Below are 48,452 nucleotides of genomic sequence, written 5' to 3'. Positions count from 1 at the left end.
CCCCCTCGACCGGCCCACCTCGTCCCTCCGGCCGCCGCCCCCCTCGACCGGCCCACCCCGTCCCTCCGGCCGCCGCCCCCGGCCGGGGACCCCCGGCCGCCGTCCTCCTCCCCCGACGCGCCCCGGCCTCCCCGGCCCCCTTCCGACCTCAGCCCGCTCACCCGTCCGCCCGGCCGAAGAGCGGCGCCAGGAGCAGCTGCGCCGCGCCCTCGGCGACCGCGCGGTCCCCGCCGGGGGCGACGCGGACGGGGACGGTGGTGCCGAGGGGCCCCTCGCGCCGGGCGCGTTCGTCGAGGACGGCGGCGACCCCTCGTACGAAGGTCTCCGGCGCGGCGGCGATCGTGCGGCCGCCGAGCAGCACGAGGTCGATGTCGAGCAGCCCGGCGAGGTTCGCGGCCCCGGCGCCCAGGACGCGCGCCGCCTCTTCCGGCTCGGCCCGGCCCACCGCCGCCAGGCACAGCGCCTCGACACAGCCGCGGTTGCCACAGTGGCAGGGCGGCCCGTCCAGCTGGATGACCTGGTGGCCGAGCTCCCCCGCCCCGGTCCGCGGCCCCCGGTGCACACTGCCGCCGATCACCAGCCCGGCACCGAGGCCCGTACCGAGGTGCACGTACGCGAAGGAACCGCCCTCCCCGCCGACCGCGAGCCCGAGGGCGGCCGCGTTGGTGTCCTTGTCGACGACCACCGGCACCCCCAGCCGCGCCGCGAGCGCGTCCCGCAGCGGGAACCCGTCCCACTCGGGGAACCCGGTGACCCGGTGCAGCACCCCGTGGACGTGGTCGAGCGGCCCGGGCGCCGCCACCCCGACCCCGAGCAACGTGTCGCCCCCGTACCCGATCAGCTCCCCGGCCACCGCCGCGAGCGCGCCCAGCACGGCCGCCGCCCCGGCCCCCAGGTCCAGTGCGGCGCGCCGCTCCGCCACCACCTTCCCGTCGAGGTCGACCAGCACCGCCCGCAGCTCGTCGCGGTCGAGATGCACCCCCACCGCGTGCCCCGCCTCCGGCACCAGCCGCAGCACGGTGGCCGGCTTGCCCCCCGTGGACGCCCGCCGCCCCGCCTCCGCCGCGAGGCCCTCCTCCCGCAGCCGAGCGGTGATCTTGCTGACGGCCTGGGGGGTGAGCCCGGTCCGCCCGGCCAGTTCGAGCCGGCTGATGCCCCCGCTCCCGGCGGTCCGCAGCAGGTCCAGCACCAGCGCGGTGTTGTGGCTGCGCACGGCGAGCAGATTCGCCCCGACCGACCCCGGCCCGCCGCCCGGCCCGCCGCCCCTCGTGCCGCCCCGCACGCCGCCTCGCGAACCGCCTCGCACAGCGGTGCTCCCCGTGCTGCTCGTCGTCTCGTCCACGGACCCATTCTCCCCGCCACTTGCACTTAGGCAACAGCGTTGCGAAAGTAGGACGCATGACAGCTGCCCCTCCCCTGCGCGTCGGCCTCATCGGCTACGGTCTCGCCGGATCCGTCTTCCACGCCCCTCTGATCGCCGCCACCGAGGGCCTCGCCCTGGACACGGTGGTCACCTCGAACCCCGAGCGGCAGGCACAGGCGAAGGCCGAGTTCACCGGCGTCCGGACGGTCGCCGCCCCGGACGACCTGTTCGACCGGGCCGACGATCTCGACCTGGTCGTCATCGCCTCCCCGAACAAGACCCACGTCCCGCTGGCGACCACCGCCCTCAAGGCGGGCCTCCCGGTCGTGGTGGACAAGCCGGTCGCCGGTACCGCCGCCGAGGCCCGCGGCCTGGCCGCCCTCGCCGAGGAGCGCGGCCTGCTGCTCTCGGTCTTCCAGAACCGCCGCTGGGACAACGACTTCCTGACCCTGCGCAAGCTCCTGGCGGACGGCGACCTGGGCGAGGTGTGGCGCTTCGAGTCCCGCTTCGAACGCTGGCGTCCGCAGCCCAAGGGCGGCTGGCGCGAGTCCGGCGACCCCGCAGAGATCGGAGGTCTCCTCTACGACCTCGGCAGCCACGTCGTCGACCAGGCCCTGACCCTCTTCGGCCCGGCCACCGAGGTGTACGCCGAGGCGGTCGTCCGCCGGGACGGCGCCGAGACCGACGACGACACCTTCATCGCCCTCACCCACGCGAACGGCGTCCGCTCCCACCTCTACGTCTCGGCGACGACGGCCCAGCTCGGCCCGCGTTTCCGGGTGCTGGGCTCGACGGCGGGGTACGTCAAGTACGGTCTGGACCCGCAGGAGGCGGCCCTGCGCGAGGGCGACCGCCCGGGCGCCTCGGACGGCTGGGGCGTCGAACCGGAGTCGCTGCACGGCCGGATCGGCGCCGGCGAGTCCCCGGTCACCGGCGGCGGCCGCGCCGTCCCCACCCTCCCCGGCGACTACCCCGCGTACTACGCGGCCGTGGCCCGGGCCCTGCGGGGCGAGGGTGCCAACCCGGTGACGGCGCTGGAGGCGGCCGCCGCCCTGGACGTACTGGAAGCAGCCCGCCGTTCGGCGGCCGAGAAAGTGACGGTGACCCTCTGATGCACCACCCGCAGATCACCCCCCGGTCCACCCCCGAGCTCACCCCGTCGGTCGAGGAGCTGGAGGCCCAGCAACGCCGCCTGGTCTTCCCGCAGTTCACGAACGACGACGCGTGGGCCCTGGGCTCCCTGCTGGTGGAGATGGCACGGGAGCGCCAGGCCCCGGTGGCCGTGGACATCCACCGCGCGGGCCAGCAGCTCTTCCACGCCGCCCTGCCCGGCTCCACCCCCGACAACGACGCCTGGATCACCCGCAAGCGCCGGGTGGCGGAGCGTTACGGCGCACCGTCCTACCTGGTGGGAGCCCGCTTCCGGGCCAAGGGCACGACGTTCGAGGAGTCCTCCCGCCTGGACCCCGACGCGTTCGCGGCCCACGGCGGCTCCTTCCCGATCACGGTGGAGAACGTGGGCGTGATCGGCTCCATCACGGTCTCAGGCCTCCCCCAACTCCAGGACCACCGCTTCGTGGTGGAGGCCCTGGAGACGTACCTGAAGCTTTAAAGCACGTTCGGCCGGAGCAGCCCCGTAAGGGGCGCGGGGAACTGCGCGAGCAACCACGGACCACCCGCACCCGCCCGCGCAGATCCCCACCCCACCCCTCAGGCGTCCTTGAACTCCTGCCGCTGCCGCCCAAGCCCCTCGATCTCCAGCTCCACCACATCCCCAGCCCGAAGGAACGGCTTCGGCTCAGGCGCCCCCATGGCAACCCCCGCCGGCGTCCCCGTGTTGATGACGTCCCCGGGGTACAGCACCATGAACTGACTGACGTACCGCACGACTTCGGCGACCGAGAAGATCTGCTCGGCGGTCGTCCCGTCCTGCTTCAGCTCCCCGTTCACCCACAGCTTCAGCGACAGCCCCTGCGGGTCCCCCACCTCGTCCGCCGTCACCAGCCACGGCCCCAGCGGATTGAACGTCTCGCAGTTCTTCCCCTTGTCCCAGGTCCCGCCCCGCTCGATCTGGAACTCCCGCTCGGAGACGTCGTGCGCGACGGCGTACCCGGCGACGTACGCCAGCGGATCCTCGTCGTCGGCCACGTAGCGGGCGGTGCGCCCGATGACGACGGCGAGCTCCACCTCCCAGTCGGTCTTCACCGATCCGCGCGGCACCAGCACGGTGTCGTACGGCCCGACGACCGTGTCCGCGGCCTTGAAGAAGACGACCGGTTCGGCCGGCGGCTCGGCCCCGGTCTCGCGGGCGTGGTCGTGGTAGTTGAGCCCGATGCACACGACCTTGCCGATCCGCCCCAGCGGCGGCCCGATCCGCAGCCCGGTCGCGTCGAGCGCGGGCAGCTCCCGGGCGTCGGCGGCGGCCCGGACCCGGCCGAGGGCGGCGTCGTCGGCGAGCAGCGCGCCGTCGATGTCGTCCACGACACCGGACAGGTCCCGCAGCACCCCCTCGGCGTCGAGCAGAGCGGGCCGCTCCGCCCCCGCCGTACCGACTCGCAGCAGCTTCATGGTCGTCACCGTCTCCCTTGGTAGCGAGCGTCCGGCCGATGGGTGCAGCCATCGGAGGACTGGTCGATCCTCCAAGATGCACGTACAGCGGGCAAGAGCCTGTTCACGTACTGGACCGTAGCCCTCCGCTCCCTCACCCTCTCACCGGTACAGCACCGCGCGCTCGACCGCGCTCCAGGCGGTACTGGTCACCACGTACAACGCGGCGGCGAGCGGCACCACGGCCACGGTGAAGAGCGTGAAGAACGACAGGTAGGGCACGACCTTGGTCACCGCCGCCACCCCCGGCGCCGCCTCCACCCCCGGCGCCGGCTGCTCCCCCGCACCGACGCCGACACCCGGCACCGCCGTCCGCTTCGCCCGCAGGAAGTTGAAGGTGGCGACGACGGCGACGAGGACGAACAGCACCGCGTACACCAGCCCCGCGCCCCCGAACACCCCGCCACCGGCATCCCCCAGCAGATCGACCCACCGTCCGCCGAGCGGAGCCCCCAGCAGGTCGTGCGCGAGCAGGCCGTTGTCCCCGCCGCCGATCGTCCGGTTGGAGAAGAGGTGGTAGAGGAGGAAGAACGCGGGCAGCTGCAACAGCCCCGGCAGACAGCCGGACAACGGGGACACCTTCTCCTCGGCGTGCAGCTCCAGCACGGCCTTCTGCAGGGCTTGCTGGTCCTTCCCGTGCTTCCTGCGCAGTTCGGCGACCCTGGGCTGGAGCGCGGCCCGGGCGCGCTGGCCGCGGGCGGCGGCCCGGGACAGGGGATGCACGAGCAGTCGTACGAGGGCGGTGAACAGGACGATCGCGGCGGCGGCCGCGGAGGCGTGGAACAACGGCTGGAGCAGGTCGGCGAGATGCGCGACCAGGCCGGCGAAAACGGACATGGGTGGGAGCCCTCCAGGGGGTCTCGTCGTGCCGTGGTGATGAGGTGGGACGGCATGACGACCCGCGCGGGGTCACCGGGAACGGATTCCGGGTGCCTTACGCGGCGGTCGCCTGGAGGTGGATTCCGGGTGCTCGCGGCCGGGTGCGGCCCTTCGCGTCCGGATCGCGTTGCGCGAGGAAGGCCGTGCGCCGGGCCCGGTCGCGGATCGCCGTACGGACCCGGGTGGGCGGCACGACGGGCGCGGAGCGCGCGGCGAGCAGGCAGCTGACGGCGAGGGCCGAGCCGACGGCGGCGGTCGCGGCGAGCGCGACGGTGGTGAAGAGGCTGCCGGAGTCGAGCAGCAGCAGATCGAACAGCACGAGCAGGAGCAGGGCGACGGAACGCGAGGCCAGGGCCCGACGGCCGTACACACGCATGTCAACTCCCCTCTCCTCACCGAACTTTATACGAGACCAGTTTCCCCCACACCACCATCCGGTACCGCGAGGTGAACTCGGGCGTGCAGGTGGTGAGCGTGATGTAGTACCCCGGCTCCCGGTACCCGTACGACGGTTTCACGATCGAGCGCGGTACGGGCCGGACGACCCCGGAGTCCAGGGACGACGTCTGCGGCAGGATCTGGTCGACCACGTAGGTGTAGGTCCCCGCCTCCGTCTCGACCTCGATCGTGTCCTCGCGCCGCAGCCGGGGGAGGTAGCGGAACGGTTCGCCGTGCGTGTTCCGGTGCCCGGCGAGCGCGAAGTTGCCGGCCTGGCCGGGCTGTTGGGTGCCGGGGTAGTGGCCGACGTACCCGTGGTTGAGCACCTTCGGCTTGCTGACGCCCTCGGCGATCGGCACGCGCAGGCCGAGCCGCGGGATGACGAGGACGGCGTACGCCTGGGAGGCGACGACCTGGGTGGGGTACGCCGTCCGCTGCCGTCCGGTGCCGGACCCGGCGGCCGGCGCGGAACCCTTCGTACCCTCCGCACCCCCCGAACGCCCCGTGCCCGCGCCACCCCGCACGCTCGTCCCGCCGCCCTCCCGCCACTCCCGCTCCAGCGCCTGCACCTTCCGCTCGGCCCCCTGCTTCGCCTCCCGGTTGGTCCACCACAGCTGGTGCACGACCAGGAGCATCAGCACCACGCCCACGGTGACGAGGAGTTCACCCCCGGTCCACAGCACCCGCCGCCCCACTCGCCGTCGCCCCACCCCCCGTCGCCGCACCCGCCACCACCGGTCACCGTGCCCCACGACCCTCCGCACCGCGCACCTCCCGCCACCCCGCAGCCCGCCGGTCGGGCCCGCACGATAGGACGACAGCGGCCAAGTCACCAGAGACACGGCACGTCCCGCCCCGACCCCACCCCCCAACCCCTTCCTCCACCGCTTTTAGAAAGCACTGCCACAACCCTCGACAACCCCACACGTCACACCTGATGCTTCGTGTTGGCATGCGGGGGGACGAGTCGACGCCGGTTCGGGAACCGGTGTTTGAGCCGCACGGAGAGGTTGAGAAGCAGCCATGATCCGACGCAGAACACTCCTGGCCGCCGCCGGAGGCGGCATCCTGGGCAGCGCCCTGGCCACCGGCACGGCCCGCGCCGACGCGACGATCACCGTCAGCCCGTCGACGTCATGGGGCACCTGGGAGGGCTGGGGCACGTCCCTCGCCTGGTGGGGCAACGTCTTCGGCACCCGCGACGACTTCGCCGACATCTTCTTCACCACCAAGTCGACGTCGTACAACGGCACTTCGCTCCCGGGCCTGGGCCTGAACATCGCCCGCTACAACCTGGGCGCGTGCAGCTGGAACACCGTGAACGGCGAGAGCATGGTCGCCTCCGCCAACATCCCCGCGTTCAAGCAGATCGAGGGCTACTGGCAGGACTGGAACAACGAGGACCCCACCTCCTCGGCCTGGGACTGGACGGCGGACGCGACCCAGCGCGCGATGCTCGTCAAGGCCGTCAACCGGGGTGCCACCGCCGAGCTCTTCGCCAACTCCCCCATGTGGTGGATGTGCCTGAACCACAACCCGTCGGGCGCCTCGGACGGCGGCAACAACCTCCAGTCCTGGAACTACCGCCAGCACGCCTCCCACCTCGCCTCGGTCGCCCTGTACGCCAAGAACCACTGGGGCGTGAACTTCGCGACGGTGGAGGCCTTCAACGAACCGTCCTCCTCCTGGTGGACGGCGACCGGCACCCAGGAGGGCTGCCACATGGACGCGACCGTCCAGGCGGCCGTACTCCCCTACCTGCGGTCCGAGTTGAACAGCAGGGGCCTGACCGGCACCAAGATCTCGGCATCGGACGAGACGAGCTACGACCTGGCCCGCACCACCTGGGGCGCCTTCTCCGCCACCACCAAGGGCTACGTGGACCGCGTGAACGTCCACGGCTACCAGGGCTCCGGCGGCCGCCGCGACCTCCTGTACACGGACGTCGTCACGACGGCCGGCAAGGCCCTGTGGAACTCGGAGACCGGCGACAACGACGGCACCGGCTACACCATGGCCTTCAACCTCCTCTACGACTTCCGCTGGCTGCACCCCACCGCGTGGGTCTACTGGCAGGTCATGGACCCGTCCACGAACTGGGCGATGATCTCGTACGACGCGAGCACCCTGGCCGCGGGCGCGGTCACCACCAAGTACTACGTGATGGCCCAGTTCAGCCGTCACATCCGCCCCGGCATGAGGATCCTCGACACGGGCGTGAGCAACGCCGTGGCGGCCTACGACTCCTCGGCCAAGCGCCTGGTGATAGTCGCCCTCAACACCGCCACGTCCGCCCAGACCCTCACCTTCAACCTCTCCGGCTTCACCACGGTGACCGGCGGGACCGGCGGCCTGGTCCCCCGCTGGAACACGGTGACGACGGGCGGCGACGCCTACAAGGCGTACTCGGACACCTACGTCTCCGGAAAGACGGTGGCGGTGTCGGTGCCGGCGAAGGCGGTACAGACCCTCCAGATAGACGGCGTGACGATCTGACCCGCACCTCCGCCCGCCCCCGGTGCAGGGGGCCCCACCCCACCAGACCCTCCCCTCCCCTCCCCCTGCACCGCACCCGCCCACTCCCCCTCCCTCCCTCTCTCCATCCCTCTCTCTCCTTTGTCACCGCCGGGCAGTACGGTGTCGTCCATGCGCCCCGACACGCCTGCCGAGAACGTCGTCGACCACACCGCCGAAGCGGCACGCCTGGAGCGGACCGCCGACCGCTACCCCGAAGACGCCGAAGCCCTCCTCCTCCGGGCCGCGGCCCACCTGGAACTGGCCGACGCCCGCCCCGCCGCCACCGCGCTCTACGACCGCCTGCTGGCCACGCCGGACGCCCTGGAGAACGCGGCCCTCGTCCGGGCCCTCAAGGCGTCGAACCTGTGGGAGTACGACCACGAGGCGGAGGCCAGGGCGATCATCGACGGCATCCGCGCCACGCCCCCGCGGGACCCGGCCCCCTGGGTCATCGTCGCCGAGTCCCTAGAAGCCCACGACGAGCTGGAGGCGGCGCACGACACGTTCACGGAGGCGGCCACCCTCCTCCTCACGGACGTCGCCGAGCCCCCCTACGCCACGCACCCGCTCCTCTTCGGCCGCCACCGGGTCCGCCGCATGCTGGGCCTCCCCCACGACGACTGGGACGCCCGCGCGGACACCCTCCACTCGTCCCCCGTTTCCCTGGACGAACTCCACGACCCCAAGCGCGTGTGGTCCCTGGGCTCCGACAACCCGGCGGAGCTGGAAGCGGAAATCTCCCGCCTCCAGGCGGAACTGGGCGCCTTCCGAGCGGCCCTCTCCCGCCCCTTCCCGGTGGCGGTCCTGCACTGGCCGGCGGAAGAACTCTCCGAGCTCCTGTCGGCGTACCCCGAGCTGGCCGCCGAGTACCCCTCCCACCCCGAGCACCTCGCGACCATAGAGTCCTCGCTGCGCGAACTCTCCACCTCCGGCACCCCCAACCTGGGCATCGTCACCGGCACGGTCCCCTCCTACGAGGCCTTCGCCGCCTCAGAGGGCTCCTCCCCCTCCGACACGACCCTCCTCCCCCAGTACGCGACGACCCTGGCAGCCCGCGGCCGAGCCGTAGCGTGGCCCCCACAACGCACCTCGGACTGCTGGTGCGGCCAGCCCCAGCCGTACGACGCCTGCCACGGCGCATAAAGGAGACCTCAACGAAGTGGCCCGCCGCGGGCAAATCCCCGGCTGGCCACTTCAGCCGTACGCCTCTCAGGCGCTACACGAGCTGCGCCACCAGACCCGCCGTGAAATCGCTGAACCGGTCATCCGAGCAGCCCCCGCCGATGAAGTAGCCAGCCGCCCGGCTGTTTCGATGGGAACGGTCAGCTGCTGTTACGTTTCTCGGATGAGGAAGGGACCTGCTACGTGGAAAGTCGGGGCGGACGAGCCGCTCGGCTTCTTGATCGCTTCGGTGGGCAACGCGGCGGCTCTCGCATTTGAGTCGGCCCTGGCCGAAGAGGACTTGCATCCGCGTCATTTCGCCGTGCTGCGCGGGTTGCGCGACGGCGGGGAACATTCGCAGCAGCAGCTTGCCTCCTCACTCGGTATCCCGGCCAGCCGCTTGGTCGGGCTGCTGTCGCTGCTCATCGAGAGGGGCCTGGTGGAGCGGCGCGAGTCGCCGAGTGACGCCCGGGTGAAGCTGGTGCGCCTGCGGGAGGAGGGCCGGGTGGAGCTGGAGAAGCTGATCGGGCTCGCGGGCGCCTCGGAGCGGCGGCTGACCGCGGGCCTGGCGGCGGAGGACCAGGCCGAGCTGCGTCGGCTGCTCGGGATCGTCCATGCCAACGTCGCTGCTGAATCCGGGGCGCGGCCCGCTCGGGTGTGGTGATCGGGCCCCTCCGGCCTGGTTGTTCGATCCAGCGACGGGGTGCGCCTTGCCATACCGTTTCGGTTGTAATAATTTCAGTGGAAACGGATTGGGCGCCTGTAGGGCCCGTCGCCAAGGGAGACGATGATGACGGTCAAGAGCGGGGACACGGTCGAGGAGTTCCTTGAGCGGGTCCGGCAGGCCTGGGACGCGGGTGACGCGACGCGCTATGCCGCGCAGTTCGCCGAGGACGCCTCATACGTGATCTTCATGGGAGATGCCATGTTCGGGCGCGCCGCCATCGCGCAGACACACCACGAGGTGTTCACCCGGTGGCAGAAGGGCACGCGCATGACAGTCAAGCCGATCGATGTGCGAATGCCGGACGAGTCCACGGCGGTGGTGACCACGGTCGGCGGCATCGGCAAAGGCAGCCGGGTCGATGTGGACAAGTTCCAGACCTTCACACTGCGTCGCCGCGACGGACGTTGGGAATGCGTGGCGTTCCAGAACACTGAAATGAGTCGCCGGTCCAAGCGCGCCTACCGCTCCCGATGACCGCCCGCACCCGTTCTTGATCTCGACACGGCAACACGGCCGGCCGGCCAAGCGCATCGACCAGGGCGTGTGCCGACGTCACCGTGGCCACCACGGGCGGGCCAAGATCTGTGGCCGGCAGTCTGCCAGGGCCTGACGAGTGCCTCCTCCGGACGGGCCTGCGGTCAAACCGCACGCCCATGCCTCCTTCCCGAGCGACCCGCAGCCGCCACCCCACCCGGCGTCCCCGGACGGTCGACCGCGCCCGCAACCCGGGCCAAGCCCGCAGCCCACCTTCATGGCACACCCCGCCAAGCCGCCCACTTTCCCCGGGCCGCCCGCTCGCTTCTCCCCCGTGCCGGAGCGGCCCGGGTCAAGGGTGGCCCGCAGGGCCATCGGCGAAGCCGACGCGAAGCGCCCTTGAGGCGGGCCGCGGAGGCACGACACTGCCAAAGAAGCGGGCGGCCACTCTGTCGATGACGCCCGCTCCAGAGACGCGAGTCCTTCTCCGGCTACACGCCGAGCCGCCTACGCCGGCAAGATGATCCCGTGCCGAACGTCGTCCCCTCCTCTCTTGCCGTTTCCGCCCGCATGAGCAAGCAGGTGAGCAAGGACACGGAGGCCGAGCTCGCCGTGCGCCGGTTGTTGCACGCGGCCGGACTGCGCTATCGCGTGGAGTACCCCGTGCCGGGCATGCCCCGGCGACGGATCGACGTGGCCTTCACTCGGGCCAAGGTCGCGGTCCTCATCGACGGCTGCTTCTGGCACGGCTGTCCTCAGCACGCCACTCATCCGAAGGCCAACGCCGACTGGTGGCGCCGCAAGCTGGATCGGAACATGGCCCGCGACCGGGAGACGACCGAGCATCTGATCGCGGAAGGCTGGACGGTGCTGCGATTCTGGGAGCACGAGGCTCCTGGGGAAGTGGCCGCGCGGGTGGTAGCGGCTGTGGAGCAGCGCCGGACGGAAGGGACCAGGGGGAGAAGAGAATGAGTGGACTGACTTTCGTCGACGTGTGCTCCGGGGCCGGTGGACTCGCCCTCGGACTGGAGCAGGCAGGTTTCGAGCCGCGCCTGCTGCTGGACGACGACGCACTCGCCGTCAGCACTCTGCGGGCGAACCGACCGCACTGGAAGGTGCTCCACACCGACCTGCTGGACTTCGACCCGGCCGAGCACCCCGTGAGCCACGACGTGGATCTCCTCTCGGCCGGCCTGCCACGGGTGAAGTCGAGTGCGACCGTGGGACGGGCGGATTCACATGCCGAAGAAGAGTTGCTGAGGGCCACGGTCTATCTGGTCCATGCGATCAAGCCTCGTGCGGTACTCATCGAGAACGTTCCCGGGCTCGCGCACTCGGACGCCTACCAGCAGTTTCGTGACTTCGCGCGAGCCGAACTGGCACACCTCGGGTACGAGTTCAGCTGGTTCGTAGTGAACGCCGTCGACTTCGGCGTACCCCAGAACCGCAAGCAAGGCGTCCTAGTCGCCATCGCGCGCCAGTGGGCCGGGGCGTTCCGGCCACCCACACCGACAGTGCAGCAACCGATGACGGTCGGTGCTGTTCTGGAGCCCTCCATGGCCTCGCGCGGTTGGCGGGACGCCGCCCGTTGGGCCGCGCAGGCCGACCGACCGGCTCCGACCCTGGTCGGCGGCTCGAAGAACCGGGGCGGCGCGGACCTGGGGCCGACGGGAGCCAAGCAGACCTGGGCGACCATGGGTGTCAACGGTCACACCGTGGGTGACGAGGTTCCCGACGCGAACTTCGTGTGGGATCCCGAACTCGGCAGAGACCACATGGTGAAAATCACGCCCAGGCAGGCGGCGCTGCTGCAAGGCTTTCCCGAGACGTGGGAGATCACCGGGCGCAAGACCGCTCGGTACCGCCAGATCGGCCACGCGACACCACCGCCCGTGGGCAGAGCGCTGGGGCGGGCTGTCGCCGCCACGCTCATTCCGGATCCACGATTCCCCTCGGCCGGCTAGACTTCCGCCACATGACCAGCACGGCGTCCCACAAGCCCATCCTCGACCAGCCTCGTATCCTGGACCTCTTCGCAGGTCCCGGAGGACTGGACGTCGCAGGTCACTCGCTCGACATCCCGAGTCTCGGTATCGAGTGGGACAAGGGCGCGTGCCTGACCCGGTACGCCGCCGGCCTGGACACCCTCCATGCCGATGTGAGCGCAGTACGCAGGGACGCCTTCGAGTCGTTGCCGCCGGAGATCAACGTGCTCGCCGGCGGCCCTCCGTGCCAGACGTACTCAGTGGCCGGGCACGGTGCCGGGCGCCAGGCCTTGGAAACGGTCAAGGGCTACATCGACAGGCTGATGCCAGGTGATTCCGACAAGGAGATCGACGAGGAACTCAAGGGACTCCCCGATCCACGCACCGCCCTGGTCCTGGAACCTCTCCGGTACGCGATCCAGGCAACACGGAGCCCCAACCGCGACAACCGACCGTACGATGTGATCGTCCTGGAGCAGGTCCCGGCAGTGGCTCCGCTGTGGGAGCACTACGCCAAGGTGCTGGCCGAGACGGGGCTCCCCGACGGGACCAGATACAAGGTCGTCGTCGACGTTCTGGACACCGAGACCTACGGAGTACCGCAGACGCGTTCTCGCGCGGTGTTGATCGCTCGACGCGAGGGCCTCGGCGCACCCTCTCTCCCCTTCCCTACACATCGTTCCTACGATGCGAAGGAATGGAACCGCAACAACGGGACGAGCGCCGCCGACCAGGTCCTTCAGCCGACCCTTGACGAGGGCGGCACGTCGGAGAGCGACGAAACCAGGCTCCCGTGGAGGTCGATGCGTGACGCCCTCTCGGACCCGGTGGGCTCACATCCGGGGCGTGTCACTCCCTTCTTGGTCCGCTCGAATTACGGCAGTTCGGGAATCCCGGGAAGGCGGGGAGTGCGGACCGACCGACAGCCCGCCACCACGGTCACCGGCCGCATCTCGCGCTTCGTGGTCTTCGAGCACCTGAACGAGAAGATCGTCTACGAGGGCCCGCGGTTCAGCATGAACGAGGCCGGGATGCTGCAGAGCTTTCCGCCGGACTATCCGTGGTCCGGTACGGCGCAGGCGCAGCAGGTCGGCAACGCCGTACCGCCCCTTTTCGGTGCGCACCTGCTGAGTTCCGCTCTCGGACTCCCCCAGCCGGACCCGGAGTCGCTGAGGAAGCCGTGGCAGCCGGCCACCGAGGAGCAACGGGCCAAGCTGCGAAGCAACGGCTGCGGGGCCGCCGACAACTGCACCGACAGGTGTCCGCAGCCCAAGGACCAGGTGCCGCCGCCTTCTTCCGTGCGTCCACGCAAGACCAAGAAGGCGGCGACGAAGTAGGCCGAGCGCCGCGCCGGGTCAGTCCTCGATCTTCCTGCCCCTGACCGGCGCGGTCTCGAACAGCTCCGCAAAGTAGTCGGTGAGCGCGACCACGGAATCCTCCGGCACAGGATCCTCGTCGGGCCCCTTCGGGAGTTCGTACCGCTCGACCGGCGGCGCTGATTCCGCTTCCGCGATCCAGTCGCGCAGAGGGACGGGGTCGCGGGGCTGGTCCGGCGCGAGGATGTCGTAGATCAGGGTGGCCCCGGCCGCGTTGATCGCAACGCTGAGGCCGTCCACCTCTCGGCCGGTGGTGACCAATCCATTCTTGAGCAGGCGGACCACGGCCTGCGCAGTGGGACGGTGGTCGATTATCTCCTTCTTCAGGACACTGTGGATGAGGTCCTGGTTTCTGCAGGCTGCCTCGACGGGCTCGTAGTCCGCTCCGTTCCTGAACAGCTCCGCTGCCCACCACAGGCGTGAGAAGCACTGTCGGTCGGCAGGTCCCCGGAATCGCTCCGCGGGGACACGCCTTTCCGGCCTCCTCGTCGTCGGTTCCGAAAGGTGCCGCCAGACCACGTAGTCGGGAGCCACCGCCAGTGCGAGGTGGTTCCACAGACGCTTGTCCGCCGCTTCTCGTCGTCTCAGGCGCAACGTGGCGTGAAGCCGTGGCGCGAGCCATGCGTCAGCTCGGGTGCGATCCTCCCGAAACTCGAACATGGCGTCTTCCACGAGGCTTCGGATCGGCTCGACCCACCACCTGGCGTCGTCCTCCGGAAGCGGCTCCACGACCTTGGCGAGGTCGATGCCCGCGTGCACCTGTTCACCCTTGAGCAGCCCCTCGGTGAGGAACGGGTCGGCGGTCGAGGAGTCGAGCAGCGCCAGACGCTCCGGGACATGGCTGGGTTTGGTGATCACGTCTCGCTCTCCCGGTTCATCTGTTCCAGCCCGCGAATGACATAGGCGAGGGCCTTGGTGGCATCGGCTCGGCGGATCGCCGCGTAATGGATGCGGGTCTGGAGTTCCACCCAGCCCGAGTCGCCGGTGCGACGGCGGTGCACCTGTCGTAGCGCCTCCTCGACGTGTACGCCGGGGACCACGTCCGGGAGCATCTCCCGCAGCACCTCTCCCCGCCAGCCCGTGGGGAAGACCGGACCGGCGCCGGGTTCCACCTCCAGGTCGCCGATGGCACCGTGGAACACCGCCGTCCAGACGTCGGTGGCCATCTGGGCGACCAAGAGGTCACGTACCTTGCTCTCCAGAGCGGAACCGTTGCTGTCCAGTAGTCCGAGGATCCCCTCGACATCGGTGTTCACGAACACCGTCGGGACCCGGGCGGAAGCGTCCACGGCCCAGGGGGCATCGGCGTACGCCTGCAACCATTCCCGCGCACTCTTCTTGAAGGAGGCTCTCCGCACTTCCAGTCGGAACTCCTGGATCGGATCGTCCGAGATCGTGTCGACGACCCAGTTCCGGTCGGTCTCGGCGATGGACCGCCCCCGCACTCCGTCCACCGTTCCGACCGCGTAGGCGGCGAGGGAGGCACGCCCCAGGTGGTCGTCACGGAGCACCTCGACGGATCCCGACCAGTCCCGGCCGTCCTCCGTGTCCCGCGTGAGATCCGTGGACCTACGGACATTGGTCTCGCCATCGGTCACCACCGCAAGGACGCGCAGCTCGGACCAGGAGGCATCCGGCGCGTTCGCACCGGGCGGCAGCGTCGCGGAAATCCTGATCGTGGCGCTCACCCAGTCGGCGTGGCCCGCGATGCCGAGCGCGACAGCCTGCTGCTGAGTGGAGAACGCGCTGGTCTCCAGCTGATCCCGGGTGCCGTCGGGCAGTTTGAGGGAGACCGAGGTAACCCTGAGTGTGACCGGTCGATTGAGCCGAGCGTACGGGTAGGACTTCACGCGTCACTCCCCCTTGCCGGCACGGAGTTCGAGGACGAGGCTGGTGAACATCGCCTTGACCGGATGACTGGTGACGTCGGTGCGGCCACGGAACGTCGCGCGTCGCGTGCCGGGAGCGAAACGCAGGATCCCGTCCTCCACCTCACAGCCCTCGACGGCCACGAGTTCCGCCCAGTCGAGCTTCGGGCGACCACCTGAGCGCACGTCCAACTGGGCGACCGGCACCATCGGGACGATCTCGTCGCCGCGCGGGATCTTCACCTCCGCGGTGATCCGCCACTCACCTTCGTCGCCGATCGTCGCGTCGAGTGCCTCCAGTTCCGGCACCACCGGCCCGGTGGGCACCTTGGCCTTCGGCTTCTTCTTCACGGTCAACGCCTTGCGCAGGGCCTCGCCACCCTCGGCACCACCGACACCGCGCTTAGGTCGTGCGAGAAGTTCCTTGACAGCCTTGTTGGCCTCCGTGGTCAACGAGTTGATCCTCCGATAGGCCGAGGGCGACCAGCGCAGAGCCAGTTCTTCCGTCTGCCCCCACCGGTCGTGCTCGGGCGGCTCCGCCGCCCTCAGGAACTCCTCGGCCTCGCTCGCGAAGGGGGCCGATTCACCGGCGGCCTCTCCCACCAGGAGCACGGCCTGGAACGAATTGGTTCCGATGGGCAGGTTCGGGACCGACGCCTTCTTGACGGTCATACGGTTGCCTCGAAGCGAATGCATCTGGTTCTTCGGCCCGTTCTTCTTCTCCTCACCGTCGCTCATGACATCGGTGACCAGCAGGATCGCCTGGTGCGTCCCGAGGGTTCCGCCCTTCGGGCCTCCGGACAGCGGCAGTTTCAACGGAATGCTCCGCGCCGCCACCTGACCGGCCTCGGTGAGCCGGTCCACGGTGGCACCCTCGTAGTGCGCCCGCAGGGCACGGGTCCGGGAAGGCTGCTCGACGGAGGGGTCGACCTGCTCCTCCTCCAGGACGACTTCACCGTTGCGCATCGTGCGGACGGATGCCTCCAGGAGCGGAAGCCTGCCGCCCGCGCCTGTCATCGCGGCCCAGAAATCGCGACCCAGCGCCTCGACCAGACGGCGGTGCATCCTGCGAATGTCGCGGGTGTCCTCGCCGCCTTCCTCTTCCTCCCCATCCACGCCCTCTTCTTCATCGTCCTGGGACTCGCGTTCGTCGAGGCTTGCCACGTCCTGGGCACCGACGACGAGGAAGGACGTGCCCGGTTCGTCGCTGTCCCGGGTGAGATGGAGACGGGCCACGGTCTCCTCGTCCGCCCACCAAGAGCGTGCCACCTCGGCGCCGGGGGTATCGGGGTCGGGGCGTCCGAGCCAGGCCGGACCCGCGTACGGCACGCCCTCGACCTCCCGCCAGGGAAGTTCCAGGCGGCCGATGACCCGCCGCTCGGTACGCCCCTCGTGGGGCTCCGACAGGGTGGAGTTGACGAGTACGAGGCCAAGCGCACTGGTGGCCCAGAGCGTCGCCTTCCCCAGGCCGTACGAACCCCCCGCACCGGGACCGGACTTGAGGCTCTCCAACTGACGCCTGATCACGGCGGCGAACTTGCCGTCCTCATAGTCGTCGCCAGTGAGACCCGAGGCGTTGTAGTCGTCGATGCGCAGCAGGACGAGGCGCCCCTTCTCGTACATGTCGCGCACCCCGGCGTCCACGACCCGGCCGACCTTCTGGTTCCCGGCGGTCTCCGATACAGCGGAGTAGTGCGGGAAGAGGTCGTTCCAGAGGATCGCGTCGCGGAAGTCGTCCAGGAACTTCCCCGTCAGCTCGTGCAGGGTGTAGCGGACCCTGACGGGGCGGCCTGTCTCCTTCAGGCGCTCGTCGAGGCTGTTCTGGCAGGTCTCGCGGGCCAAGACCTGGACGTCGGCGTCGAAGGCGAAGGCGGCGGCATTGCCCAGGTCACGGCCACCGTCACGGTAGCCGGGGCGGTGGTACCAGAAGACCGGGAGGCCGGCCTGGGTGTCGGTGGTACGGGTGTGCACCGTACCCACATCCGTGCCGAGCGCCCTGGCTATGTCCGTCATGACGGTCGGACGGGGAGTCGACCTGCCGGTTATCCAGGCGGACACGGCGGCCCGGGTCAGCTTGAGCTCGTCGGCCAGTTCGGCCTGCGTCTTGCCTGCGAGCTTGAGCTGTCGGGCCAACCAGGGCCCGAACTCCTCACCTGTCTCCACGCGTTGCCTGCTCTTTCCTCGGTCCCATGCGCCTCGCACGTCGTGGGCCACGAGGTTAATTTGACACGCGCGACAACGTCAACCAACAGTTGATCGAGCTCGTTCACCCAGTCGTCCATATCCGGTGTCCAAGTTGCCCCGAATAATCAACTTCCACCCATAAAATCCCATTTCCTTGAGTGGAACGATCAACTCCCTTTCAGCAAAGGCAAGTTGCGCTTGCGCTTTCGAGTGACGGTCGATACCGTCGTTGACGATGGCGATCCCATCTCGCCCGCAAACCCCGAAACAGGGAGGGCCGGGCGGCAAGGGGAGAAGTGCGCCCAAAATTCAGCCGCACACGCCGCCGAAACCTTACATCGAACTACCTTCCGAAAAAGACTGGCCAAACGGGTCTCCGCCCCCTAGCTTGATTCATCGGAAGAAAGTCCCACTCGAATCCCAACTTTATCCATTTCATTACACACGGGGGACGTGTGCTCGAATACACCCCTGTGCAACTGCAGGATGCGACCTTAGGGGTGGATCACTCGATGAATGAGCAGGACGACGACGAGTCGCTGGACTCGCAACGGGACTCCAGTTCATTTTGGTTGGCCATGAAGATGGCAAGCAGCATGGCCGAAGTCCGGGGTGTTCTTCACCGTTTCGACGTGCCCGAAGAGGAATTCGCCAACCGGTTCCCCTCCTTGGCCAAGCTGGTCCAGGGACTGCCGGACGAGACCGCTCCCTCGGCCTGATTCAGCACGTCACGGGCCCGAAGTATCAGTCTCGCAACAACCGACGCCTTCCCCGTGAACCCACCGCTTCACGAAGGCACTGTGGAAATCACGCCCAGCGCCAGGATGAACACGGGCCGGCCGACGACGCCGGCGGTCGGCCCGCCGTTCGATTTTTCGCCCGGACCTTTGACACCCCAGGAGCGCAGTAGCAGTGCTGTCTTCGTCCTCACCGGTAATCCAAACCGTTCTCGAACAGTCCTCGCGTGTCCTGCAGACTTACGCCGTGGACCCCGGCCTCGTGGCCGAGCACGCCAATGGCGAGCGCCGTATCACCCAGGGCGGGTACGGTGATCGCCAGCTTTTCGAGCTCGTTCAGAACGCGGCGGACGAGATGGCCGACGAGCGGGGTGGGCGAGTCCATGTCGTCCTCACGAGCACCCATTTGTACTGCGCGAACGAGGGCGAGCCGGTGACCCCGGAAGGCGCGGAGACAATTCTTCGGATGAGCATGTCGAAGAAGCGTGGGGGCCAGATCGGGCGATTCGGAGTGGGCGTCAAATCGGTTCTCGTGGTGACCGACGCACCGGAATTCTTCAGCAGCACCGGAAGTTTCGGATTCGACCGCGCCTGGTCGTACGAGCAGATCAAAGCCGTGCCCGGCGTGACGGCACGCTACGGCCCGGAGTTCGACGCCCCGGTGCTGCGGATGGCCCGGCCTCTGGACGTGCAGGCCGAGCGCGCCTCCGATCACGTCCTGAACGAGCTGCTGAGCTGGGCCACCACCGTCGTCCGCCTGCCCCTGCTCCGTAAGGCCGCCGACCGGTTGGGCCGGGACATGCACGGTGGTCGCGCCAAGGACCACGGCGAGCCCCGGGAGGAGTTCCCGGTCGGCTTCCAGCTCTTCTCCCCGCATGTCGCGAAGGTCGTACTGGAGGACCGCCGGCCACGGCCCATGGCTCGTCGGACCCTGACCACCCAGCAGACCGGTGACCTGCACACCGTGGTCGAGGAGCGGACAGGCAAGGCCGTCACCACCGACCGGTGGCGAGTGTTCACCACCACCCACGAGCCCGGGCCGGCAGCCAGCGCAGATGCCGGAGAGCTGCATGGCCGGCTCTCGCTCGACCTCGCCTGGGGCGTCCCCACCCTGGAGAAGGATCCGGAGAGCGGCCTGTACGTCAGCCCGCGAGCGCGCGGGCGGGGCAGGTTCTGGTCCTTCTTCCCGACCAAGTACGAGATGTCGCTGAGCGGCATCCTCAACGGCGCCTGGAAGACGAACGAGGACCGGCAGAACCTCCTCGACTCCTCCCCCTTCAACCAGGAGATGATCCGCGCTGCCGCGCAACTGGTCGTCGAGTCGCTCCCGGCCTTGGCTCCCGCCGAGGACCCGGCCGCCTACCTCCCGCTGCTGCCCGGTCGCGTGAAGGAGGCGATCAGTTGGGCGGACGAGTTCCTGACCGAGGAGATCTGGACACGTGCCGCGGTGAACGCGTCCCTTCCTGACCAGAACGGCGTGCTGCGCAAACCGACCGAGTTGCGGATGCACCCGCGTCCCAAGGACCCGAGGAAGGAATCAAAGTCTCTCCTGCGTTGGCTGCGGTGGTGGCACGAGTGCCCGGACCGTCCGTCGAACTGGCTGCATCCGAACGTCGAAGCGGATGCTCTGCGTTCCGGCAAGGTCGAACACATCCTTGATGCGGCCAAGCACCAACGAGCCGACGTTCGCGACTGGTTGGAGGCCCTCGTGGAGAGCGGCACCGTGCAGGCCTCCGCGACGGCGATCCGCATTCTCGCCGACATGATCGAGGTCGGCTCCCCGTTCGCCGAGGAAGCCCGTAAGGCCCACATCGTCCTCACCGAAGAGGACGGTCTCGTCCCCCCTGTGCAGGGCAAGGTCTTCCGCCGCACCGACCAGGACGGACTGCGCGAGTCCACGGTGTACGTGGTCGACGAACTCGCCCAGGATCCCTCGCTGACCCACGCCCTCGACGTCCTTGGCATTCGGGAGGCCGACGTCGAGGGCCGGTTCGACAGCGTTCTCGACCAGGGCTTCGACCACTACAGCCAATCGGACTGGGAGCGGTTCTGGGAGCTGTTCCGGCAGGCCGGGGTTCGTCGCCTCACCCACAAGGTCCTGGAGCGGGTGCCCGCGGCACGCTCTACGCTCCGGGTGCGGACCGCCGACGGTCGGTTCCGGCCGGTCGAGGACTGCATGCTGCCGGGTGTCGTGGTCGACGCGAAACGGGACCCGAGTATCGCGGTGGACATGGCTTTCCACTCCGATGACACCCCCTTCTTCTCCCAGGTCGGTCTGCGGGAACGACCGTCCGGTGGTATCCGGCCCCAGGAGGGCGAGGCGTGGTACGACGAGTACCGCGAAGCCCTCCACACCTCCTACCTGCGCCGCCTGGACAGCAGCGCCCCGCGCCCTGCGCTGAACCGGATGAAGACAGACGGCGCCCCGATCGGCGGCCCGCTCCATGTCTTCCGCGCTCTCTCCGAGGAATCCCGCGCCGCCTTTCTGAAGGTGCTGCCCGACGACGCCGTGGTGGACAACTGGACACGCCAGATCGGTACACAGACCAACACCCGGCAGCCGGTCGCCTCACCGATCCGGTGGATGCTGTGGAAGTACGGGACGGCCGTCACCTCCCAAGGGATCAAGCCGCTGAAGGAAGCCGTCGGCCCTCAGCTCGCCGCCTACCGCGACGTACTGCCGGTTGCCGAGATCTCTCCGGAGAAGGCCCGTAAGCTGCGGCTCCCGACCACCATTGACGAGGTCCCCGCCGACCGTTGGGACGCGCTCCTCGATGAGGTGACCCGCAGCGAGGACGACTCCTTCGTGGGCGCCACCTACGTGATGCTGACCCGGTTCGGCGCGGACTTCCCCGAGGACTCGCTGACCCGGTGCCGGACCGGTGACATCTGGGAGACGCGGCCAGACAGCGAGATCACCGTCGCCGTCGGGACCGCTCAGTACCAGGCGCTGCGCGCCGAGCAGCTCCCGGCGCTGCTCGTACCGACCGCCGCCGACGCCGAGCTGATGATCGAGAAGTGGGGCATGCTCCGCTACTCCGACGTGATCAGCCTGGAGACCCGTGAAGTCCCCGAGGGCGACCCCGTGCCGCTGGTCGAGCTGTTCCCCGCCCTGCGGCAGCGTCTGAACAGCGGGAACCGCAACAGCATGGTGCAGCGGTGCAGCGAACTGGAGGAAGTCACCCGCACGCCCAACGGCACTCACGCCTCCCCCTTGGACGCCGTACGCCAGGACAGCACTGTCAAGGTCCGCGTTCCTCTGGACCCCGAACCGATGCTGCGCCTGGTCGACCGCGAACTCGGCCTGGGCCTCGGTGCTACCGGTTGCCGTCAGGTTCTGGAGCACCAGGACCGTATGGCACGCGACAGCGAGTTGAAGGCAGCGCAGAAGGCAGTGCGCGAGGCCGAGGACGTGGTGACCAAGATCGAGCTGCTGATCGGTGCGGACGCGCTCCGGGCCGGACTCCCCGAGGGATTGATGGAGGCCGAGCTGCAGGCGGCCGACGGTGTGGAGCCGTCCGGGCGCAGGATCGCGCAGATGGCGTTCAACGCGCACGGTGACGGAGTGCTCCAACAGCACGCCCGGGACATCCAGGCGCGCTTCCCCAACGCGCCTGTTGCATACGGCGGTTCGTCGGCAGCTATCGCGTTCGTCTCGGAGCTGAAGCTGCCTGTCGCGTTCGCCGGTTCGAGGACCCCGTCCCCGCCTCCGTTCGAGACCGTCGAGGGCCCTCGGGACTTCCCGAGCCTCCACGAGTACCAGGAGGACCTGGTCCGGAACATCTCCACCATGCTCGACCGACTGGCCCCCCAGCGCGGAATGCTGTCCCTGCCGACCGGCGCCGGCAAGACCCGGGTCACTGCAGAGGCAGTGATCCGTTGGGTGAAGCGGGTCGGTGACCTTAAGGGTCCGCTGCTCTGGATCGCTCAGACCGAGGAGCTGTGCGAACAGGCGGTTCAGAGCTGGAAGTTCGTTTGGAACAAAGTGGGAGCCGAACGCCCGCTCACCATCAGCCGGCTGTGGAGCACCAACGAGGTCGGGAACGTCGTCGATCACCCACACCTGGTGGTCGCCACTGATGCCAAACTTGAACGATGCCTGAGTACCGACCAGTACTCCTGGCTGCGCCAGGCCGCACTGGTGATCGTGGACGAGGCGCACACCGCCATCTCGAAGCGGTACACCGAGATCCTCGGCCAGTTGGGGCTCACCCAGTACGAGACCGGTCGGCATCTGCTCGGCCTGACAGCCACCCCGTTCCGGAACACCAATGAGGAGGAGACTCGCCGTCTGGTCAGCCGGTTCGGCAACCGGCGACTGGACCAGGGAGTCTTCCCGTCGGGTGACCCGTATCGCGACCTCCAGGACTGGGGCATGCTCGCCCAGGTCGAGCACCGCACCCTTGAGGGCGGCCACATCGAACTCACCCGGGACGAGAAGACGCACGCCGATCGCATGGCCGTGCTCTCCCGCTCCGCCGAACAGCGGCTCGCCGACGACCACGCGCGTAGTCTGCGCATCGTCGACTCGGTGACCGAACTGCCGCACGACTGGCCTACGTTGCTGTTCGCAACCTCCGTCGACCATGCCAAGTACCTGGCGGCCATGCTCAACGACCGGGGTGTCCCGTCCGCCGCCGTGGACTCGACGACCAGCACGCAGGACCGTCGCAATCGCATCGAGAACTTCCGAAACGGACGTATCCGGGTGCTCACCAACTACGGTGTGCTCACCCAGGGATTCGACGCTCCGGCCACTCGTGCCGTGGTCGTGGCCCGGCCGGTCTTCAGCCACAACGTGTACCAGCAGATGATCGGTCGCGGACTGCGCGGACCCCTGAACGGTGGCAAGCCCAGCTGTCTGATCCTCAACATCAGCGACAACATCACAAATTTCGACACCGACCTCGCCTTCACCGAGTTCGAGCACCTCTGGAGCCGGAAGTGACCGACGTCTACCAGGACAGCCCTCCGCTCACCGACGAGCAACTGGCCGTCGTCGAACAGCCCTGGGATGCGCGTGTCCTGGTCACCGCGGGCGCCGGAGCGGGGAAGACGCACACCCTGGTGCGCCGGCTCGACGCACTGTGCGGCCACGAGGACCAGGACCAAGCGCTGGAGACCGCCGAGATCCTGGTACTCACCTTCTCCCGGGCCGCCGCTCGGGAACTGCGCGAACGGATCTCCCGGCACGGGGAACGAGCCCAGCGGGTACGCGCCCGCACGTTCGACGCGTGGGCCTACGAGGTCCTCCTCCAGGCTCATCCGGAGGGCGAGTGGGGAGCGATCGGCTTCGATGAGCGGATCGCCGCCGCGACCCGCGCGATCGAGAAGGGCGCGTTGGAGATCGGCGACGCGCTCCCGCCCGCCCATGTCGTGATCGACGAGGTCCAAGACCTGCTGGGCGGGCGTCGCGAGCTGGTGGAGACGCTGCTCGACCGGTACCAGGACAGCTGCGGCTTCACCGTCGTCGGAGACGCCGCCCAGTCCGTGTACGGCTTCCAGATCGAGGACCTGAGCGAACGCGTCGACGAGACGGGCCGGTTCTTCGACTGGCTGCGCGGTTCCTACCCCGACGACCTGGTGGAGCTGCGTCTCACGAGGAACTTCCGGGCGACCACGGCCGAGGCCCGGGTGGCTCTGGCGCACGGCCCCCTTCTCCAGCAGGTCACGGACCCGGACGAAGCCGGAAGGCTCTACGAGGAACTGCGCGATCTCCTCCTGGATCCGGCGAACGGCATGGGCACCCTCGACGACGAGTTCACCCTGGACGGCCTGCGGGATCTCTCAGACACGTGCGCCATCCTCACCCGTGACAACCAGCAGGCCCTCGTAGTCTCCGGCCTGCTGCACGCCAGCGGCATCGACCACCGGCTGCGGCGTCCGCTGGAGGAGCGTCCGGTGCCCTACTGGGTGGCGGAGTTGTTGCGTCGCACCGAGGCCACCGGCCTCACCGAGGACCGGTTCCGCACTCTCCTCTCCGAGATCTCTCTTCCCTACGAGCCTGACGTCACCGCCCTGTGGCCGGTGCTGCGCAGGGTCGCACGCGGCGCGGGGCGCGGGGTGCTCGATCTGGACCGGCTGCGCCGCGCGGTCGCCGACGGCAGGTTCCCGGACGAAGTGGCTGACCCGGAGGACGCCCGCGTCGTCGTCTCGACGGTGCACCGGGTCAAGGGCCTGGAATTCGACCGCGTGATCGTCCTGACGCCACCGACCGCCGCGGAGCTGCACAAGCGGCACCAGGACGAGGTGGACCTTCCCGCGGAAGCCCGCGCCCTGTACGTGGCCATGACGCGTGCCCGCCAGGATCTCTACCACGTGGCCCCACCCGAGCTTCCGCACTTCAAGCGTGTGGGGGGTCGGCGCCACGGCCGACGCTACCTCGGGTCGTGGCGGTCGTACGACAGGTACGGAATCGTCGCCGAGTCGGGCGATGTATGCCGGAATGACCCGCCGGGCCACCAGCGCGACGCCGTCGCCACCCAGGCGTATCTCCTGGAGCACGTGCAGTCCGGCCAGGAGGTGCTGCTGCGCAAGCGCCACGACCTGCCGATGAGCGAGATCGAGAGCCCGCCGTATGCCCTTGTGCACGACGGCAAGGAGATCGGGGAGGCCTCGCAGCGGTTCCGCGAGGATCTTTTCCAGGTACAGAAGGTGAACCGCACCTGGGACCCTTGGTGGCCCGACGAGATCCACGGCCTGCGGATCGACACCCTGGAGACCGTGACGGGCAGTACCGCCGCCGGCACGAATGCCGGGCTTGGTGAGCGAGGCGTGTGGATCGCCCCGCGGATCACCGGCATCGGCCGGTACCGGAGAGCTGACGACTACGAGGAGCAGCGCGCATGACGCAGGTGGCAGGCCCACTCTCAGAGCACTACCGGGTCCGGGACGAGGAACTCCTGGTGGGGCTCCGCCGTGAACTCCTCGGTCCCGCCACTGATGCCGAGCCGGACGATCGGGACGAGGTACTCACCCAGGACGCGCCGATCGACCGCTACCTGACCGGTGTGCTGTATCCGCGTGCTGCGGACGGGGCCGCGAAGGAGCGGCAGGACGAGGACGTGGCCGAGCAGGAAGGCCTGGACGCCGCCCCTCTGCTCACCCGGGAAGACGTCGAAGAGTCCGGCACCGCGCAGGAGGTCCCCGCTTCAGGGGACAGGCGTCCTTCCTCGATGGGCCTGACCTTCGCAGTCCGCCCGACCATAAGCAGTGTCATCGTGGTCACCGCCCGCGCGGCTGTCTATGAACCCACCGACGCCGACGGCAAGCCCGTCCCTGCCCGCCGCGCCGAGGCCCGTACCACCGCCGACCAGCGAGAGCATTGGCGGCGCAGGGAACTCGCCCTCCCCGAACAGCACATCGACGTGACCCGACCGGATCCGAAGAACACGATCGAGCTCACTCCGGAGGCCGCGTTGCATGTCAACGTCCGGCCCCTCGATCCGGTCAACGACACGGTCACGATCACCGTCACACTGATCAACACGCAGAAGGTCGGCGAGCGGGATCTTCAGGACGCCTTCTCCCTGTTCCAGTGCGGTCTGACTGTCCGAGCCGCCGACGGGTCCTCCGTGTTCGTCGAGCGTCCCGCTCCAACCGCTGCCCATGATCCGGAGATCGCCACGAGTCGGTTGCTGCACCGCCACGCCCCGACTTTCGCGGTCGGCCACGGCTGCGCGGCCGAGTGGGACTGGGCTCCGCAGCCGATCGGTATGACCGAAACCGTCACGCCCGCGGTCCCGGAGGTGCGGAGCCAGTTCGTGCCCACAGTGGAAGTGCTGCTCACCGACTCCAACCCGGAGATCGACAGCTCGGCACTGTCGATGTCGGGGCTGGCCGAAAAGCCCGATGCCGAGGTTCTGGCAGCTCTGGAAGGACTGGCCACCGGATACGAACACTGGATCGACCGTAAGTCGGCCGAGGCGGACGCGCTCACGGGAACCAACCATGAAAAGCCCGCCCGGGACCAGGTGAGCGCCTGCCGCGAAGCACTCGGCCGTATCCGTGAAGGCATCGAGCTGTTGCGGACCAAGCCGGACCTCATGCGTGCGTTCCGCCTCGCCAACCGCGCCATGGCGGATCAGCGCGCCCGCAGCAAGTGGGTGAAGGACGGCCGAGTAGGCGCCCCCGTCCTGTCCGCCGGCCGCTGGCGCCCGTTCCAGATCGCTTTCATGCTGCTCTGCCTGGCAGGCATCGACGATTCTGCGCACGACGATCGGCAGGTGTCCGACCTCCTGTGGTTCCCCACCGGTGGTGGCAAGACAGAGGCCTACCTCGGATTGATCGCCCTCACGTCGTTCCTGCGCCGCATCCGCAGGGCCGCGCACGGCGGTGGGGTCACCGTCCTCATGCGCTACACCCTGCGACTGCTCACCCTCCAGCAGTTCGAGCGAGCGGCGATTCTGCTCTGTGCCATGGAGCAGATGCGACGCCGGACGCCCGAGCTGGGCCATGAGGAGTTCTCCGTCGGTATGTGGGTGGGGCGTTCTGCCACCCCCAACACACTGGCCGCGGCCGGCATGAAGCTCGATGAACTGCGGAGGAACCTGGACAAGCGCCTCGCCACGGAGAATCCCGTCCAGTTGCACGCCTGCCCCTGGTGCGGTACTCGCCTCGACGCACGGAACTACGAAGTCGACGAGGACGCGAGACGGATGTACGTCCGATGCCCCGGCGTGGGCTGCGACTTCACCGACGGGCTCCCCGTCCATCTGATCGACGAGGCAGTGTACGACGCGCGGCCGACCTTGGTGATCGCGACCGTGGACAAGTTCGCTTCGATGCCGTGGCGTCCGGCCACCTCCGCGCTCTTCAACCGCGACGATCCGGCCGACGGCACCCCTCCCCCGGAGCTGATCGTCCAGGACGAGCTGCACCTGATCTCCGGGCCGCTGGGCACTCTCACCGGCCTGTACGAAACTGCCGTGGACGCCCTCGCCGACCGGCCCAAGGTGATCGCCTCCACAGCGACCATCCGTCGCGCCGCCGATCAGGGACGCCACCTCTTCGCCCGCAAGGTACGGCAGTTCCCGCCGGCCGGCCTGGACGCCCGCGACTCGTGGTTCGCCGTGGAGACACCGCGCGAGGAGAAGGCGAGCCGACGTTACGTCGGCCTCCTGGCCCCCGGCACCAGTCAGTCCACCCTGTTGATCCGTACGTACGCCACCTTGCTGCACCGGGCCAAGCAAGCGAAGACCGAGGACGAGGTGCGCGACGCGTACTGGAGCCTCGTCGGATACTTCAACAGCCTCCGGCTGCTGTCCGCGGCCGAACTCCAGGTCCATGACGACGTGGTGGCCTATCTGGAGCTGCTCGCCGCACGCGAGGGGGTGGATGTCCGCTCGATCGCCAACTACTCGGAGCTGACGAGTCGTATCGACGCGAGCGAGATCCCCACCCGCCTCAAGGGCATCGAGAAGCGGTGGCCCGACGACGACGCCGTGGACGTCCTCCTGGCCACCAACATGATCGCGGTCGGCGTGGACGTGGACCGTCTCGGTCTCATGGCCGTGATGGGCCAGCCACAGACGACCGCCGAGTACATCCAGGCCACCAGCCGGGTCGGCCGCGCGCACCCCGGCCTGGTCGCGGTCATGCTCAACTCCACACGATCCAGAGACCGTTCTCACTACGAGAGCTTCCAGCATTACCACTCGGCGCTGTACCGCGAAGTCGAGTCCACCTCCGTCACCCCGTTCTCCGCCCGCGCCCGTGACCGAGGTCTGCACGCCGTGATTGTCGCCCTCGCCCGCATCATGATTCCCGCCGCTCGTCCCAACGAGGGTGCCGGTCAGGTCGAGTCCTATGAAGACGTGCTCCGAGGCCGCATCAAGTCCATCCTCCTGGAGCGCGTCGAGGCAGTCACGCCGGAGGAGAGCGACGCCGTGTCCCAGGCCTTCGACGAGTTCGTCGAATGGTGGTGCGAGGAAGCCGACATCCACAGCGGCCTGCTGTTCGAGCCCCAGAGGGGCCGTCGTACTCCTTCGCTGCTGAAGGCGTACGACGACGAGTCCGAGGACGTGGACGCGTGGTCCACGTTGTGGAGCCTGCGGGACGTCGATGCCGAGACCGCCCTGTTCATGGAAGGAACCCGATGACCCCGCCTCCCGCACGCCGTCGCCGGACCGGTACGAACGGCGCCGCTCCCGCACACAACCTTCCGCGGCGAGGTGCGGTCCGTCGCGCCCAGGCAATCACCACGTACGGCGTCGGCTCGCTCATCGCCGTCGATCACGAGTCCTTCATCGTCTCGGGGCTCGACGAGGCCGAGCAGAGCTGGAGTCGTGAGGAGTCCCCCCGAATCCACGAACGGCGACTGGCTCGGCTGCTCGACGTCGACTACTTCCGGCTGCCGCCGGCTTCCGATGACACCAGCAAGGACGGCCTCCGGGTCCGTCGCTTCCCCTTGATGCACGCCTGCCCCGAATGCAACGACCTGCAGCGGCACCGCGACTTCAACCCGCCCACCGGAAGAAGCGTCTGCGGCACGTGTGACGTCGACCTGGTCCCCTCCCGTTTCGTCGTCGCCTGCGAGGCCGGACATCTCGGCGAGTTTCCGTACTGGCAATGGGTGCACCGTTCCAAGGACCGCGGGGCCTCGCCGACGGCACAGTGCGGAGGAAAGCTCAAACTGCGTACGTCCGGGCACACTGCCTCGCTCCGCTCCATCCTGGTCTCCTGCACCTGTGGACAGGCTCCCGAGGTCTCGATGGAGGGTTCCTTCCGCAGGAACGCTCTCAAGGACCTGGGCCTCAAGTGCCGAGGTCCCCGTCCGTGGCTAGGCGCATCCGCCCCTGCTCAGGACTGCGGACTTCCGCTGCGCACGTTGCAGCGCGGTTCGTCTGCGGTATGGCAGCCGGTGTTGAAGTCTGCGCTCTCCATCCCGCCGTGGAGCGATGGCCGCGCGGATCCACTCGCCGAACACTGGGATGCACTTCGTGAATACGATGAGCGCGATCACGTCGAGATCTACCTCAGAGGTGTCTTCAAGGGGAAGTGTCCCGTACCGCTGGACGACGTGATGGCGCTGCTCGACGCGGAGCGCGAGGAGGACCCGGGCGGCGACTCGACCCCCACCTTCGACCACCGCTACCGAGCCCTTCGCAACAAGGAGTACGAGCGTCTCCGCGCAGGCAACGACGAAAGCGAGCACACCCGTGACGAGCAGTTCGTCTGCGAGACGCCGTTGGGCGACCAGAGCGTGCTCGGCCCTCTCGGCATCACCGGCCCGATGTTGGTCAAGAAGCTCCGCGAGGTGCGCACTCTGAAAGCGTTCACCCGGCTCGTCGACGCCGAGTCGACGGCCGATGCCAAGGAGATGCCACTGTCCGAACGCCCCCTCCGCTGGCTCCCGGCCATGGAGGTGCGGGGCGAGGGAGTATTCCTCCGTCTGGACGAGGACCGGCTGGACGCCTGGGAGAAGACCCTCGCGGTGGCGGCCCGGATCGAACGGATGCGTACCGCCCACCAGCGGGTGCTTGAACGGCGGGCCGAAGACCCGAGCCAGGTCGTCGCCTCCCCCGCCACCCCGCGCATGGTGCTGCTGCACACCCTGGCCCACGTCCTCATCAACGAGTGGAGTCTGGAGGCGGGCTACCCGGCCGCATCCTTGCGCGAGCGCCTGTACGCCGCCGACGACATGGCCGGGGTACTCGTCTACACGGCGACGAGCGACTCCGCAGGCAGTCTGGGTGGCCTGGTCGCTCAAGGTGAACCGGAGGTTCTCGATCGCATGGTCCGTTCGGCGGTACACCGCGCCGAGTGGTGCTCCTCGGACCCACTCTGCATGGAGACCGAGGCGTCCGGCGCCGGCGGGATAAATCTGGCGGCTTGCCACGCCTGTGTGATGCTCCCGGAGACGAGTTGCGAGCACAACAACATCCTTTTGGACCGCGCTCTGCTCGTCGGAACCCCTGACGATCCCGAAGTGGGCTTCTTCGCCGGCATCCTGCATCCCTGAAGGTCGAGCCGCCTTGGCGAAGACGCCGACATGGATCGGCCTCTTCGCCTGTCGCGCAAGTCAGACGGCTTTTGCGTCACCGTGCGGGTTGTCGCGTGTCCGCATCGAACTGCATCTGGGCACGGTCGAGCGCCTCATCGGCGTCATGGCCGTGGGAGCGAAGCCAGTGGAGGAGATCAGCGATGACATCGATCGCCACCTCCTCCGAGGCGACGCCACTCAGCCTGCTCGATCCCGCCAGATGGGTTGGCGATCCCGCGCTGTAGAGGTGCAGACAACTCACGGCTCTGGAGACCCGAATGTCCTCGCTGTGGCCGTTCACCTCTGTCAGTCCCGACGCGAGTTCGACCCATGTGATCTTGCGATCAGGCAGGAGCTGGACGCCCCAGCGTTCGGACATCGCAGCCACGAGAGCCATGCCGCGCCCCGCCTCGGCGTCGCTGGCCGAGTCGACCTGACGCGGTAAAGCCCGCGTGTCGGGATCATGGACTTCGATACGCAGGCGCGTACCGCTGACGGAGACGGCGAGAGTCGTCGGGGTACCAGGGCCCACGTGAGTGATCACGTTGGAAACGAGCTCGCTCAGGCAGAGCTGGGCCGACTCCGTCAGCTCCGCCAGCCCCCAGGAGTCCAGACGAGTCCGGAGCAGGCCCCGCAGCACGGCCACTCCCGCCGGCTCGGCAGCGAAAGAAAGATCCCAAGGTTCTCTCGGCGTACACGCATCGCAATCCATGTCCTACTCCTTTGTCCGCCGGTTTCGTTGCGCTGCTCGTGAAGCAGTGGCCTGTCACCCTGGCGCAGGCCACCCCTCCCAGGGCAGGAGAGAACAGGGGGCGTACGCGATGCGCTTCTGCTCGCTGTGCGTGAGCGGCGCGGTGTCCAAGCTAGAAGACTGCTTGGTAAATTTGCCACCCTCACCGGCAAATTAGCTCTTTCGTGGCTCGCAAGTCGCACAGCACGGCAGACTGCCCCCGAGCCCGAAACGGAAGGATCGACATGACCCCGAGGGCAGTACCGACGCAGCGCCAGAGGCGCCTCGGTCATGAGTTGCGCAGGATGCGGACGGCTGCGGGAGTGTCCGCGGAGCAGGCCGCGAACCTCCTCGGCGTAGACCGCGGAAAGATCTCCAACATGGAGTCCGGGGTCCGGACCATCAGCGAAGAACGTCTGCGCACCCTGGCTCACCACTGCCGTTGCGACGACGAGAAGTACGTGGCCGCCCTGGTCGAAATGGCCTCACCCAGCACCCCGGGCTGGTGGGAGCGGTATCGCGGAACTCTTCCTCAAGGCTTCCTGGACATCGCCGAGTTGGAGTGGCAGGCGGTTCGCATGCGCACTGCGTGCACCGTGCACATTCCTGGGCTGCTCCAAACGACCGAATACGCCCTCGCGGTCTTCCGCGCCGTCCTTCCGCAGCTGCCCGAACACGAGGTCGCCTTGAGAGCGGCTCACCGCAACAACCGCCAGGAGGTACTCGCCTCCGAGGCGGCTCCCACCTTCACAGGCATCGTGCACGAGGCGGCGCTGCGGATGCAGTTCGGGGGCCCCAGGGTCAGCCGCGCCCAGCTCGAACACCTGCTTGACCAGTCCGAGAGGCAGGATCGAACGGTTCTGGTCGTCCCCTTCACCAGCGGAGCCTTTCCCGGAGCAGGCCAGACCGTCCTGTACGCGGAAGGGCCGACGGAGCAGCTGGACACCGTGCAGATCGACAACTCCCACGGGCCGGACTTCCTCTACGGCGAGGCAGAATTGACCAAGTACCGGGCTCACTTGGATCGGCTGGAGGAGTTGGCCCTGTCCCCCGAGGACTCAAGAGCCTTCATCCAGGCCGTCGCACGCGAACTCTAGGAGAGGTCATGCCGGAGATTCAGTGGGAAGACCCGTTCTGCGGGGAAGGCAACTCGTGCTTCCGGATGGGCGTGGACGACTCCGGCAACGCGTACATAGCGGTGCAGGGCCAGGAGGACCGTTTCATCATGGACAGCCGGGACGCCCTGCGGACCATGATCCTCGATATCAAGGCCGGCAAGGCGGACCACCTGCTGAGGTGAGGCACCCCCAGGCAAACCTGCCCGGTTCCTCCACCTACCCGGCTACTCTCCTCCCATGATCCGCGCAGTCGTCTTCGACGTAGGTGAGTGCCTGGTAGACGAGACCCGGGAGTACGGAACCTGGGCCGACTGGCTCGGCGTGCCCCGGCACACGTTCCACGCGATGTTCGGGGCCGTGATCGCCCAAGGCCGTGACTACCGGGCCGTCTTCCAGGAGTTCCGCCCCGGCTTCGACCTCTACGAGGAGCGGGAGAAGCGGGCGAGCGCAGGGATGCCGGAGTCCTTCGGGGAGGAGGACCTCTACGCGGACGTCAGGCCTGCGCTCGCCGACTTGCGGGAGAACGGGCTCTGGCTCGGGATCGCCGGGAACCAGACCGTCCGGGCGGGCGGGATCCTGCGGGAGCTGTTCTCCAGTGATGTCGATCTGATCGGTACGTCGGACGACTGGGGCGCCAGTAAGCCCGACCTCGAGTTCTTCAAGCGGGTCGCCGACGCCGTGCCGTTCGACGTCGGCGAGATTCTTTACGTCGGGGACCGCTGCGACAACGACATCCGACCTGCGCGGCAGGCCGGCATGCAGACCGCCCTTGTGCACCGCGGGCCTTGGGCCACCATCCAGTGGAACGGGCACGAGGCCAGGGACCTCCCCACCTTCCGGGTCGAGGGTCTGCTTGAACTGGCGGACCTGGTCCGTCACTTCAACGCCCCAGCGCGCTGAGGGTCGTCGACCAGTCGTACAGGCGGTCGTCGAGGTCGCGAACGCAGCGCTCGGCCTGGTGGGGCGCGAGCGCTCGGCGTACCTCACGCACGCGGTCCATGCCCGTCGCGTACCAGGTGACCGCCAGCTGGTCGAGGGCCTTGGCCGCGTACTCGCACGCCTGCTCCGGGTTTCCCGACGCCGCTTCCACGGCTGCCAGGTCGCCGTACACCACCGAGCGCTGCTTGGCCTCGGACGGTGTCATCTCGTCCAGGGCCCGCAGCAGGCTCTCGCGAGCTTGCGGGAGATGGCCCGCGATCATTTGCGTGTTGCCCTTGAAGGCCGCCAGTCGGGCCGGGGAGAACCAGTCCAGCCATTCGGGCGAGGGGTGCTCGTTCCCCGCTGCCAACATGTCCTCGGCGTGGCCCAGGAGATGCAGCGCCGTGCGGCTGTTGCCCGAACGTGTCTCGCATTCGGCCTCCACCGCGTCGAGCCACGCCAGGAACTCCGCGGAGGCCGGTGCACGCCGGGCGTAGGTGCGGGCGGCCGTCATGCGTTCGAGCGCGCCGTCGCGATCCGCCACCCATCCCGGGACGAACGCCATGTGTGCGATGACCGCCGAACCCAGCAGCGCGTCGTCCGCCTCTCCCGCCGCCTGCAGTGCCAGCAGGAGGGTGTCGTTGGCCGTGGCCGGCTCGCGCAGGTCGAAGAACTCGATACGGCCTGCCAGAAGGTAGGTCTCCGCCATCGCGGCCGCGACCTCCCGACGTGTGGAGTCGGTCGTCTCCGGCAGCAGGGCACAGCCCAGGGTCGCCTGCGCGACGACGGCGGGGTGCAGTTCGGCCGGTGCGACCGACCAGTAGAGCCGACGGTGTGCGCGGGTCACCGCCATGAAGTCCGCGCCGGCCGTCGATGGCTGCGGCGTCACGACGGCTCTCCGGGGCACGGTCGTCCGGCGTCCCGGCGCTGTCGGACCGCCGGTGGCCAAGGTGCGCCGAACGTGCTCTGCGCTCTGCGGCCCGTCGGAACCCCACGGAGGCGTGAAGCCCAACGCCTCCATGCTCTGTCCGAGCAGGTGGACGAGAACGCGCTGGCAGTCCGGTTGCGGCCAGGGCGGGTTGTCCGACTCCCAGCGGCGGACCTGTCGTACACCGATCGACAACCCTCTGACACCCGTGTCCTTGGCGTGCTTGGTGAGCGCGTCCGCCAAATCCTGTTGGGAGTTGAACCCGGCGGCTACGCGCGCGGCCTTGAGTCTGATGTTGCCGGTGGGCCTGGGCACTGAGCACCTCCTGCTACGGCTCCTCCAACTCTCCCACACAGGGTCCTGTTTCAGACATGCCGTCCCTCTGAAGACGTCATGGAAGCCCTTGGCGAGTCCCCTTGATGGCCTTTTCAAGTCCTCGAAACGGGCGCTTGGTTACTGGACGCTTTAGGTCGTTCCCGGAACAGGAGGCAGTTGTGGACACACAAGAGGCCGTGGACAGAGCGATCGCAGAATGGCTGGCGCGGGCTCATCCGAACCCTGCGCAGGCCTGGCACGAGTGGGCGGTCCAAGGAGTCGCGCTGTTGCCGCTCGGAGATCGGTTCGCGGCGGTGCGCATGGCGTCCGAGGAGGTGCACGCCGCAGTGGATTCGAGCAACCCGGACCACGTCGCCGTCTGCCTCGGTCTCTTACTGGGCGGCTCGATCATCTACGACCGTCGTGCCACGGGAGGCACGTACTACGCCCTGATCCAAGGGCATGCCGGCCTGGTCTGGGCGTACGACGACATCGCCACATGCCTGGGACACGGCACCTATCTCGGCGTACCGCGACTCGACCGGCAACAGGCCCCCGGCACGTACTGGCTTGTCCCGCCGCGCTACGAGGGCGACCTGTGCACCCCGCGTTCCATCACCGGCCTGCTCAAGAGGGGGCGGTCACGGCCGGCCGCTCGCTCGGAAGTCTGACACTCCACCGCGTGGAACCTCGAAGGAAACGGTGAGAAAAGCTATGACGAAAACGGCAGTTCAGGCGCCCTGGGCCCTGAGGTTGGTGACCGATCGGCTGCCCGTCGGACCTCCCGCGTACGCGTCCGTCGTGCTCGACGGCGTCTCTCAGACCGCCGTGTACACGGACGCCTCCGGCCGGGTGGTCGAGATGGGGAAGCACGGGACGTCGAGGACGACGGGTACGGCGTCGGTCTCCGGTGGTGGGGACGGGCAGAAACCCCAGGCGCAGACGCAGGACGACAACACGACCGACTACGAGTCGGACTGAGCGGTGGGGGCCACTGTTCTCGTGCTCACCGCGCTGGAGGACGTCACCGCGGATCGGGTCGTCGAGGCTCTGAACGAGCGTGGTGCGATCGTCGTGCGCGTGGATCCGGGGGATGTCGGGCCGGACCTCGGCTTCGGGTTCCGGCTCGGTCGGGGCGAGGCGGGGTCGGGCGAGGAGGGGTGCGGCGGGTCGGTGTGGGGCGGGCGGTTGCGCACCGCCAGCCGGGAGGTGGAGGTGGCGGCCGTGACCGCGGTCTACTGGCGTCGGCCTACCCCGTACGCCGCCCGGTTCAGCCGGTTGCCCAGGCAGGCGCGGGAGTTCGCCGTAGCGGAGGCACGCCATGGGCTCGGGGGCGTGCTCCATGGCTTGCGCCGTGCGCTGTACGTGAATCACCCGGCCGCCGTGGCCCGCGCCGACTTCAAGCCCGTCCAGTTGCAGCGGTTCGTCGCGCTGGGTCTGCGTGTTCCGGCGACCCTGATCACCAACGACGTGACGGAGGCACGGAGGTTCGCCGCCGAGCACGGGCGCGTCGTCTACAAGTCCTTCCGGGGGTTGCCGGAGGGGACCGACGGGCGGGCCGGGGCGATCTGGGCCCAGCGGATCGACGCCGACGCCCTGGACGACTCCGTCTCGGTGACCGCGCACCTCTTTCAGGCCGAGGTGCCCAAGAGCGGGGATGTACGGGTCACCGTGGTCGGGCGTCGGGTGTTCGCTCAGCGGATCACCACACCGGATGGTGCGTTGGACTGGCGGCGGGGTGACTGGGGGCAGTTGGTGCACACTCCCGTCGTCGTCCCGGAGGCCGTGCGGGCCGCTCTGCACGGCTACCTGGACTCGTGCGGGCTGGTCTTCGGCTGTTTCGACTTCGCGCTCACCGGTGAGGGGACGGCTCCCGAGGACTGGTGGGCGATCGAGTGCAATCCGAACGGGCAGTGGGGGTGGCTTCCGGACGCGCCGGCCATCGCCGCCGCGTTCGCCGACATCCTGAGCGGGGAGGAAGGTGAGGGCCGTGACGACGCGAAGTGACGTTGAGATCGATGCCGTTCGGCTGCGGCGGGAGATGGCGGAGGGGCTCGCGCGGGACGGCTCGGTGGGTGATCTGCGGTGGCTGGCGACCGTTGCGGAGGTGCCTCGGCATCGGTTCGTGCCCGGGTTCTACCTCTCCGCCGGGAAACCCGACGAGCACGGGCTCACGGTGTGGGAGCCCGTCACCGCCGCACTCGACCCCGGGAAGTGGCTGGCCGCCGCGTATTCCGACGCCACGCTGATCACCCAGTTCGACGACCAGGAGCCGGACTGGGCCGCGCCCCGGATCCGGCACGGCGGGGCGCCGACCTCGTCCTCGACCTTGCCGTCCCTGGTCCTGCGGATGTGGGCCGACGCCGACGTGGCGGAAGGGCACACGGTGCTGGAGATCGGCACCGGCAGCGGTTACTCGACCGCGCTGGCGTGCGAGTGCCTCGGGTCCGCCGACGTGACGAGCATCGAGGTCGATCCGCACCGGCTGGCGGTGGCGGCGGACGCGCTGTACGGCTGCGGCTACACGCCGACCCTGGCCGTGGCGGACGGGCGGTACGGCTACTGGCCCGAGGCGCGCTTCGACCGGATCGTGGCCGCCTGTTCCTTCCGTTCCGTGCCGGACGCGCTCGTCGCGCAGACCCGGCCGGGCGGGAAGATCCTGCTCACGCTGTCGGGGTGGTTGTACGGGTACGCGCGCGTGCTCCTCACCGTCGCCGAGGACGGCACGGCCGAGGGGCCACTGCTGCCGGGCACCGTCTCCTTCATGTCGGTCCGGGCGCAGGCGGCCCCGGCCTTCGGGAACCCGGCCCACTGGGCCGCTGGACTGCCGGAGCGGGGCAGGCCGGCGCGATACGGGCCCGAGCGGATCTCGGCCGCCGATCCGGAGGCGTTTCACCTGCGCTTCCTCGCCCAGTGCGCGGTGCCGGACGCCCAGATGACCACCGTGGGAGGGGTCGTGCACCTGGTCGACGTCGTCCATGGCGCTGCCGCTTCGCTGACTCCGTGCGACGACGGTGGGTGGGAGGTGCGGGAGGCGGGGCCGGTGCGGTTGTGGGAGCGTGTGGAGGAGGTCGTGGCCGCCTTCGACTCCGCCGGTCGGCCGGGGCCTGGGCAGTTCTGTGTCCGGGTGTGCGGAGGTGAGCGGCGGCTGGCGCATCCGCAGATGTTCGGTCTTCAGTTGCCCAGGTTGTGAGTCGTGCCGAAGGCCGCCCCGACGAGCACGCTCCGGACTCTTCCCGCGCCTCGCAGTCGTACGGTTGCCCGGGCCGGTCGCCCGACGGCAATGACCAAGGGGCGACGATCCGGGCGGCAGTTGATCGAACACGCGCCCGCAACTCTGTTAGCTCGCGCTGGTGTTACCTTCCCTTCCCATGACGGAGCCGGAGCACCAGGATGAGACCAGGGCGGCCTACGACGGCGTTGTTGAGCTGTACGCGTCGATGTTCGCCGATCGGCTGGAGGGGCGTCCGCTCACGCGCGGCATGATCGGCTCCTTCGCCGAGCTGGTGCGCGCGACGGGGAACACGCGGGTGGCCGACGTCGGGTGCGGACCGGGGCATCTGACGGCCATGCTGCACGACCTGGGACTGAACGCCTTCGGGTTCGATCTGTCCCCGGGCATGGTCGAGCACGCCCGGCGGGCCCGTCCTGCGCTGCGGTTCGACGAGGCCCGGATGGAGGCCCTGCCCGTCGAGGACGGCACCCTCGGCGGCGTACTGGCCCACTACTCGATGATCCACACCCCCCCGGGGGAACTGCCCGCGTTGCTCGGCGAGCAGGCACGTGTCCTGGCACCGGGGGGTCTGCTGCTGGTCTCGTTCTTCGCGACCGACGGACCGGAACCGGTCCGCTTCGACCACAAGGTGACACCTGCCTACAGCTGGCCGGTGGACCGCTTCGCCGAGTTGCTGGCCGGGGCCGGGCTCATCACGTTCGCCCGTCTGATCCACGACCCCGCCTCAGAACGCGGCTTCCTCGACGCCCATTTGCTGACCCGCCTCAACTGATGCCGCCACGCGGATGCGGGCCACCGGAGCCTGGGAACACAGTCCGGCGGACGCTTGGCCACGCCACCACACCGCAAGTTCGAGTACCGAAAGCAACACGAGAAGCCGCGGGTCAGCAGCGAACGCCGCTGTTCATGAAGGGGTATCGGAAAGACTCGTCGTCCCAGATGTTCGGGTGCCCGAGTTCATGCATGATGTGGATCTGTAGGTCGTCGATATACGCCTTGATGAAGTCTCCCTCTTCGCAGCCGGGGTAACTTGCCTTCCAGTACCCAGCACTGTTGTAACCGCTCTCAAGCGGGGACAGTTGGTCGTACGTCGGAGACCCGTTCCTCAGCGTCTCGACCACACCAGCGCGCACCGTACAAATGGTCCGGTACGCGCCAAAAAAGTTCCCGTAGCACTTGAAGTTCTCAACCGACACCGTGACCTCATTCTGGTCCGCGTGGATGCAGAAATCGAATTTGACGGTGTCCGACGTGTCGTCAGCCCGGGCCTCTTGGTGCTCACACCGTTGAACGGCAGAGGCGGGAGAGGCCGCGAGGGGGACGACTCCGAGCGCCATCACCGCTACCGAGAGGAGGGTGGATGCCTTCTTCACGAAAACTCCTCATTTCTACTCGTGACGGTCGACGGGAAGGTATCCAGGCAGGAGGGGCGGCCCGCAATTGCAAAGGCCTTCGGTCGCTGTATTTTCACCCATTCAGTTCAGTAGCCCGACTGCCGCTTGGAGCAGCGATAGCCCTCCGCGCGTCTCACCCAGGACCGTCATCGCCAAAGCGGTCCTCACCTGGAGAGGCAACACTGAAAAGACTCAGTGGCTCGAACAGGCCGGCAGAATCGCGGACGCTTACGACCTGACCTTCAATTCATTGGGTGCGGCGGCCATGGCCAGGCCACAACTCTGGCAGTCGTTGCGGCCCCATACGGGATCTTGAGACCACAAGCAGCCCATGGCAGGCTCATGCCGCATGATCGATGAATTCGCGAAAGACAACCTGCACGGGAGACTGCGGAGGGACCGCGACGCGCTGCTCTGGAAACTCGACGGCGTGTCCGAATACGACGCCCGCCGACCGTTGACAGTGACGGGGACCAACCTCCTCGGCCTGGTCAAACACGTGGCCAGCGTCGAGGCCAGGTACTTCGGAGAGGTCTTCGGCCGCCCTTCCCCGGAACCGCTGCCCCGGTGGCAGGACTCCAACGGCAGCGACCTGTGGGCGACCGAGGACGAAACCCGCGATCAGATCATCGGGTTCTACCGGCGCACGTGGGAACACTCGGACGCGACGATCAGCGAACTTCCCCTCGACGCCCCCGGCCACGTGCCGTGGTGGCCGGAGCCATATGCCGACACGAACCTGTTCGCCATCATGGTCCATGTCCTCGGCGAGTCCATCCGGCATGCCGGGCACGCCGATATCCTGCGCGAGGGCCTCGACGGCCGGACTGGGCTGCGCCCCGAACACGAGAAGCAGATCGACGAGGAAGCCCGCGCAGCCTACTGCGCGAAGATCGAGCGGGCCGCCAGGTCGGCCGCACCAATCCAGGCGTAGAGGGTGTCTCACGTGGCTTGATGCTCGTGCGGCATGCTGCCGGTCTTGGGTGCTGATCTGTCGAAGCGTCTGGTTCCTGATGAACCGGTGGAGTCAAGTGCCGTCTGTTGGGGCGCGGTTGACGTGAGTTCATCGCCGGGAGGACCATCTCCTGGCGGACGTCGGCGGAGGAGCGCCGCGTGGGACGCGGGGCCGTGCGCATGCCGTTCGGGCCAGCTTCCGGTCCAGTCCGGTCCGGTCCGGTCCGGTCCGGTCCGGCCGATGAACCGGCGCCCCGTCAGATACGTCTTCCGCTCGACCACATCTGTTTTCTCTGAGGTCCGGGGACCCTTTATGAGCTCAAGCAATTCCAGACGCGAGGCCGTGTCGCGGCGTCACCGTCCGGCCGTGCTGACCGCCGTCGCCGCGCTCGCCGTCGCGGGTGCGGCGGCCGTGCCGGTGCCGGCGTCGGCGGCCGGTGGGGCCGCGGGCGCGGCCACCACCTTGCAGCAGGACTTCGCGGCGGCCGCCGACGCCTACCACGTGCCCCGGCAGGTGCTGCTCGCCGTGGCGTACCAGGAGTCGGCCTGGGACACGCACGCCGGGGCGTACAGCGCGGACGGCGGGTACGGGCCGATGCACCTCACGGACGTCACCCCCGCGATGATGGCCGGGGGCGGCGCGGGAGCAGCCGGGCGTGGGGAGTTGGCGAAGCTGGCCGCCGATCCGGCCCTGCACACCCTCCAGGCCGCCGCCGAGCTGACCGGTCTGTCGGCGGCGGAGTTGCGCAGCGACCCGTCGGCCAACATCCGCGGCGGTGCCGCGCTGCTCGCCTCGTACCAGAAGGCCGCCACCGGCGCCGTCTCCGCGGATCCCGGCAACTGGTACGCGGCCGTGGCCCGTTACAGCCAGTCCGGGCGGCGGCAGGGCGCCGCCGCCTTCGCCGGGCGGGTGTTCGCCACCGTCAAGGCCGGGGCCGCGCGCACCACGGCCGACGGGGAGCGCGTGCGGCTGGCCGCCGACAGCGGTGTCCGGCCGGACACGGGGCAGTTGGCCGGCCTGCACCTGAAGGCCGCGGTGACCGCGGACACCGAGTGCCCCGCCACCGTCGCGTGCACCTTCGTCCCGGCGGCGGCGTCCAACGGCCAGGTGTCCAACCGCCCCGCCAACGGCATCCGCATCGACAGCATCGTCATCCACGACACCGAGACGTCGTACGACGCCGCCGTCAACTACTTCCAGCAGCCGAAGGGGACCGCCGCGCACTACGTCATGCGGTCCTCCGACGGCGCGGTGACGCAGATGGTGCCGACCAAGGACCTCGCCTTCCAGGCGGGCAACTACTCGACCAACATGCACTCGATCGGCATCGAGCACGAGGGGTACGCCGCGCACGGCGGCACCTGGTACACCGAGGCGCAGTACGAGGCCACGGCCGAGTTGGTGCGGTACCTCGCCGACCGGTTCGGCATACCGCTGGACCGGCAGCACATCCTCGGGCACGACAACGTCGCCGGTCCGAACTCCTCGCTCGTCTCCGGCATGCACTGGGATCCGGGCCCGTCGTGGGACTGGAACCACTTCATGAGCCTGCTCGGGGTGCACACCGGGTGGCACGGCGTCGGCCCGGTCGGCTCGGTGGTCACCATCGCGCCCCGGTTCCACGAGAACCTTCAGACCGTGCAGATCTGCCCCTCCGACGACCCGACCGGCGCCACCACCGCGTGCACCGAGACCCAGCAGCCGTCGAACTTCGTCTACCTGCGCACCGAGCCCAGCGACACCGCCCCGCTCTTCGGGGACCAGGCGCTGCACCCGGGCGCGGCCGGTACCGACCGGATCAACGACTGGGGCGCCACGGCGGCGGCCGGACAGCAGTTCGTGGTCGCCGACCAGGACGGTGACTGGACGGCCGTCTGGTACGGCGGCTCGAAGGTGTGGTTCTACAACCCGCACGGCTGCAACACCGCGCCCGCGCACGGGGTGAAGGTGATCTCGGCGGCCGGTACGGCCCCGGTGGCGGTGTACGGCTCCAGCTACCCGGACGCCGCCGAGTACCCGGCGGGGCTCTCGCCGTCGACGCAGGCGCCGCTCAGCATGTACACCGTCCCGGCCGGTCAGGCCTACGTGGCCACCGTGGCGCCGTCCCTCACGCAGGACTTCTTCGCCTCCAGCGGCGCGGTCGTCACCGGGGCGAAGGCGATGTACACCATCCAGTACAACCACCGGGTGGCGCTCGTGTACGCCTCGGACGTCACCGCCTCGGACGTCACCGCCACGGACGGCTGACGCCCACCGGCAGCACGCACAACCGGCAGAACACAGGCAACCGGCAGCGCACAGGCACGCAATCGGTGCCCAGGGGGTTCCGGCCTCCTGGGCACCGCTCGTGTCCGGCGGTCAGAGGGCCGTCGCGGCCCTGACGAGTCCGGCGACCGCTCTCGACCTGCTGTGGGGCGGCCAGGCGATCACGGTGGTGACGGGCGGGGCGTCCAGGACCGGTACGACCGCGAGGTCCTCGCGGAGTTGGGTACGGCAGGACTCCGGCGCCACCCAGCAGGCGCGGCCGAGTGCGATCAGCTGGTACAGCTGGGCGTGGTCGCGGGCCTGGGGGCCGGGGCCGTCCGGGTAGGTGCCGTCCGGGCGGGGCCAGCGGGGCAGGGGCAGGCCGGGCAGGTCGGTGACGTCGGCCAGCCGGACGTGGGGGCGGGTGGTGAGGGGGTGCCCGGCGGGCAGGACCAGGACCTGGTTCTCCGTCAGCAGTTCCTCGGTGTCCAGGCCCGCCGTGGAGTCGAACGGCAGGTGCAGCAGGGCCACGTCGGCGCGGCCGTCGCGCAGCATGTGCTCCTGTTCGCCGATGCCGCACAGGAGGAGGTCGACGGTGACCGCGTCGGGTTCGGCGGCGTAGGCGTCGAGGAGTTTCGCCAGGAGTTCGCCGGAGGCGCCCGCCTTCGTGGCGAGGACCACGCCGGGCCGGCCGGTCGCGGCGAGAGCGGCTCGGCGGGTGCGGCGCTCGGCCGCCGCCACGGCGTCCAGGGCGGCGCGGGCCTCGCGCAGGAGCACCGAACCGGCGTCGGTCAGGGTGACCGCGCGGCTGGTGCGTTCCAGCAGGGTCGCGCCGAGGCGCCGTTCCAGCAGGGCGATCGCCCGGGACAGCGGGGGCTGGGCGATGCCGAGCCGGTCGGCGGCCCTGCCGAAGTGCAGTTCCTCGGCGACGGCCACGAAATAGCGCAGCTCACGCGTCTCCACCTCGCCATGCTACTGCGGCCGGCCGGGATCGATACCCGGTGGGTATCGCCGGCCACCCGATCGGTGTTGGCCGGGCCGGGGCTGCCGGGACCAGGATCGACGGTATGAGCGAACAGGACAACGAACCGGACAACGAGCAGGTGAGCGGGCAGATGAACGGACAGACGGGCGGCCAGGCGGACGGACCGGCGGGCGGCCAGGCGGGCGGCCAGGCGGGCGGACCTGTGGGCGGGCAGGCGGGCGGACCGGTGGGCGGGCAGACGGTCGCGCTGGTGACCGGTGCGAACAAGGGCATCGGATACGAGATCGCGGCGGGACTCGGCGCCCTCGGCTGGCGGGTCGGGGTCGGTGCCCGGAGCGAGGAGGCGCGCGAGGGTGCCGTGGCCAAGCTGCGGGCGGCCGGCGCGGACGCGTTCGGCGTGCCGCTGGACGTGACCGACGACGCGAGCGTGGCCGCTGCCGCCGCGCTGATCGAGGAGCGCGCCGGACGGCTCGACGTGCTGGTGAACAACGCCGGGATCACCGGCGGCCCGGAGCAGCTGCCCACCACGGTGGACGTCGCGGCGGTACGGGCGGCGGTGGAGACCAACGTCATCGGCGTCATCCGGGTCACCAACGCGATGCTGCCGCTGCTGCGCCGCTCGGCGTCGCCGCGGATCGTGAACATGTCCAGCAGCGTCGGCTCCCTCACCCGGCAGACCACCCCGGGCGCCGAGACGGGCCCGATCTCGGTGGCCTACGCGCCGTCCAAGACGTTCCTCAACGCCGTCACCGTGCAGTACGCCAAGGAGCTGGCCGGCACGAACATCCTGATCAACGCGGCCTGCCCGGGCTACTGCGCGACCGATCTCAACGGCTTCCGCGGTGTCCGCACCCCGGAACAGGGCGCGGCGATCGCGCTCCGGCTCGCCACCCTGCCGGACGACGGCCCGACCGGCGGTTACTTCGACGACGAGGGGGAGCTGCCCTGGTGACGACGAGGGAGACCACCCCGGTGCCATGATGTGGGCATGACGCTGATCCACGGGGAAGTCGCGGCCGGGTTCGAGGGTGTACGGGAGGCGTTCGCCGCCAACTTCGAGCGGCTCGGGGATGTCGGGGCGGCCGTGTGCGTGTACCGGGACGGGCGGCCGGTGGTGGACCTGTGGGGCGGGGTCGCCGATCCCGGTACCGGGCGGCCCTGGGAGCGGGACACCTTGCAGCTGGTGTACTCGGCGACCAAGGGAGCCACCGCCACCGCCGCCCATCTGCTGGCCCAGCGCGGGGAGTTGGACCTCGACGCGCCGGTGGCCGCGTACTGGCCCGAGTTCGCGGCGAACGGCAAGGCGGACCTTCCGGTGCGGTGGTTGCTGTCGCACCGCGCCGGGCTGGTCACGCTGGACCGGCCGGTGCCGCTCGACGACGCGCTCGGATGGGACGCGATGGTGGCCGCGTTGGCCGCGCAACGGCCGCAGTGGGAACCGGGGACCGCGCACGGCTACCACGGGCGGACCTACGGGTGGCTGGTCGGGGAGGTGATCCGGCGGGTGTCCGGCCGTACGCCCGGCCGGTTCTTCGCCGAGGAGGTCGCCGGGCCGCTCGGGCTGGACTTCTTCATCGGGCTGCCGGCGGCCGAGCGGGGGCGGGTCAGCCGGATGGTGTACCCGAAGCCGGAGGTCGACCTGAGCACCGTACCGCTGGACGCCGTGCCGCCCGAGGCGCGCGAGTTCGTCGCGGCGTTGCAGGATCCGCGGTCGCTGAGCAACCGGGCGTTCGCCCTCACGGATCCCGCCGAGATCGACTTCAACTCGGCCGAGGTGCAGGCCGCCGAGATCCCCGCGTCCAACGGGATCTGCACCGCGCGCGGCCTCGCCCGGATGTACGCCGCGCTGGTCGGTGAGGTGGACGGGGTGCGGCTGTTCAGCCCCGAGACCCTGGCGGCGGCGACCGCGGAGCAGGCCGCCGGGACGGACAAGGTCATCATGTTCCCGGTCCGCTTCGCCTCCGGTTACATGCTGCCCGTCGAGACGAACCCCCTGACCGGTCCGCGCGCCTTCGGCCATCCCGGCCGGGGTGGCTCGCTGGGTTTCGCCGACCCCGAACACGGCGTCGCCTTCGGTTACGTCATGAACAGCATCGTCGAGGGCGCCGAGGACCCCCGCGCGACCGCACTCGTCGACGCGGTACGGGCGGCGCTGGCCTAGGGAGGCGGGCCGCGCCGGAACAGGGGGCGGGGTACCGGCTGGTCGTCGCCGATCTTCCGCCCGGGTGGGCGCATGGTTAGAGTCGGCGGCATGGACGGGGTCGTGGTCGCAGTCAGTCGTAACGGGGTCTACTCCTTCACCAAGCCGAACCGGGAGAGCATCACGCTGCTCGCCGGGCTCGGGGTGGAGGGGGACGTCCATGCCGGGGTCACGGTGAAGCACCGCTCGCGGGTGGCGCGGGACCCGGACCATCCGAACCTGCGTCAGGTGCACCTGATCCACGAGGAGTTGTTCGCGGAGGTGGCGGGCGCCGGGTTCCGGGTGGGGGCCGGGGAGCTCGGGGAGAACATCACCACCCGCGGCCTGGATCTGCTGGGGCTGCCGACCGGGACACTGCTGCGGATCGGGGAGCAGGCCGTGGTGGAGGTGACCGGGCTGCGCAATCCGTGCGCGCAGATCGACGGCTTCCAGCAGGGGCTGCTGAAGCAGGTGGTCGGGCGGGACGAGAGCGGGCGGACCGTCCGTAAGGCCGGGGTGATGAGCGTGGTGACGGTGGGGGGTGTGGTGCGGCCCGGGGACGTGATCCGGGTGGAGCTGCCGCAGGGGGTCCACCGGCCGCTGGACCGGGTCTGAGACCGCTCTGAGTTTTCTTCGCGTCTCCTGAAACATTCTCCCCTGCCCACCGCATCAATGGGGTGGAGCGGCCGGCACGGTGCCGGGGACGGGGGAGCTTGCGGATGAGTCAGGGCAGCGGCGTGGAGGACTACGCCGAGTTCGCCGCGGCGCGGGCCGGGCACCTGTACCGGTCCGCCTGCCTGCTCACCGCCGGGGACACGCACCTCGCCGAGGACCTGGTCCAGGAGGCCCTCGGCCGGATCTACGTCCGCTGGGGGCGCGTCTCGCGCGTCGGCAACCCCGCCGGGTACGCGCAGACGGTCCTCACCCGGACGTTCCTCGCCCACCGGCGGCGGTTCAGCAGCCGGGAGCGGGCGCGGGACTCCCTCCCGGAGCAGGTGGCCGCCGGTTCCGACCCGTCCCTGCGGCTGACCCTCCTCGACGCGCTCGCCCGGCTGCCCGCCAAGGACCGGGCCGTGGTCGTCCTGCGGTACTGGGAGGACCGGTCGATACACGAGACCGCGGACGCGCTCAACGTGAGCTCGGCCGCCGTCCGTACGCGGTGCGTGCGGGCCCTGGCCCGGCTGCGCGAGCTGCTCGGCGAGGACCTCGCCGAATACGCCCGCCCCTGACCTCAGACCTTCCCGACCCCAGACCTTCCCGACCCCAGATCTTGTGGAAACGGTGGTTCGTCATGCCCGTCGAACAGCGGCACAGCGACAGCGACAGCGACAGCGATCCCTTCGAGCGTGAGCTCTCCGCCGCCCTGCACCACGCCGGGGCCGACTTCGACACCGACCGGGCCGCGCTGGCCGCCGCCGGGACGGTCCGGGGGCGGCGGCTGCGGCAGCGGCGGCGGGCCGCCGTCCTGGGCGGCGCGGCGGGGGTCGCGCTCGTCGGCGTGGGCGGCGCGCTGGCGGTGGACTGGGGCGGCGGCCCGTCGGCGCCCGCGCGGCCGCCCGCCGCCGCGAGCACCACCCCCGAGGTCGCCTCCTCCGCCGCCGGGCGGGACGTCACCTCGGACGACATGATCCGCACGCTGGAGAGACTGCTGCCGAAGGGGACGTTCGCCAACGCGCAGGGGCGCGGCGTCGACCCGAACGAGCCGCTCGTGGATCCGTACGCGCAGGTCGTGTACGACGACGGGCACGGGGCCGCCGCCGTCAGCGTCGCCGTGAACCGGGTGCGGCCCGGCGGGTACGACGCCCGGCAGGCCACCCGGTGCCCCGACAAGGTCTACATCCCCTACGACAGCTGCGTCACCAGCCATCTGCCCGACGCCTCCGTCGTGACCGTGATGAAGGGGTACGAGTATCCCGACCGGCGGGTGGACACCAGGCTCTGGACCGCGAACCTGGTCACCCCGGACGGCCACCACGTCACCGTCAGCGAGTGGAACGCCGCCGCCGAGAAGGACGCGCCGATCAGTCGGGCGCAACCTCCGCTTTCCGCGGCCCAGTTGAAGAAGCTCGCGGCCGCCAAGGAGTGGCGGGGGGTGGTCGACGCCATCCCGCAGGACCCCCGAGGGACCCAGGAGCCGCCCGCCTCCGTGGAGGAGGACGGCAAGGCGATCGCGGGGACCCTCGTGTCGCTGATCCCCACGTCGGTGAAGGTGGTGGGGCGCGCCGAGGGGGACGACGACAGTCAGTTCACCTACGTCGTCGTCGACGACGGGCACGGCCGGAGCCTCGTCCAGATCAACGTGCAGCCGAACATGTCCGACGTCGCGAACCAGCTGTTCGGCGCCGGGTCCGAGACCCTTCCCGACGGGACCCGGGTCGCCGAGCACAAGGCGCCCGGGGAGAAGGGGATCGCCGGGGTCGTGATGTGGACCGTCGACACCCTGCGCGAGGACGGCTTCCGGGTGGTGATCAGCGCCTTCAACGCCGGCACCCAGCACAGCTCCCCGACCCGCACGACGCCGGCGCTCACCATGAAGCAGCTCCGCGCCATAGCCCTCAGCCCGCGCTGGCGGTCCTGAGGCCGCCGGGGTGCCCCGGGTCGGCCCAGGTCCGCTCGGTGGGGTCGGTCCGGTCGGTGCGGTAGTCGCCGGGTTAGCCTCGGGGGATCCAGACAGAGGGAGAGAGCAATGGCCAGGGTTCCCAGTTCGGTGATCGCCGCGAGCGGGCTCGTCGGAGGGTACGGCGTCGCGCGCTGGACGAAGCAGCGGCCGCTGGGCGGGGCCGTGCTGGCCGTCGCCGGGGCCGCGGCCGCGCAGCAGTGGCGGCAGCGGGCGGGCGGGAAGGCGGCCGGGGCGCTGTCCGCCGCGTACGTCGCCGCGTTCGCCGGGTCGCACCCGCTGGCCAAGAAGGTCGGCGCCTGGCCGTCCGTCCTCGGCGTGGCGGGAGCGGTGGCCCTGGCGTCCTGGGCCGTCGCCGACCGCAGGGGCTGAGCTCCGCACCGGCGGCCTGACGGGCGAGCCCGGCGCCGAGTCGCGTGGCCGAAGGGGGCGGATGGATCCGTCGTGCGCGGGTGCGGGTACGTCGTGGCCGGTCGCGCAGTTCCTCCCCCAGCCTTCGGCCGGGGGTGCCCCCAGCGCCCCTTTCAGGGGCGTC

At 69.6% G+C, this 48,452-nt stretch carries 43 protein-coding genes; 30 read left to right on the top strand and 13 right to left on the bottom strand.

Going from position 1 to position 48,452, the window contains the following annotated elements:
* Positions 1-157: 157 nt before the first annotated feature.
* The gene (locus tag AB0958_RS23410; protein ID WP_366892432.1) at positions 158-1,282 is read right to left on the bottom strand and encodes an ROK family transcriptional regulator; all 1,125 of its coding nucleotides are present in this window, start codon (positions 1,280-1,282) and stop codon (positions 158-160) included.
* Positions 1,283-1,398: 116 nt separating this feature from the next.
* Between AB0958_RS23410 and AB0958_RS23405 the strand changes: the two genes are divergently transcribed.
* Entirely contained in the window at positions 1,399-2,475 is a 1,077-nt protein-coding gene (locus AB0958_RS23405) for a Gfo/Idh/MocA family oxidoreductase (protein WP_366892403.1), read from the top strand.
* Positions 2,475-2,975: a heme-degrading domain-containing protein gene (locus AB0958_RS23400; RefSeq protein WP_366892402.1), complete on the top strand. Its 501-nt coding sequence runs from the start codon at positions 2,475-2,477 to the stop codon at positions 2,973-2,975. Before AB0958_RS23405 ends, AB0958_RS23400 begins: the two co-directional genes overlap by 1 nt.
* Before the next feature lie 98 nt (positions 2,976-3,073).
* On the opposite strand, the gene AB0958_RS23395 is transcribed toward AB0958_RS23400, so the two are convergent.
* From AB0958_RS23395 to AB0958_RS23380, 4 genes are all read right to left on the bottom strand, one after another.
* A complete protein-coding gene (locus AB0958_RS23395) occupies positions 3,074-3,931 on the bottom strand; it encodes a fumarylacetoacetate hydrolase family protein (protein WP_366892401.1) in 858 nt (285 codons plus the stop codon).
* 141 nt (positions 3,932-4,072) lie between these two features.
* Positions 4,073-4,807 (bottom strand): membrane protein insertase YidC, encoded by a 735-nt coding sequence (gene yidC, locus AB0958_RS23390; RefSeq protein ID WP_366892400.1) that lies wholly within the window; start codon positions 4,805-4,807, stop codon positions 4,073-4,075.
* A 97-nt stretch (positions 4,808-4,904) separates the two neighbouring features.
* A complete protein-coding gene (locus AB0958_RS23385) occupies positions 4,905-5,225 on the bottom strand; it encodes a DUF6412 domain-containing protein (protein ID WP_366892399.1) in 321 nt (106 codons plus the stop codon).
* Positions 5,226-5,241: 16 nt separating this feature from the next.
* Complete coding sequence (locus AB0958_RS23380) at positions 5,242-5,970, bottom strand: class E sortase (RefSeq protein ID WP_366892398.1); 729 nt, start codon at positions 5,968-5,970, stop codon at positions 5,242-5,244.
* A gap of 340 nt (positions 5,971-6,310) precedes the next feature.
* Here AB0958_RS23380 and AB0958_RS23375 point away from each other — a divergent pair, with 340 nt between their 5' ends.
* The 7 genes from AB0958_RS23375 to AB0958_RS23345 all read left to right on the top strand — a co-directional run bounded on the left by AB0958_RS23375 (position 6,311) and on the right by AB0958_RS23345 (position 13,488).
* On the top strand, positions 6,311-7,783 hold the full coding sequence (locus AB0958_RS23375) for a beta-1,6-galactanase (RefSeq protein WP_366892397.1): 1,473 nt from the start codon (positions 6,311-6,313) through the stop codon (positions 7,781-7,783).
* A 150-nt stretch (positions 7,784-7,933) separates the two neighbouring features.
* Positions 7,934-8,947 carry a hypothetical protein gene (locus AB0958_RS23370; protein ID WP_366892396.1) on the top strand — a complete coding sequence of 338 codons (1,014 nt, stop codon included), beginning with the start codon at positions 7,934-7,936 and terminating at the stop codon, positions 8,945-8,947.
* Between the two features lie 202 nt (positions 8,948-9,149).
* Positions 9,150-9,629: a MarR family transcriptional regulator gene (locus AB0958_RS23365; protein WP_366892395.1), complete on the top strand. Its 480-nt coding sequence runs from the start codon at positions 9,150-9,152 to the stop codon at positions 9,627-9,629.
* Positions 9,630-9,752: 123 nt separating this feature from the next.
* Entirely contained in the window at positions 9,753-10,166 is a 414-nt protein-coding gene (locus tag AB0958_RS23360; protein ID WP_366892394.1) for an SgcJ/EcaC family oxidoreductase, read from the top strand.
* A gap of 570 nt (positions 10,167-10,736) precedes the next feature.
* Positions 10,737-11,138: a very short patch repair endonuclease gene (locus AB0958_RS23355; protein ID WP_366892393.1), complete on the top strand. Its 402-nt coding sequence runs from the start codon at positions 10,737-10,739 to the stop codon at positions 11,136-11,138.
* Positions 11,135-12,130: a DNA cytosine methyltransferase gene (locus AB0958_RS23350; protein WP_366892392.1), complete on the top strand. Its 996-nt coding sequence runs from the start codon at positions 11,135-11,137 to the stop codon at positions 12,128-12,130. The genes AB0958_RS23355 and AB0958_RS23350 overlap by 4 nt, the downstream gene beginning before the upstream one ends.
* Positions 12,131-12,141: 11 nt before the next feature.
* Positions 12,142-13,488 carry a DNA cytosine methyltransferase gene (locus AB0958_RS23345; RefSeq protein WP_366892391.1) on the top strand — a complete coding sequence of 449 codons (1,347 nt, stop codon included), beginning with the start codon at positions 12,142-12,144 and terminating at the stop codon, positions 13,486-13,488.
* Between the two features lie 18 nt (positions 13,489-13,506).
* Here AB0958_RS23345 and AB0958_RS23340 read toward each other — a convergent pair whose 3' ends face one another.
* From AB0958_RS23340 to AB0958_RS23330, 3 genes are read right to left on the bottom strand one after another with little or no spacing between them, the layout of a single operon-like run.
* Positions 13,507-14,385 (bottom strand): DUF6339 family protein, encoded by an 879-nt coding sequence (locus tag AB0958_RS23340; protein ID WP_366892390.1) that lies wholly within the window; start codon positions 14,383-14,385, stop codon positions 13,507-13,509.
* Entirely contained in the window at positions 14,382-15,377 is a 996-nt protein-coding gene (locus AB0958_RS23335) for a hypothetical protein (RefSeq protein ID WP_366892389.1), read from the bottom strand. Before AB0958_RS23335 ends, AB0958_RS23340 begins: the two co-directional genes overlap by 4 nt.
* A 3-nt stretch (positions 15,378-15,380) precedes the next feature.
* Complete coding sequence (locus AB0958_RS23330) at positions 15,381-17,558, bottom strand: helix-turn-helix transcriptional regulator (protein WP_366892388.1); 2,178 nt, start codon at positions 17,556-17,558, stop codon at positions 15,381-15,383.
* A gap of 476 nt (positions 17,559-18,034) precedes the next feature.
* Here AB0958_RS23330 and AB0958_RS23325 point away from each other — a divergent pair, with 476 nt between their 5' ends.
* On the top strand, positions 18,035-18,298 hold the full coding sequence (locus AB0958_RS23325) for a hypothetical protein (RefSeq protein WP_366892387.1): 264 nt from the start codon (positions 18,035-18,037) through the stop codon (positions 18,296-18,298).
* A gap of 208 nt (positions 18,299-18,506) precedes the next feature.
* On the opposite strand, the gene AB0958_RS23320 is transcribed toward AB0958_RS23325, so the two are convergent.
* A complete protein-coding gene (locus tag AB0958_RS23320; protein ID WP_366892386.1) occupies positions 18,507-18,701 on the bottom strand; it encodes a hypothetical protein in 195 nt (64 codons plus the stop codon).
* Positions 18,702-18,788: 87 nt separating this feature from the next.
* On the opposite strand from AB0958_RS23320, the gene AB0958_RS23315 reads away from it, so the two are divergent.
* Genes AB0958_RS23315 through AB0958_RS23300 form a run of 4 tightly spaced genes read left to right on the top strand, consistent with a single transcriptional unit; the run spans position 18,789 to position 30,278 of the window.
* Positions 18,789-23,264 (top strand): DEAD/DEAH box helicase, encoded by a 4,476-nt coding sequence (locus AB0958_RS23315; protein WP_366892431.1) that lies wholly within the window; start codon positions 18,789-18,791, stop codon positions 23,262-23,264.
* The gene (locus AB0958_RS23310; RefSeq protein ID WP_366892385.1) at positions 23,261-25,165 is read left to right on the top strand and encodes a UvrD-helicase domain-containing protein; all 1,905 of its coding nucleotides are present in this window, start codon (positions 23,261-23,263) and stop codon (positions 25,163-25,165) included. Before AB0958_RS23315 ends, AB0958_RS23310 begins: the two co-directional genes overlap by 4 nt.
* On the top strand, positions 25,162-28,416 hold the full coding sequence (locus AB0958_RS23305) for a helicase-related protein (RefSeq protein WP_366892384.1): 3,255 nt from the start codon (positions 25,162-25,164) through the stop codon (positions 28,414-28,416). The genes AB0958_RS23310 and AB0958_RS23305 overlap by 4 nt, the downstream gene beginning before the upstream one ends.
* On the top strand, positions 28,413-30,278 hold the full coding sequence (locus tag AB0958_RS23300; RefSeq protein ID WP_366892383.1) for a DUF1998 domain-containing protein: 1,866 nt from the start codon (positions 28,413-28,415) through the stop codon (positions 30,276-30,278). Before AB0958_RS23305 ends, AB0958_RS23300 begins: the two co-directional genes overlap by 4 nt.
* Before the next feature lie 76 nt (positions 30,279-30,354).
* Here AB0958_RS23300 and AB0958_RS23295 read toward each other — a convergent pair whose 3' ends face one another.
* On the bottom strand, positions 30,355-31,011 hold the full coding sequence (locus AB0958_RS23295) for an ATP-binding protein (protein ID WP_366892382.1): 657 nt from the start codon (positions 31,009-31,011) through the stop codon (positions 30,355-30,357).
* A 263-nt stretch (positions 31,012-31,274) separates the two neighbouring features.
* Between AB0958_RS23295 and AB0958_RS23290 the strand changes: the two genes are divergently transcribed.
* The 3 genes from AB0958_RS23290 to AB0958_RS23280 are packed head-to-tail and all read left to right on the top strand — an operon-like array spanning position 31,275 to position 33,047.
* On the top strand, positions 31,275-32,126 hold the full coding sequence (locus tag AB0958_RS23290) for a helix-turn-helix transcriptional regulator (RefSeq protein ID WP_366892381.1): 852 nt from the start codon (positions 31,275-31,277) through the stop codon (positions 32,124-32,126).
* Between the two features lie 8 nt (positions 32,127-32,134).
* Positions 32,135-32,329, top strand: a complete 195-nt coding sequence (locus AB0958_RS23285; protein WP_366892380.1) for a hypothetical protein — start codon at positions 32,135-32,137, stop codon at positions 32,327-32,329.
* Between the two features lie 55 nt (positions 32,330-32,384).
* Positions 32,385-33,047, top strand: coding sequence for an HAD family hydrolase (locus tag AB0958_RS23280; RefSeq protein WP_366892379.1), 663 nt, complete (start codon positions 32,385-32,387; stop codon positions 33,045-33,047).
* On the opposite strand, the gene AB0958_RS23275 is transcribed toward AB0958_RS23280, so the two are convergent.
* Positions 33,028-34,308, bottom strand: coding sequence for a tetratricopeptide repeat protein (locus AB0958_RS23275; RefSeq protein ID WP_366892378.1), 1,281 nt, complete (start codon positions 34,306-34,308; stop codon positions 33,028-33,030). The genes AB0958_RS23280 and AB0958_RS23275 overlap by 20 nt on opposite strands.
* 287 nt (positions 34,309-34,595) lie before the next feature.
* On the opposite strand from AB0958_RS23275, the gene AB0958_RS23270 reads away from it, so the two are divergent.
* The 5 genes from AB0958_RS23270 to AB0958_RS23250 all read left to right on the top strand — a co-directional run bounded on the left by AB0958_RS23270 (position 34,596) and on the right by AB0958_RS23250 (position 38,315).
* On the top strand, positions 34,596-34,979 hold the full coding sequence (locus AB0958_RS23270) for a hypothetical protein (RefSeq protein WP_366892377.1): 384 nt from the start codon (positions 34,596-34,598) through the stop codon (positions 34,977-34,979).
* A 76-nt stretch (positions 34,980-35,055) separates the two neighbouring features.
* Complete coding sequence (locus AB0958_RS23265; RefSeq protein WP_366892430.1) at positions 35,056-35,289, top strand: putative ATP-grasp-modified RiPP; 234 nt, start codon at positions 35,056-35,058, stop codon at positions 35,287-35,289.
* A 3-nt stretch (positions 35,290-35,292) separates the two neighbouring features.
* A complete protein-coding gene (gene tgmB / locus AB0958_RS23260; protein ID WP_366892376.1) occupies positions 35,293-36,315 on the top strand; it encodes an ATP-grasp ribosomal peptide maturase in 1,023 nt (340 codons plus the stop codon).
* Positions 36,299-37,501: an ATP-grasp peptide maturase system methyltransferase gene (tgmC, locus tag AB0958_RS23255; protein WP_366892375.1), complete on the top strand. Its 1,203-nt coding sequence runs from the start codon at positions 36,299-36,301 to the stop codon at positions 37,499-37,501. Before tgmB ends, tgmC begins: the two co-directional genes overlap by 17 nt.
* Before the next feature lie 178 nt (positions 37,502-37,679).
* Entirely contained in the window at positions 37,680-38,315 is a 636-nt protein-coding gene (locus AB0958_RS23250; RefSeq protein ID WP_366892374.1) for a class I SAM-dependent methyltransferase, read from the top strand.
* Positions 38,316-38,427: 112 nt separating this feature from the next.
* Here the strand turns inward: AB0958_RS23250 and AB0958_RS23245 are convergent, their stop codons facing one another.
* The gene (locus AB0958_RS23245; RefSeq protein ID WP_366892373.1) at positions 38,428-38,916 is read right to left on the bottom strand and encodes a hypothetical protein; all 489 of its coding nucleotides are present in this window, start codon (positions 38,914-38,916) and stop codon (positions 38,428-38,430) included.
* Positions 38,917-39,286: 370 nt separating this feature from the next.
* Between AB0958_RS23245 and AB0958_RS23240 the strand changes: the two genes are divergently transcribed.
* Complete coding sequence (locus tag AB0958_RS23240) at positions 39,287-39,871, top strand: DinB family protein (protein ID WP_366892429.1); 585 nt, start codon at positions 39,287-39,289, stop codon at positions 39,869-39,871.
* Positions 39,872-40,204: 333 nt separating this feature from the next.
* A complete protein-coding gene (locus AB0958_RS23235; protein WP_366892371.1) occupies positions 40,205-42,139 on the top strand; it encodes an N-acetylmuramoyl-L-alanine amidase in 1,935 nt (644 codons plus the stop codon).
* Positions 42,140-42,250: 111 nt separating this feature from the next.
* Here the strand turns inward: AB0958_RS23235 and AB0958_RS23230 are convergent, their stop codons facing one another.
* The gene (locus AB0958_RS23230; RefSeq protein ID WP_366892370.1) at positions 42,251-43,099 is read right to left on the bottom strand and encodes a LysR family transcriptional regulator; all 849 of its coding nucleotides are present in this window, start codon (positions 43,097-43,099) and stop codon (positions 42,251-42,253) included.
* 248 nt (positions 43,100-43,347) lie between these two features.
* On the opposite strand from AB0958_RS23230, the gene AB0958_RS23225 reads away from it, so the two are divergent.
* The 6 genes from AB0958_RS23225 (at position 43,348) to AB0958_RS23200 (ending at position 48,289) form a co-directional block, all read left to right on the top strand.
* Positions 43,348-44,073 (top strand): SDR family oxidoreductase, encoded by a 726-nt coding sequence (locus AB0958_RS23225; protein ID WP_366892428.1) that lies wholly within the window; start codon positions 43,348-43,350, stop codon positions 44,071-44,073.
* Between the two features lie 36 nt (positions 44,074-44,109).
* Entirely contained in the window at positions 44,110-45,282 is a 1,173-nt protein-coding gene (locus AB0958_RS23220) for a serine hydrolase domain-containing protein (RefSeq protein WP_366892369.1), read from the top strand.
* A gap of 90 nt (positions 45,283-45,372) precedes the next feature.
* Positions 45,373-45,915, top strand: coding sequence for an MOSC domain-containing protein (locus AB0958_RS23215; RefSeq protein WP_366892368.1), 543 nt, complete (start codon positions 45,373-45,375; stop codon positions 45,913-45,915).
* Positions 45,916-46,019: 104 nt separating this feature from the next.
* Positions 46,020-46,529: a SigE family RNA polymerase sigma factor gene (locus AB0958_RS23210; protein WP_366892367.1), complete on the top strand. Its 510-nt coding sequence runs from the start codon at positions 46,020-46,022 to the stop codon at positions 46,527-46,529.
* Positions 46,530-46,591: 62 nt separating this feature from the next.
* The gene (locus AB0958_RS23205; RefSeq protein WP_366892366.1) at positions 46,592-47,878 is read left to right on the top strand and encodes a hypothetical protein; all 1,287 of its coding nucleotides are present in this window, start codon (positions 46,592-46,594) and stop codon (positions 47,876-47,878) included.
* 108 nt (positions 47,879-47,986) lie between these two features.
* A complete protein-coding gene (locus AB0958_RS23200; RefSeq protein WP_132890588.1) occupies positions 47,987-48,289 on the top strand; it encodes a hypothetical protein in 303 nt (100 codons plus the stop codon).
* Positions 48,290-48,452 lie beyond the last annotated feature (163 nt).

Source organism: Streptomyces sp. NPDC006655, assembly GCF_040703965.1.
Taxonomy (GTDB): domain Bacteria; phylum Actinomycetota; class Actinomycetes; order Streptomycetales; family Streptomycetaceae; genus Streptomyces.
This window is presented reverse-complemented; position numbering and strand designations above follow the sequence as displayed.

Bases quoted from the DNA above. Each gene is read 5' to 3' on its own strand.
- AB0958_RS23400 (WP_366892402.1), top strand. From the start codon at position 2,475: ATGCACCACCCGCAGATCACCCCCCGGTCCACCCCCGAGCTCACCCCG.
- AB0958_RS23295 (WP_366892382.1), bottom strand. From the start codon at position 31,011: ATGGATTGCGATGCGTGTACGCCGAGAGAACCTTGGGATCTTTCTTTC.
- AB0958_RS23375 (WP_366892397.1), top strand. From the start codon at position 6,311: ATGATCCGACGCAGAACACTCCTGGCCGCCGCCGGAGGCGGCATCCTG.
- AB0958_RS23320 (WP_366892386.1), bottom strand. From the start codon at position 18,701: ATGGACTCGCCCACCCCGCTCGTCGGCCATCTCGTCCGCCGCGTTCTG.
- AB0958_RS23205 (WP_366892366.1), top strand. From the start codon at position 46,592: ATGCCCGTCGAACAGCGGCACAGCGACAGCGACAGCGACAGCGATCCC.
- AB0958_RS23370 (WP_366892396.1), top strand. From the start codon at position 7,934: ATGCGCCCCGACACGCCTGCCGAGAACGTCGTCGACCACACCGCCGAA.
- AB0958_RS23405 (WP_366892403.1), top strand. From the start codon at position 1,399: ATGACAGCTGCCCCTCCCCTGCGCGTCGGCCTCATCGGCTACGGTCTC.
- AB0958_RS23345 (WP_366892391.1), top strand. From the start codon at position 12,142: ATGACCAGCACGGCGTCCCACAAGCCCATCCTCGACCAGCCTCGTATC.
- AB0958_RS23220 (WP_366892369.1), top strand. From the start codon at position 44,110: ATGACGCTGATCCACGGGGAAGTCGCGGCCGGGTTCGAGGGTGTACGG.
- AB0958_RS23215 (WP_366892368.1), top strand. From the start codon at position 45,373: ATGGACGGGGTCGTGGTCGCAGTCAGTCGTAACGGGGTCTACTCCTTC.
- AB0958_RS23305 (WP_366892384.1), top strand. From the start codon at position 25,162: ATGACGCAGGTGGCAGGCCCACTCTCAGAGCACTACCGGGTCCGGGAC.
- AB0958_RS23365 (WP_366892395.1), top strand. From the start codon at position 9,150: ATGAGGAAGGGACCTGCTACGTGGAAAGTCGGGGCGGACGAGCCGCTC.
- yidC (WP_366892400.1), bottom strand. From the start codon at position 4,807: ATGTCCGTTTTCGCCGGCCTGGTCGCGCATCTCGCCGACCTGCTCCAG.
- AB0958_RS23200 (WP_132890588.1), top strand. From the start codon at position 47,987: ATGGCCAGGGTTCCCAGTTCGGTGATCGCCGCGAGCGGGCTCGTCGGA.
- AB0958_RS23280 (WP_366892379.1), top strand. From the start codon at position 32,385: ATGATCCGCGCAGTCGTCTTCGACGTAGGTGAGTGCCTGGTAGACGAG.
- AB0958_RS23395 (WP_366892401.1), bottom strand. From the start codon at position 3,931: ATGAAGCTGCTGCGAGTCGGTACGGCGGGGGCGGAGCGGCCCGCTCTG.
- AB0958_RS23235 (WP_366892371.1), top strand. From the start codon at position 40,205: ATGAGCTCAAGCAATTCCAGACGCGAGGCCGTGTCGCGGCGTCACCGT.
- AB0958_RS23240 (WP_366892429.1), top strand. From the start codon at position 39,287: ATGATCGATGAATTCGCGAAAGACAACCTGCACGGGAGACTGCGGAGG.
- AB0958_RS23290 (WP_366892381.1), top strand. From the start codon at position 31,275: ATGACCCCGAGGGCAGTACCGACGCAGCGCCAGAGGCGCCTCGGTCAT.
- AB0958_RS23315 (WP_366892431.1), top strand. From the start codon at position 18,789: ATGTCGAAGAAGCGTGGGGGCCAGATCGGGCGATTCGGAGTGGGCGTC.
- AB0958_RS23350 (WP_366892392.1), top strand. From the start codon at position 11,135: ATGAGTGGACTGACTTTCGTCGACGTGTGCTCCGGGGCCGGTGGACTC.
- AB0958_RS23385 (WP_366892399.1), bottom strand. From the start codon at position 5,225: ATGCGTGTGTACGGCCGTCGGGCCCTGGCCTCGCGTTCCGTCGCCCTG.
- AB0958_RS23285 (WP_366892380.1), top strand. From the start codon at position 32,135: ATGCCGGAGATTCAGTGGGAAGACCCGTTCTGCGGGGAAGGCAACTCG.
- AB0958_RS23355 (WP_366892393.1), top strand. From the start codon at position 10,737: ATGAGCAAGCAGGTGAGCAAGGACACGGAGGCCGAGCTCGCCGTGCGC.
- AB0958_RS23210 (WP_366892367.1), top strand. From the start codon at position 46,020: ATGAGTCAGGGCAGCGGCGTGGAGGACTACGCCGAGTTCGCCGCGGCG.
- AB0958_RS23360 (WP_366892394.1), top strand. From the start codon at position 9,753: ATGATGACGGTCAAGAGCGGGGACACGGTCGAGGAGTTCCTTGAGCGG.
- AB0958_RS23300 (WP_366892383.1), top strand. From the start codon at position 28,413: ATGACCCCGCCTCCCGCACGCCGTCGCCGGACCGGTACGAACGGCGCC.
- AB0958_RS23250 (WP_366892374.1), top strand. From the start codon at position 37,680: ATGACGGAGCCGGAGCACCAGGATGAGACCAGGGCGGCCTACGACGGC.